The 57,671-nt window shown below is 51.5% G+C and carries 44 protein-coding genes, 3 tRNA genes and 1 pseudogene (2 of these 48 only partly in view); 28 read left to right on the top strand and 20 right to left on the bottom strand.

Annotation, left to right across the window (positions count from 1 at the left end; all coding sequences use genetic code 11):
- From G7064_RS20050 to accC, 4 genes are all read left to right on the top strand, one after another.
- Positions 1–645 carry the 3' portion of a beta-ketoacyl-ACP synthase III gene (locus G7064_RS20050; protein ID WP_166074989.1) on the top strand. 360 nt of this gene lie to the left of the window's left edge, so 645 of the gene's 1,005 nt are visible here — the last part of the coding sequence; the start codon falls outside the window, past its left edge; its stop codon occupies positions 643–645.
- Between the two features lie 163 nt (positions 646–808).
- The gene (gene efp / locus G7064_RS20045) at positions 809–1,372 is read left to right on the top strand and encodes an elongation factor P (RefSeq protein WP_133273208.1); all 564 of its coding nucleotides are present in this window, start codon (positions 809–811) and stop codon (positions 1,370–1,372) included.
- Positions 1,373–1,394: 22 nt separating this feature from the next.
- A complete protein-coding gene (gene accB, locus G7064_RS20040) occupies positions 1,395–1,892 on the top strand; it encodes an acetyl-CoA carboxylase biotin carboxyl carrier protein (protein WP_166075221.1) in 498 nt (165 codons plus the stop codon).
- Positions 1,893–2,022: 130 nt separating this feature from the next.
- A complete protein-coding gene (accC, locus tag G7064_RS20035) occupies positions 2,023–3,366 on the top strand; it encodes an acetyl-CoA carboxylase biotin carboxylase subunit (protein WP_133273209.1) in 1,344 nt (447 codons plus the stop codon).
- A gap of 62 nt (positions 3,367–3,428) precedes the next feature.
- Here accC and G7064_RS20030 read toward each other — a convergent pair whose 3' ends face one another.
- Positions 3,429–3,998: a DUF3109 family protein gene (locus tag G7064_RS20030; RefSeq protein ID WP_166074988.1), complete on the bottom strand. Its 570-nt coding sequence runs from the start codon at positions 3,996–3,998 to the stop codon at positions 3,429–3,431.
- A 190-nt stretch (positions 3,999–4,188) separates the two neighbouring features.
- Here G7064_RS20030 and G7064_RS20025 point away from each other — a divergent pair, with 190 nt between their 5' ends.
- The 3 genes from G7064_RS20025 to murA all read left to right on the top strand — a co-directional run bounded on the left by G7064_RS20025 (position 4,189) and on the right by murA (position 8,632).
- Positions 4,189–6,438, top strand: coding sequence for an ATP-dependent helicase (locus tag G7064_RS20025; RefSeq protein WP_166074987.1), 2,250 nt, complete (start codon positions 4,189–4,191; stop codon positions 6,436–6,438).
- Positions 6,439–6,506: 68 nt separating this feature from the next.
- Positions 6,507–7,214, top strand: a complete 708-nt coding sequence (locus G7064_RS20020) for a DUF4290 domain-containing protein (protein WP_133273212.1) — start codon at positions 6,507–6,509, stop codon at positions 7,212–7,214.
- 113 nt (positions 7,215–7,327) lie between these two features.
- Positions 7,328–8,632 carry a UDP-N-acetylglucosamine 1-carboxyvinyltransferase gene (gene murA, locus G7064_RS20015; RefSeq protein ID WP_166074986.1) on the top strand — a complete coding sequence of 435 codons (1,305 nt, stop codon included), beginning with the start codon at positions 7,328–7,330 and terminating at the stop codon, positions 8,630–8,632.
- 70 nt (positions 8,633–8,702) lie between these two features.
- On the opposite strand, the gene G7064_RS20010 is transcribed toward murA, so the two are convergent.
- The 8 genes from G7064_RS20010 to G7064_RS19975 all read right to left on the bottom strand — a co-directional run bounded on the left by G7064_RS20010 (position 8,703) and on the right by G7064_RS19975 (position 17,714).
- Complete coding sequence (locus tag G7064_RS20010) at positions 8,703–9,038, bottom strand: phage holin family protein (RefSeq protein ID WP_133273214.1); 336 nt, start codon at positions 9,036–9,038, stop codon at positions 8,703–8,705.
- A gap of 87 nt (positions 9,039–9,125) precedes the next feature.
- Entirely contained in the window at positions 9,126–10,235 is a 1,110-nt protein-coding gene (locus G7064_RS20005; RefSeq protein ID WP_166074985.1) for an agmatinase family protein, read from the bottom strand.
- Positions 10,236–10,421: 186 nt separating this feature from the next.
- Positions 10,422–11,060 carry a chemotaxis protein CheC gene (locus tag G7064_RS20000; protein WP_240731400.1) on the bottom strand — a complete coding sequence of 213 codons (639 nt, stop codon included), beginning with the start codon at positions 11,058–11,060 and terminating at the stop codon, positions 10,422–10,424.
- 63 nt (positions 11,061–11,123) lie between these two features.
- Positions 11,124–12,758 (bottom strand): chemotaxis protein CheA, encoded by a 1,635-nt coding sequence (locus G7064_RS19995; RefSeq protein ID WP_166074984.1) that lies wholly within the window; start codon positions 12,756–12,758, stop codon positions 11,124–11,126.
- Entirely contained in the window at positions 12,758–13,822 is a 1,065-nt protein-coding gene (locus G7064_RS19990; protein WP_166074982.1) for a chemotaxis protein CheB, read from the bottom strand. Before G7064_RS19990 ends, G7064_RS19995 begins: the two co-directional genes overlap by 1 nt.
- Before the next feature lie 72 nt (positions 13,823–13,894).
- Complete coding sequence (locus tag G7064_RS19985) at positions 13,895–14,278, bottom strand: response regulator (RefSeq protein ID WP_133273218.1); 384 nt, start codon at positions 14,276–14,278, stop codon at positions 13,895–13,897.
- Between the two features lie 83 nt (positions 14,279–14,361).
- Entirely contained in the window at positions 14,362–14,871 is a 510-nt protein-coding gene (locus tag G7064_RS19980; protein ID WP_133273219.1) for a chemotaxis protein CheW, read from the bottom strand.
- A 155-nt stretch (positions 14,872–15,026) separates the two neighbouring features.
- A complete protein-coding gene (locus G7064_RS19975; protein WP_240935616.1) occupies positions 15,027–17,714 on the bottom strand; it encodes a HAMP domain-containing protein in 2,688 nt (895 codons plus the stop codon).
- Between the two features lie 136 nt (positions 17,715–17,850).
- Between G7064_RS19975 and G7064_RS19970 the strand changes: the two genes are divergently transcribed.
- On the top strand, positions 17,851–18,438 hold the full coding sequence (locus G7064_RS19970; RefSeq protein ID WP_166074981.1) for an IS5 family transposase: 588 nt from the start codon (positions 17,851–17,853) through the stop codon (positions 18,436–18,438).
- Between the two features lie 42 nt (positions 18,439–18,480).
- Here the strand turns inward: G7064_RS19970 and G7064_RS19965 are convergent, their stop codons facing one another.
- Together G7064_RS19965 and G7064_RS22560 are read right to left on the bottom strand one after the other, a co-directional pair.
- On the bottom strand, positions 18,481–19,695 hold the full coding sequence (locus G7064_RS19965) for a HAMP domain-containing protein (RefSeq protein ID WP_240935615.1): 1,215 nt from the start codon (positions 19,693–19,695) through the stop codon (positions 18,481–18,483).
- The gene (locus G7064_RS22560) at positions 19,680–20,075 is read right to left on the bottom strand and encodes a hypothetical protein (RefSeq protein WP_240935614.1); all 396 of its coding nucleotides are present in this window, start codon (positions 20,073–20,075) and stop codon (positions 19,680–19,682) included. Before G7064_RS22560 ends, G7064_RS19965 begins: the two co-directional genes overlap by 16 nt.
- A 349-nt stretch (positions 20,076–20,424) precedes the next feature.
- On the opposite strand from G7064_RS22560, the gene topA reads away from it, so the two are divergent.
- Complete coding sequence (gene topA / locus G7064_RS19960; protein WP_166074980.1) at positions 20,425–22,887, top strand: type I DNA topoisomerase; 2,463 nt, start codon at positions 20,425–20,427, stop codon at positions 22,885–22,887.
- A gap of 75 nt (positions 22,888–22,962) precedes the next feature.
- On the opposite strand, the gene G7064_RS19955 is transcribed toward topA, so the two are convergent.
- Both G7064_RS19955 and G7064_RS19950 read right to left on the bottom strand, forming a co-directional pair.
- Positions 22,963–23,457, bottom strand: a complete 495-nt coding sequence (locus tag G7064_RS19955) for a PAS domain-containing protein (RefSeq protein WP_166074979.1) — start codon at positions 23,455–23,457, stop codon at positions 22,963–22,965.
- Between the two features lie 26 nt (positions 23,458–23,483).
- The gene (locus tag G7064_RS19950; RefSeq protein ID WP_166074978.1) at positions 23,484–23,843 is read right to left on the bottom strand and encodes a hypothetical protein; all 360 of its coding nucleotides are present in this window, start codon (positions 23,841–23,843) and stop codon (positions 23,484–23,486) included.
- Positions 23,844–24,273: 430 nt separating this feature from the next.
- Here G7064_RS19950 and G7064_RS19945 point away from each other — a divergent pair, with 430 nt between their 5' ends.
- Together G7064_RS19945 and G7064_RS19940 are read left to right on the top strand one after the other, a co-directional pair.
- Positions 24,274–24,966: an SIR2 family NAD-dependent protein deacylase gene (locus G7064_RS19945; RefSeq protein ID WP_166074977.1), complete on the top strand. Its 693-nt coding sequence runs from the start codon at positions 24,274–24,276 to the stop codon at positions 24,964–24,966.
- A gap of 142 nt (positions 24,967–25,108) precedes the next feature.
- The gene (locus G7064_RS19940; protein WP_240731401.1) at positions 25,109–26,140 is read left to right on the top strand and encodes a phosphatase; all 1,032 of its coding nucleotides are present in this window, start codon (positions 25,109–25,111) and stop codon (positions 26,138–26,140) included.
- Between the two features lie 61 nt (positions 26,141–26,201).
- Here G7064_RS19940 and ppk1 read toward each other — a convergent pair whose 3' ends face one another.
- Both ppk1 and gyrB read right to left on the bottom strand, forming a co-directional pair.
- On the bottom strand, positions 26,202–28,496 hold the full coding sequence (ppk1, locus tag G7064_RS19935) for a polyphosphate kinase 1 (RefSeq protein WP_166074976.1): 2,295 nt from the start codon (positions 28,494–28,496) through the stop codon (positions 26,202–26,204).
- A 187-nt stretch (positions 28,497–28,683) separates the two neighbouring features.
- Positions 28,684–30,666 carry a DNA topoisomerase (ATP-hydrolyzing) subunit B gene (gyrB, locus tag G7064_RS19930; protein WP_133273225.1) on the bottom strand — a complete coding sequence of 661 codons (1,983 nt, stop codon included), beginning with the start codon at positions 30,664–30,666 and terminating at the stop codon, positions 28,684–28,686.
- 381 nt (positions 30,667–31,047) lie between these two features.
- Between gyrB and G7064_RS19925 the strand changes: the two genes are divergently transcribed.
- The gene (locus G7064_RS19925) at positions 31,048–31,320 is read left to right on the top strand and encodes a hypothetical protein (protein WP_133273226.1); all 273 of its coding nucleotides are present in this window, start codon (positions 31,048–31,050) and stop codon (positions 31,318–31,320) included.
- A gap of 125 nt (positions 31,321–31,445) precedes the next feature.
- On the opposite strand, the gene G7064_RS19920 is transcribed toward G7064_RS19925, so the two are convergent.
- Positions 31,446–33,329, bottom strand: a complete 1,884-nt coding sequence (locus G7064_RS19920; protein ID WP_166074975.1) for a T9SS type A sorting domain-containing protein — start codon at positions 33,327–33,329, stop codon at positions 31,446–31,448.
- A 450-nt stretch (positions 33,330–33,779) separates the two neighbouring features.
- Between G7064_RS19920 and G7064_RS19915 the strand changes: the two genes are divergently transcribed.
- Entirely contained in the window at positions 33,780–34,985 is a 1,206-nt protein-coding gene (locus G7064_RS19915) for an acyltransferase family protein (RefSeq protein WP_166074974.1), read from the top strand.
- A gap of 119 nt (positions 34,986–35,104) precedes the next feature.
- Here the strand turns inward: G7064_RS19915 and G7064_RS19910 are convergent.
- The 3 genes from G7064_RS19910 to G7064_RS19900 form a co-directional block, all read right to left on the bottom strand.
- Positions 35,105–35,178 (bottom strand) — tRNA-Arg (locus G7064_RS19910).
- Between the two features lie 60 nt (positions 35,179–35,238).
- Positions 35,239–35,312 (bottom strand) — tRNA-Pro (locus tag G7064_RS19905).
- An 88-nt stretch (positions 35,313–35,400) separates the two neighbouring features.
- Positions 35,401–35,488, bottom strand: a tRNA-Ser gene (locus G7064_RS19900).
- Between the two features lie 389 nt (positions 35,489–35,877).
- Here G7064_RS19900 and G7064_RS19895 point away from each other — a divergent pair.
- The 14 genes and pseudogenes from G7064_RS19895 (at position 35,878) to G7064_RS19830 (ending at position 55,403) form a co-directional block, all read left to right on the top strand.
- Positions 35,878–36,681, top strand: coding sequence for a VWA domain-containing protein (locus G7064_RS19895; RefSeq protein ID WP_166074973.1), 804 nt, complete (start codon positions 35,878–35,880; stop codon positions 36,679–36,681).
- 5 nt (positions 36,682–36,686) lie between these two features.
- Positions 36,687–37,667: a hypothetical protein gene (locus G7064_RS19890; protein WP_166074972.1), complete on the top strand. Its 981-nt coding sequence runs from the start codon at positions 36,687–36,689 to the stop codon at positions 37,665–37,667.
- A gap of 121 nt (positions 37,668–37,788) precedes the next feature.
- Positions 37,789–38,970: an acetyl-CoA C-acyltransferase gene (locus tag G7064_RS19885; RefSeq protein WP_166074971.1), complete on the top strand. Its 1,182-nt coding sequence runs from the start codon at positions 37,789–37,791 to the stop codon at positions 38,968–38,970.
- 151 nt (positions 38,971–39,121) lie between these two features.
- Complete coding sequence (locus G7064_RS19880; protein WP_166074970.1) at positions 39,122–40,519, top strand: toxin-antitoxin system YwqK family antitoxin; 1,398 nt, start codon at positions 39,122–39,124, stop codon at positions 40,517–40,519.
- Positions 40,520–41,022: 503 nt separating this feature from the next.
- On the top strand, positions 41,023–43,440 hold the full coding sequence (locus G7064_RS19875; protein ID WP_166074969.1) for a TonB-dependent receptor domain-containing protein: 2,418 nt from the start codon (positions 41,023–41,025) through the stop codon (positions 43,438–43,440).
- A 635-nt stretch (positions 43,441–44,075) separates the two neighbouring features.
- On the top strand, positions 44,076–44,534 hold the full coding sequence (locus tag G7064_RS19870) for a carboxypeptidase regulatory-like domain-containing protein (RefSeq protein WP_133273235.1): 459 nt from the start codon (positions 44,076–44,078) through the stop codon (positions 44,532–44,534).
- A gap of 162 nt (positions 44,535–44,696) precedes the next feature.
- Entirely contained in the window at positions 44,697–45,389 is a 693-nt protein-coding gene (locus G7064_RS19865) for a DUF2459 domain-containing protein (protein WP_166074968.1), read from the top strand.
- 147 nt (positions 45,390–45,536) lie between these two features.
- Positions 45,537–48,029, top strand: a complete 2,493-nt coding sequence (locus tag G7064_RS19860) for a TonB-dependent receptor domain-containing protein (protein ID WP_166074967.1) — start codon at positions 45,537–45,539, stop codon at positions 48,027–48,029.
- A 307-nt stretch (positions 48,030–48,336) separates the two neighbouring features.
- The gene (locus G7064_RS19855; protein ID WP_133273238.1) at positions 48,337–48,678 is read left to right on the top strand and encodes a hypothetical protein; all 342 of its coding nucleotides are present in this window, start codon (positions 48,337–48,339) and stop codon (positions 48,676–48,678) included.
- 179 nt (positions 48,679–48,857) lie between these two features.
- Positions 48,858–50,261: a histidine--tRNA ligase gene (gene hisS / locus G7064_RS19850; protein ID WP_166074965.1), complete on the top strand. Its 1,404-nt coding sequence runs from the start codon at positions 48,858–48,860 to the stop codon at positions 50,259–50,261.
- Positions 50,262–50,341: 80 nt separating this feature from the next.
- Positions 50,342–51,828: pseudogene (gene hutH / locus G7064_RS23355) on the top strand (histidine ammonia-lyase).
- A gap of 205 nt (positions 51,829–52,033) precedes the next feature.
- Complete coding sequence (locus tag G7064_RS19840; protein ID WP_166074964.1) at positions 52,034–54,013, top strand: gliding motility-associated C-terminal domain-containing protein; 1,980 nt, start codon at positions 52,034–52,036, stop codon at positions 54,011–54,013.
- Positions 54,014–54,253: 240 nt separating this feature from the next.
- Positions 54,254–54,589: a YbaB/EbfC family nucleoid-associated protein gene (locus G7064_RS19835; protein ID WP_133273242.1), complete on the top strand. Its 336-nt coding sequence runs from the start codon at positions 54,254–54,256 to the stop codon at positions 54,587–54,589.
- Positions 54,579–55,403, top strand: a complete 825-nt coding sequence (locus G7064_RS19830) for a glycosyltransferase family 2 protein (RefSeq protein WP_317172790.1) — start codon at positions 54,579–54,581, stop codon at positions 55,401–55,403. The genes G7064_RS19835 and G7064_RS19830 overlap by 11 nt, the downstream gene beginning before the upstream one ends.
- 215 nt (positions 55,404–55,618) lie before the next feature.
- On the opposite strand, the gene G7064_RS19825 is transcribed toward G7064_RS19830, so the two are convergent.
- Positions 55,619–55,837: a PspC domain-containing protein gene (locus tag G7064_RS19825; RefSeq protein WP_133273243.1), complete on the bottom strand. Its 219-nt coding sequence runs from the start codon at positions 55,835–55,837 to the stop codon at positions 55,619–55,621.
- A gap of 250 nt (positions 55,838–56,087) precedes the next feature.
- Between G7064_RS19825 and G7064_RS19820 the strand changes: the two genes are divergently transcribed.
- Positions 56,088–57,671 carry the 5' portion of a tetratricopeptide repeat protein gene (locus tag G7064_RS19820; protein ID WP_166074963.1) on the top strand. Its footprint extends 144 nt past the window's final position, so 1,584 of the gene's 1,728 nt are visible here — the first part of the coding sequence; the start codon lies at positions 56,088–56,090; its stop codon lies beyond the right edge, outside the window.

Raw genomic sequence — 57,671 nt, 5'->3', positions numbered from 1 at the left:
GCTTTGGCTACTGGTGCGCAGTTTATTCAGACCGGCACTTATAAAAAAGTGGTAGTAGTGGGCGCTGACAAAATGTCGAGCATCATCGATTACACTGACCGCTCTACGTGCATCATTTTTGGCGATGGTGCTGGTGCCGTCCTTTTGGAGCCTAATAACGATGGCCTTGGGTTGCTCGATCAGCAGCTTTGCTCCGATGGAAATGGCGAGCCTTTCTTGCATCAAAAAGCTGGGGGCAGCCGCCGCCCTCCTTCAGCAGAAACCGTTGCGGGCCGGGAACATTTCGTGTACCAGGAAGGCGCGACGGTTTTCAAATTTGCGGTGAAGAATATGGCTGATGTAGCTGCTCAGGTTATGGAGCGAAATCAGCTTACGGCTACTGATGTAGCTTGGCTAGTACCGCACCAAGCCAATAAGCGTATAATTGACGCGACTGCCCATCGCATGGGTGTTGGCCCTGAAAAAGTAATGCTCAATATTCATCGCTACGGTAATACCACGAACGGTACCATTCCGCTTTGCCTAGCTGACTATGAAAGTCAGTTACATAAAGGGGATAACCTTATTATTGCCGCTTTTGGTGGAGGCTTCACTTGGGGATCATTATACCTCAAATGGGCATATGACGCTAAGCCTAACCAGTAAATAAGCTGATTAGCCAACTGCACGCAGAAAACCTCTATACTTGCACTTTCAGAAATGCTGAGCTTCGCACGATAACGATTGAGTAGATTCTGTCCACAGAATCATCTTTTCAATTGATTGACTCGCGTTCAGCTTTTAACATTCCATAACCAGTATTTAAACAATGGCCACCACCGCAGACTTCCGTAACGGCCTCGTCCTGAATTACAACAACGAGTTACACGTTATTACTGAGTTCCAACACGTGAAGCCTGGTAAAGGCCCAGCCTTTGTGCGCACCAAGTTGCGTAATATCAAAACCGGCCGTGTGATTGATAACACCTTTAACGCAGGCGTAAAGGTAGAAACAGCCCGGGTGGAGCAGCGGCCTCATCAGTTCCTCTACAAGGATGAATATGGCTTCAACTTCATGAACAAGGAGGATTTCGAGCAGGTAACGCTGCCTGAAGCAATGGTGCCTTTCGCCGATTTGCTCAAGGATGGACAGGAAGTAACGATTCTGTTTCACGCAGAAACAGAGCAGCCACTTACTGCTGAGTTGCCGACTACAGTTGAATTGGTAGTAACGTACACCGAGCCTGGTTTGCGTGGCGATACTGCAACCAACACACTTAAGCCCGCAACAGTGGAAACGGGTGCCCGTATCCAGGTACCGTTGTTTATCAACCAGGACGAAAAAATTCGCGTGGATACCCGCGACTACTCCTATGTCGAAAGAGTTAAATAAGTCGCCGCAGAAGCAGCCCGCTATGAAAGCCAAAGAACTACAGGAATTGCTCGATTTTATCGCCAAATCGGGTTTGAATAAAGTCAACATCGAGACTGAGGAATTTAAAATCTCAGTGCAGCGCGACCCCAGCTATAAGCCGGTCATTAGCTCCTCAATGTCTGCACCAGCCCCAGTTGCTGCCCCTCAGGCTCCGGCTCCAGTTGCTGCGCCTGTCTCCGCACCAGCTGCTGCAACTCCTACGCCTGCTGCTACTGCTAGCGAGTCCTCTGAAGCTAACTATCAAGCTCTGAAGGCGCCCATGATTGGCACTTTCTATCGTTCAAATAGCCCCGATTCCCCTGCTTTTGTGAACGTAGGTGATATGGTCGAAAAGGGACAGGTGATTTGTATCATTGAAGCTATGAAGCTGTTCAATGAGATCGAAGCCGAAGCTTCAGGCCGTATCGTAAAAGCGTTGGTAGAAAATTCTTCTCCGGTAGAGTACGATCAGCCCCTATTCCTGATTGAGCCAATGTAATTTTTGGGCCTCGAGGTCTTGGTAGCTTAGGTTATGGGCAAGTTGAAAGACCTGCACATGGATCTAAGTCACCAAGACCTTTCTATTTCGATCAGGTACTCCAATTATTTGCTTCCAGAGCTTATTCATCATGTTTAAAAAAATACTGATTGCTAACCGGGGTGAAATTGCATTGCGCATTATCCGCACATGCAAGGAAATGGGTATCAAGACGGTAGCCGTATACTCCACTGCCGATAAGGAAAGCCTCCACGTACGATTTGCCGATGAGGCTGTATGCATTGGCCCTCCTTCCAGCGCCCAGTCTTACCTGAACATTCCTACCCTAATCGCAGCGGCAGAAATCACCAATGCCGATGCCATTCACCCTGGCTATGGATTCCTGTCCGAAAACGCCGAGTTTTCGCGGATCTGCCAAGAAAACGGTATCAAATTCATTGGCGCTTCGCCTGAGATGATCAATAGCATGGGCGACAAAGCTTCGGCCAAAGCGACCATGAAAAAAGCCGGTGTACCCACTATCCCTGGCTCAGAAGGCTTACTGGATTCCTTACAAGATGCGCTGAAAATCGCCCACAAAATCAAGTATCCAGTTATTCTGAAAGCTACGGCCGGGGGCGGCGGACGTGGAATGCGTGTAGCTCGCACCGACGAAGAATTGGAGAAGGGCTGGCATGATGCCCGCACCGAAGCCAAGGCAGCCTTTGGTAATGATGGTATTTACCTTGAAAAGTTTGTAGAAGAGCCGCGACACATTGAGATCCAAATTGTTGGGGACCAATTTGGCCGCGCAGCCCACCTTTCTGAGCGCGATTGTAGCATTCAGCGCCGCCACCAGAAGCTCGTAGAAGAAGCGCCATCTCCTTTTATGACAAAGGATCTTCGGAAGAAAATGGGTAACGCTGCCGTAGCCGGAGCTAAGTCTATCCGCTACGAAGGAGTAGGCACGATTGAATTTTTAGTAGATAAAAACCGGGATTTCTACTTCATGGAGATGAACACTCGCATACAGGTAGAGCACCCTGTAACAGAAGAAATCATCAACTATGACCTAATCAAAGAGCAGATTAAGGTAGCAGCCGGCGTGCCTATTTCGGGCAATAACTACGAGCCCAAGATGCACGCGATGGAATGCCGTATTAATGCTGAAGACCCGCGTAATGGCTTCCGTCCTGCTCCTGGTAAGATTACGACGCTCCATATTCCGGGCGGCCACGGCGTTCGGGTGGACACACATGTGTATGCAGGCTATACAATTCCGCCGAATTACGACTCGATGATTGCTAAGCTGATCACGACTGCTCAGACTCGGGAAGAATGCATTGTAAAAATGAAGCGGGCGCTAAGTGAATTTGTGGTGGAAGGCGTAAAAACTACGATTCCATTTCACTTAGCTCTGATGGATAACCAGAGCTTTAAAGACGGAAATTTTACTACTGCCTTCCTCGATACGTTTGACTTTTCGACGATCTAGTCAGACTTCTTAATCCAGCGACTACTAAAAAGCCCCCAGAATATCCGGGGGCTTTTTAGTGATTATTCGCTTGGATGTTCTATCTCCTGCACCAGTTCATCGTACCATTCTTCGCCGTACTTGCGAATCAAAGGCTCTTTAAGAAACTGATATACGCGTACACCCAGATCGGCGCCGAACGCGCATGCAGGATTGCAAATGCCCCAACGATCGTAATTCAGGGCTTCAAAATCTTCGTATTTGCTGATACGAATGGGATACAAATGGCAGCTGATAGGCTTCTTGAAACTAGTAGCACCAGCCAAATAGGCCTGCTCGATACCACACTTTAGAATGCCGCGCTCATCATACAGAGCATATGCGCATTCTCGGTCGTTGATGGTAGTCGTGCTGAAATCACCTTCCCAATCCTTGATATAAAGACCTTGTTGCTCAATAGCCTGTTGCCCGGCTTCGGTAAGAAAAGGCTTTATATTGGCGTATTCAGCTTCAAGAATGGCTAATTCGGCTTCTTCTAAAGGAGCACCTAAGTCTCCCTCTACGCAGCATGCGCCTTTGCAAGCCTCGAGATTACAAACAAAGAAATTGTCGCGAACGTCATCGGAGATGACGGTGTTCTGGATAATAATCATGGGAATGAGGGGCAGAACCTTACGGGGGGCTTTTTAACTCCGTCTAATTGTCGCAAGCGTGAAGCCAGCGACGAGTAAAGTCCCGAGAGAAATGAATTGACAAAGATAACCCCGAACGGGTGCTTCCTGGTTTCCTGGGGGGCAAAACCTTACCTTTGTTCCTTCGCCAACGAGCCGGTTACTTGAAAGAATGGCATTAGATTATCATACCTTATTGAATCCCTCGCAGGCTGCTGCCGTGCTGCAAACGGAAGGCCCCTGCATGATTATAGCTGGCGCTGGTTCTGGCAAAACGCGCGTACTAACGTATCGTATCGCGCATTTGCTGGAGAAAGGCGTCGACCCGTTTAATATCCTGGCCCTAACATTTACGAACAAGGCAGCCAAGGAAATGCGCGCCCGCATTGAGAAAGTAGTGGGGCCTGAGGCGAAGAATGTCTGGATGGGCACCTTCCACAGCATTTTTGCCCGTATCCTGCGTTCAGAAGCGGAAAAGATTGGTTTCCCGCGTCACTTCACTATTTACGATACCCAGGATTCCAAAACGCTGGTATCGCAGATTGTGAAGGAACTGGACCTCGACGATAAGCTATACAAGCCTAGTATGGTACTGGGGCGTATTTCGTCAGCAAAGAACAAGCTGATTTCGGTGCAGCAATATCTGAGCGACCCGGTTATTAAACAGGACGATGAAGCGGCTCTACGACCCAAAATCGGCGTGATATATCAGCAGTATCAGTCTCGATGCTTCAAGGCTGGTGCCATGGACTTCGACGATCTGTTGTTTAACACTAATGTGCTGTTCAAGGACCATCCCGAAGCGCTGAACAAGTACCAGAATATTTTCCGGTATGTGATGGTGGACGAGTATCAGGACACCAACTATTCGCAGTACCTGATTACCCGCAAGCTGGCGGCCAAGGAGCGGAACATTTGCGTAGTTGGCGACGACGCGCAGAGTATTTATGCCTTCCGGGGAGCAGATATTACCAATATTCTCAATTTTGAGAAGGACTATCCGGAGCTGGAAGTATTCAAGCTGGAGCAGAATTATCGCTCTACCAAGAACATCGTAAAAGCGGCCAACTCGGTAATTAAGAATAACAAAGCACAGCTTCGCAAAGACGTTTTCTCGGAGAACGAAGAAGGGACACTCATCGAAGTGCTTAAGGCGGCCTCAGACAACGAGGAAGGCAAGCTGATTGCCAACTCCATCTTTGAGGACAAGATGAACCTGCACTTGTCTTATGACCACTTTGCAATTCTATACCGCACCAATGCCCAAAGCCGGGCAATGGAGGAGGCCTTACGCAAGCTTAATATCAAGTATAAGATTGTGGGGGGCCTTTCTTTCTACCAACGGAAAGAAATCAAGGATTTGGTGGCCTACCTGCGCCTAACGGTAAACCCAAATGATGAGCAGGCGCTACGTCGCGTCATCAACTATCCAAAGCGCGGCATCGGTGACACGACGGTAAGCAAGCTCATCAACACAGCGGAAGAAACCAACCATACGTTATGGGAGGTAGTCGCTAATGCTGCCTCATTCCTTGGCCCACGGCTTTCAGGCGCCATCACGCAGTTTGCGGAACAGATCAAAAGTTACGCGGTAATAGCGGGCAAAGAAGATGCGTTTGAGGCGGCAAAGTTTATCGCCAAAAACTCGGGTATGATTGAGGAGCTGTATGCTGACAAAAGCATAGAAGGCCTCTCTCGCTACGAGAACATACAGGAACTGCTGAACGGTATTAAGGCATATACCGAAGATCCTGAGCGGGATGATAAGTCGTTGGCATCTTTTCTACAGGATATTGCCCTCGTAACTGACGCTGATACAAAAGATGCGCAGCAGGATGGTGAAGCCGTAACGCTGATGACTATCCACTCAGCTAAAGGTTTAGAGTTCCGCAACGTATACATCGTGGGCTTGGAAGAAAACTTGTTCCCTTCCCAGATGATGATTACCTCGCGGGCCGATTTGGAGGAGGAACGGCGCCTATTCTACGTTGCTATTACGCGGGCGGAGAAGAAATTAACTCTTAGCTATGCCACGTCGCGCTACCAGTGGGGCAACCTGCGAAGCTGCGAGAAAAGCCGCTTCCTAGACGAAATCGATCCGCAATTCGTAGATTTCAAGTTCTCGGCTGGTCCGGGCAGTGGAGAGTCGCCGTTTGGGCACGTTTTGGAGCGGCGCAGTAACCTAATTCCGCCTGCTCCGCGTAAGACGGTAGCCTCCAGCTACAAGCCTTCGCCAGATTTTCAACCTTCCGACACGTCTAATCTTACTACCGGGCAGCGGGTAGAACACCCCAAATTTGGCTTCGGTACAGTGAGCAAGCTTGAAACGCAGGCTGGCTCAACTAAGGCAATTATTCAATTTGAAGAGGTCGGTGAGAAGACCTTATTGCTGAGTTTTGCCAAATTGCGAGTGCTGAGCTAATTGGCTGCATTAAGTGCCCATCCCAGAGTCTGTTAGGCCTCTGCATCTTCTTGATTTTATTTTTACCCATGTCTCTTCCCTCTCCTCATAAACACGAGTTGCTCCAGCGCGAATACGGCCAGAGCACCTTTCAACTCGTGCAGACCCTGCGTACTATCGAAGATAAAGCCGAACGTACGCGCCGGGCTCATCAGATAGTGCAGCTGATTTTTCGTCTGAATGCCGCGTTGCGCGACCAGCCCGACGCGCAGCAAAAAGTATGGAACCATCTTTACGAAATGGCCGATGAGGACCTAGACGTAGATAGCCCATTCCCGCTCACCAGTCTTGCCCAGCTGCATCAGCAGCCGAAGCGAGTGCCCTACCCCAGCAAGTCGCCCAAGCTGAAGCCGTATGGCCGCAGCGTGGAGGCGATGATTGAGAAAGCGCTGACGCTAGAGGACCCGGCGGAGCGTGAGCAGGCCACTATCGCCATCGGGCGGACAATGAAATTTCTGTACCGTTCCTACAGTAAAGAGAATGCGAAGGATATCACCATCCTTAAGCATTTAAAAGAGCTGTCGGGGGGCAAATTGGAACTTGACCCGGCTCAGGTTGACGCGCAGAACCTATTTGAGTTTGCTACCAATGGCCGTCCTGCGCCATTTATCGTACCTCAGCCCCGCAACGACCGCTCCGACCGTGACCCACGGCGCAGTGGCGGCGGTGGCAATCGGCGCGATAAGCAGCGCCGCGGTGGCAAAAAGCGTCAGGAACCCCAGCAACCTCCTCAGTAATTTTCGTGAGAGCAGAGCGTTCGGCGGCGCAGTTAAAACTCCCTAGACTCCCTAGTTGAGGGTTTTAATTCCGCTTCCAAACGCTTTGCTCCTCTATTTTAACTCCTTTTTTGATGGCCTCTTTTGAAGTAATTGGCGGACACCCGCTTAAAGGCGAGATTATACCCCAGGGGGCAAAAAATGAAGCGCTCCAGATTTTGTGCGCTGTATTGCTTACCAGTGAGCCAGTTACGATTAGTAACATTCCCGATATCCGCGATGTAAATAAGCTCATTGAGCTATTGCGTGATATGGGCGTAAAAGTGGGCAAGCTCTCCACGGACACGTACGTTTTTCAGGCCGACAGCGTAAATCTAGACTACCTCGACTCGGAGCAATTCGTGGCCCAAGGCCGCGCCCTACGCGGTTCCGTCATGATTCTGGGGCCCATGTTGGGCCGTTTTGGTCAATGTCAACTACCAAGACCAGGGGGCGACAAAATCGGGCGCCGTCCGCTGGACACGCACTTTTTAGGTTTGCAGAAGCTGGGGGGCAAATTGACCCTCGAAGGCAAGGATTTTTACCGTATCCATACGGAAGGCAAGTTGCAGGGCACCTATATGCTCCTCGACGAAGCTTCCGTGACGGGTACAGCCAATATTGTGATGGCAGCCGTGCTGGCTGATGGTATCACCACTATTTATAATGCCGCCTGCGAGCCTTACCTACAGCAGCTATGTAAAATGCTGGTGCGTATGGGGGCTAAAATAAACGGTATTGGCTCTAACCTGCTTACCATCGAAGGTGTGGAAAGCCTGGGCGGCACGGAGCACCGTATGCTACCCGATATGATTGAGATTGGCTCTTTCATTGGTCTGGCAGCCATGACGGGGTCCGAAATCACCATCAAAGATGCGCAGATTCGGGAGCTTGGCCTTATCCCGGACACCTTCCGTAAAATGGGTATCCAGCTGGAATTTCGGGGCGATGATATCTTTATTCCTGCCCAAGACCACTATCAAATTGCTACCTACCTAGATGGCAGCATCCTGACAGTTTCGGATCATACGTGGCCGGGCCTGACGCCTGATTTGCTCAGTATTATTCTGGTAGTGGCAACTCAGGCAAAAGGCACGGTTTTGATTCACCAGAAGATGTTTGAGTCGCGCTTATTCTTTGTCGATAAGCTTATTGACATGGGCGCGCAAATCATTCTCTGTGACCCACACCGCGCTACCGTTATTGGCCTTGATCAGCGCACACGCCTGCATGGCATCAGCATGACCTCACCCGATATCCGGGCCGGCGTGGCGCTGCTTATTGCGGCCCTCTCTGCGGACGGGCGCAGCGTGATTGACAACGTAGAGCAGATTGATCGTGGATACCAATTCATTGATAAACGCCTAAATGCGCTGGGTGCGCAGATCAAACGGCTGTAAAGAAGAAAACACTAAGTCATAAAAAAGCCCCCCAGACGATGTCTGGGGGGCTTTTTTATGACTTAGTGTTTTAGTCAATAACCATGTCGATAACGCTTGTTACCAATGACAAAACGATGCTGAATAGCAAGGCGGCCAAGAAGCCGTCGAGTTTGAAGCCGGGCAATACATAGTCGGCTAACAGGACAATTACCGCATTAATAACCAGCAGAAACAGGCCCAGCGTCAGAACTGTGATGGGGAAGCCCAGAATTTTAAGAATTGGCTTCAGTACAGCATTCAGCACCGCTAGCACCAACACCAGCAACAGCGCATCGCCAAAGCCATCGAGGTGAGCACCGGGCAGAAAGTAAGCCAGAGCATAGGTAACGATGGCCGTGAGAATAAATTTGAGTAAAAATCCCATAGAGTCAGAATGATGAATGAGCAAAAAATCCGACTCCCAACCGGAAGTCGGATTACGGTACGCAAAAAAGCAAATATCGTTGAGAACCTATTCTTCGTCTTCTACTTTCTTCATGTCGCGGGCCGCGATGCGCCCCTGCGATACGGCCATCCAGTTGCATAGTTGATACAACAGACGGGCACCTACGATACCATTCCAGTCGGTGTCGCCGGGAGCTACTTCATTCAAATCGCACCCTATGATTTCCCGACCTGAGCGCACCACCATGCGAATTAGATAAAGTGCTTCCTCAAATTCTAAACCACCGGGAACGGGTGTACCGGTGCCAGGGCAAAGCTTCGGATCGAGGCCATCGATGTCGAAGCTTATGTATACCTTCTGAGGAAGTTGAGCGATAATTTTCTTGCACTCTTTCCGCCACGATTTGCCCGCATACAGCTCTTCCCGCAGAAAACGCTCCGCAAACATGATGATACGACCATTGCTGCGTTCAGCCAGTTCCGCTTCTTGTTGGCAAAAGTCACGAATACCCACCTGCACCAGCTTTTTTACCTGCGGTAACTGCAATGCGTTGTACATAATAGACGCGTGCGAGTACTCGAAGCCCTCGTAAGCCGGGCGCAAGTCGCAATGCGCATCGATCTGCAGAATACCGAACTCTTCGTGACGTTCCGCCAACGCGTGGATGTAGCCTAAAGGCGTGCTGTGGTCACCGCCCAATACGACTACCGCCTTCCCAGCATCGAGGTGAGCGCCAGCTTTTCCCTTAAGCCAGGTCAACAGTGCTTTCCCCCGAGCTGTAGCCTGACTGGTAGCAGTAGCATGCTGGGGGGCTTTCTCGGCTGGCTGACCCTCCTCCAGCCAACTAATGTAACTAGAGGCCTGCTCGCGTAGCGCACGGCTCTCAGCAGCCCAGGTTTCGTCTTCCTCTTCCATAGCCAGACCTAAGCGCCACGCGTCCGCGATGTCCGGATCGTAGAGGTCAACTTGTAAGGAGGCTTCGCGGATGGCAGCAGGCCCCAGCGCAGTGCCCGCCCGATACGAAACGGTTACTTCCCACGGCACCGGCACGACAACTACCTGCGCCTCTTCAACGGTGAAAGGCAAACCAAAAATGCCCCCCGCAGTGTCACCCAATGCATTAGGATCGAAAGAGGCGAGCTTCTTTTCAAGATTTGATGAGCGTGAATTTGACATGACAAACGAATTAGAAAAGGAAATAAGCGCCAAGCTAGCGCTTTAAAAAAGCAGTGTTATATGATCAGACACGTGCTTGAACAATAAAAAAGCTGTCATTTCGGGTGTTTCAACGAGCCGCGATTCAAAAATTTGCGACAGTTGATATCTACCAAAAATGACAGCTTTTGTCCCTAAAAGGGAGGATTAACGTGCGGCTTGCTGGCCGTTCAGGAAGTCGTAGGTCCGAATGATATCCAAGATCTTGACGAAAGTCTCGCGGTCGAAGAACAGCATTAGGGGTAATTCAACTGAATTATTTTTGTCAGAGAACTGTGTGATGACGGAGAAAACCATAGGCTGAAATAGCGGATTCTGCGTTACCAACCGGGTTAGGGAAGAATCGAGGTGGCCTTTAGGAGCAATAGGTGGAGCTCCATAAATACTGGCTTTCAGAATGTTGGCTAACTGAGTCACCAGAGCGCCCGTGATGATATTGCTAATTTCCAGCAACAGCGACTCCTGCAACTCATCTATTTCAACGGATTCAGGTTTCGCCAGACGTAAGCACACCCGCGACAGGCGTTGTACATGTTGCCCTGAGAAGAACATCAGCGTCGAGCCATTGAATTCGCCCTTAATATCGGACTGAATAACAACGTGGTCTTTCTCGTACACTTTTACGCGCTCCAGAATGCTGGTTCCGGGTACCAAGTCAAGGCTAGGAACCTCCAATAACACGGTTTCCTGGGCAATAGAAGCAAAAGAATCGGCGGCGCGAGCCAAGCCAATATTCAGGATTTCCCGAATAATGTCTCGCTCCAATTCCGTCATGTGCAAATCCATACAATTCAGTCGGTTGGTACGAAAAAGCCACTATAGGCAGTTTCGAAATCTGCAATACGTGATTTAAGGTCGTTTGGCCAAGAATAGTCGAGTTAATGCTGGCACATCGAGCACAAGGCACACGTGCCCACTGCCCAGCAGCGTCACGCCCCCGAATAAGTCAATGGTATCCAACGGTTTACTCACAGGCTTGATAACAATGTCTTGCTGTCGCAAAAAACGATCGACAATCAAACCCAACTTACGATTATTGTAATCCACAATGATAATGCGCTGCCGTCCCGCCAGTTCCTCATGAGTAGCGGCCGGCAAAGGACCATCGCCGCTGTGGAGCAGGGTCTTCAGGTTCACTATTGGCACATTTTCCTCCTGAATACGCGCCATAAGCGTCCCTCCTACTACATGTAGCTCTTCAGGCTCCAAGGCCACTACCGAGTCGGTGTGCATAAGTGGGATGGCGTAGCTGCGCTCCTCCAACTCAAACAACAAGGCTCCTTTTACAGCGATAGAGGTAGGCAGCACTAAGGTAAAGGTAGTGCCCTGCCCTAGCTCCGAATCTACTCGTAATTGCCCCCCAAGCGAGTCGATAGCCAGCTTCACTACATCTAAGCCGACGCCCCGACCAGATATTTCCGTTACCTCCTTGGCCATCGAAAATCCTGGCTCAAATAAGAACGCCCGCACTGCATTCGCGTCGAGGCCAGCAGCTGCATCGGCTCTCACTAGGCCCCGCTCTACTGCCTTACGCCGCACACTTTCTATATCAATACCGCGGCCATCATCGGTTACCCGAATCAAGACATCATCGCGCTCCGTTTGGGCTGAGAGCGTCAGACGTCCGGCAGTGGGTTTGTTCGCCCGTTCGCGTTCCTGTGGCGTTTCAATGCCATGGGCAATGGCGTTGCGTACCAAATGGAGCAGGGCATCGGTGATAATTTGAAGGATATTTCGGTCAATTTGAATATCCTGCCCTTCCAGCCGCAGTGCCACTTCCTTTTGCTCCGAAGCGGCTACGTCGCGTACCACGCGGGGAAATTTATTGAAGAGCGAGCCTACATTTACCAGGCGCGCATCCATTACACTATACTGCAACTCGTCGGTAATGCGAAACAGATGTGAGGCGGCCGCTTGTAGAGCCGGATGTCCGATTTCCCGGCCCAAGGTCATGATCCGGTCGCGGTCAATTATTAACTCACCTACCAAGTTGAGCAGGTGGTCCAGCTTCTTGATCTGTATATAAACCAGGTCAGACAGCTCAAGCTTACGGCCCGCTTCCTCGTCAGTATCTGATTCGGTAGTAATAAGAATAGGTTCCTCTCCCTGCACTAAACGGTCGAGATTAGCCAGCAAATCCTCAGTGGGAGGCATTTCTGCCTCTTCCCCTACGGCCCGAATCATGGCGCCAAGCATATCGACGCCGGTAAACAAGACCGGAACGACTGTGCCAGCAAAGGCTTTCTCTTTATCTCTAATCAAACCAAATATGGTTTCCATCTCATGGGAGACTTCGCCAATTTGGTTATAGCCCATCGCGCGCGCGTTAGACTTAAGGTTGTGCATGAGCCGAAAAAGCTCATTCAGGGCGGCTGTGTCTTCCGGGTTCTTCTCTAGTTCGCTGATATGACGACTCATGGCGTCATAGTATTCCAGCGCCTCGGCCATAAAGATCTCGCGGTACTCCTGTTCCCGTGACTTCATTAGTTAACGGTCGCTAGAGGTGGAGAAAGACGAGTAGTAGAAGCGGGCAGCGAAGTACGCTGATTTATGATCTCCACAATCTGATCAAGCGGCAGTACGGCATTCGCGTGACCTGCCCGAATCACGGACCCGGGCATGCTAAACACTGCCGCAGACTCTTGGCTTTGTGCGATAATCCGGCCTCCGCGCGCCCGGATAGCCTGAGCACCCAAGGTTCCATCGCTCCCCAAGCCGGTCAAAACTATGCCCAGCACCCGCGAGCCAGCGGCCTTAGCAGCCGACCGCATCAGCATATCGATGGACGGAGCATCGGCAGATAGGTTTGGCTTCGAGCTGAATCCAATCTGCCATACTCGCCAAGGCCCACGCTGTACTGACTTTAACACCATATTTTGCCCCCCAGGAGCAATAATGATCTGCCCTGCTTCGAGAGGCATTCCTGCAACGCCAATTTTAACTGGCAATGGAGTCAAACGTTGTAAGCGTTTCGCGAATGAAGCAGTAAAATACGCGGGCAAATGCACTGCAATCAGTAAAGTGGTCGTCAGGCCTGGATCTAATGCCTGTACAAGTTTCTCTACAGCGGCAGTGCCGCCTGTGGAGGAACCTATCACCGTCAGGCTCTGAGGCTGAGCACTGACTACATGGCGCAACGGGCTAATAAACGTGGTTATTTGCGGCGCGACTGGTATAGCCCGCAATTGCTGAAGCACGGCCCGCCGAAATATTTGTTCAGCACCCAACTGTAAAGGCGCAATATGATCATATATTCCCCAGCGAGCGGTTTCACACATCACACCCGATGACGGGGTAGCAGTAGCATAAAGCAGCACTGCGCACGCGTGCTGTCGATGTAGCCGATCTAGATCCGGTAGGCTATGCTCATCCAGAATTACCAGCGAAGGCCGAAACCTTCGAGCCAGAATAACTAGCTCATCGGCACTGCTAGCCGAACCTACCACTTGGTAGCCTGGCTGGACTTGCAGCAAGCGAGTCAACTCCAACTGCACTAAAGCAGGGAGTTTATCAAGCAGGATAGTAAAAGGGACGGGTAAAAAGGACACGGAATAGGTGGAAGCGCAGAGTAAGAAAACAGAGCGAAACGTATGTGTGCACCCTGGGGGGCAAATCTGTACTTATGCGTCGGTTTCTTCCGAGTTTTGTAAAGCACTACCTACAATCTCGAGCACCTTCTCCTCTGAGAAGGGCTTTACTATGTAAGCTGATGCACCACTTTCAAGGGCCTCATTCACAATAATCTCCTGCCCTACTGCACTACACATTACCACTTTCACGGTAGGATTCACCTGCCGGATTCCCTTCAGCACATCTAAACCCGTATTATCAGGCAGGATAACGTCGAGCGTAATCAGATCAGGATTAGTAGCACTGGTCATTTCTAGAGCTTGCTGACCATTGGCGGCCTCTCCTACCACCTCGTAGCCAGCATCGGTAAGCATATTCTTTAGCATCGTGCGCATATAAAAGGAGTCGTCCACGATGAGAATGCGGTTTTTCATAAAAGTAGAATCAGTAGAAGAAAAAGACGGGGAATAAGCTGAACGGCATTGTAAGCCCTTGTACGGGTTGCCACCCACTAAGATTAGGCTTTGGGGTTAAGCTGCATTATTTCCGTCGGGGTTAGGAGCTTCAGCATATCGAGCACGATAATAATGCGACCGTCCAGCTTGGCAATTCCCTCAATGTATTTGTCTTGGATATTGGCGTCTTGAATAAATTCGGGCGCTTTTTCAATAATCGAGACCGGAATTGACAACGGCTGCGGCACCTCACGTACCACCAATCCAATTGTATAATCTTTGGCTTCAATCGCTAAAGTATACGTGGTGGCAGGCAGTGCTTCCGTGGTTGAGCGCAGCTGGAACCGTTCTTCCAAATCAATGATGGCAATAATATCACCACGTAGGTTGGCAATTCCCTTCACGAAGGGGGGCGTTTTGGGCATACGGGCAATTTCCGGGGTAATAGTTACCTCTTTTACTTGCTCGATGCGGATCCCATATTCTTCGCGCCCCAATCGGAACACAATCAATTGAATAAGCGCTTGCTGCTTAACAACTTTCTTTTCGCTATTCGACTCTGTTTCAGGCATGCACAAGGTTGATATAGGCTTGCTCCCACCTGTCAATGGTAGGAGCAAGCCTGAAAATAGACCTGAGAGGAATTATTTGGCTTTCGCTTTAGTCCGAGCTTTGGGAGCTTTTTTGTCGGCTCCATTTGAGGACTGCGTTTCTGCTGGCTTTCCATTTACCGGAGCCGGACGCCGCGCCACCGCTTTTTCAGTAGCAGGAGCTTCTGGTAATTTGCCCCCCGTGCGGGTCTAGCTGGCGGAGTAGTCGTTGTCGATGCTTGAGTAACATCATTACGCCGAACAGGCCGATCTCTTTGAGGGGTTGGCTTGGGCGCAACAGCGTGTCCATTGCGAGGCTGCGTCATCTGAGTTAAGCGCTGGCTCCTCCGACGTGGCTCTGGCTCTGGCTCCGGTTCCATATACTCCATCAACTGGAATGCTGACAGACCCACTTGTAGGTCGTCCGCAATATCAGTCAGCTTCTGGCTGGAGGCCGTCAATTCTTGCATAGAAGTAGACAGTTGCTTGGCAGTGCCTGCCACTTGCTGCGTACCCGATGCAGTCTGCTCAGCAATGGCTACAACTTCCTCTACATACTTTACCACGTCACCAATGCTGATTTTCTGCACTTCAGTAGCCGTGAGAATGTCGCGGGAAGTACGGAGCGTTTCGCCGCTGCTCGTTGCAATGTTTTTGAAGGCGGAGCTGGCTTCGAAGGTCGCGTTTTTACCCTTCAATACGCGTCCTTCCATGGTTGAGATAGCCGTTGCAGCTGAGCTTGTATCCTTGCGTACGTCGTCAACTAGTGTAGCAATCTCACTTGCTGATTTACGCGAGCCTTCCGCCAGCTTACGAATTTCTTCGGCTACCACCGCAAAGCCTCGACCAGCCTCACCAGCACGGGCTGCCTCAATAGCAGCATTCAAAGCCAGCAGGTTGGTTTGGGAGGCAATATCTGTAATTACACCCAGCGACTTACTGATTTCCTGGCTTCGCGTACTTAGTACTTCAATGGTTTTGGATGTCTGGGCTGCAGCGTTGGAAATCTCTTCCATGTTCTTTACCACCTCAGCTACCGTCTTCAGACCAAGCTGCGAGGTTTGCTCACCTAGAATAGCGGCTTTGTTCACTACATCAGCTTTACCAGCTGTTTCCTTCGTGGCCTGCATGATTTCCTCAATCAGCTTAAAGGCCTGATCGGTTTTCAAAGCTTGGTTCTGAGCGCCTTCAGCCATTTGCTGCATGGCCAGAGCCACATCAACCGTTACGCGGCTCATCTCCTGGCCCTTACCGGCCATCTCCTCCGATGAAGTTCCTACTACCTGCGACGAATCATTGATTTCGCCCAGCAACTCGTTAAGGTTTTCTACGGCAAGGTTCAACGCATTTGACATAGCCATGATGTCACCAGCCGTGGGTACTTCTACACGCTGGGTGAGGTCACCTTCCGAAATGGCTCGCACTACCCGGCTCACTTCCAGAACCGGCGAGGCAATTGACTCGAGCAGTTCGTTGAGTGTGTCAACCAATTCTTTCCAAGAGCCGCTTACACCGCCTACTGTAGCGCGCTCGGTTAGTTTACCTTCCACACCCGCCACCTTGGCCACACGGCTAACTTCCACCGCCAAGCGGTTCAAGTCGTCCACCATGCGGTTGATGGTATCAGCTAGTTCGGCAACTTCACCTTTCGCATCCAAGGTCAGCTTTTGGGTCAAGTCACCCTGCGAAACAGCTGTCACTACTTTTACCAGTCCTCGTACCTGTGTAGTCAGGTTTGAGGCCATGGTATTCACGTTGTCGGTCAAATCCTTCCATACTCCACTCACACTCGGCACGTTGGCTTGACCGCCGAGCTTGCCTTCGGTACCTACTTCCTGCGCCACACGAGTTACCTCGCCAGCGAAGATGTTCAGCGAGTCCACCATGCGGTTGATGTTGTCCTTCAAGTCCAACAGCTCGCCCTTAACGTCTACTGATACTTTCTGGCTCAAGTCACCTTTGGCCACCGCAATAGCTACGTTAGCAATGTCCCGCACCTGACTGGTCAAGTTCGAAGCCATGGTATTCACGTTGTCCGTCAACGCTTTCCAGGTTCCACTCACACTCGGCACATTAGCTTGGCCACCGAGCTTACCCTCTGTGCCTACGTCAAGAGCCACACGGGTTACTTCGCCGGCAAACAGGTTAAGCGAGTCCACCATCTGGTTGAGGTTCTGCTTGAGTTGCAGCAGCTCCCCCTTCACATCCACCGTGATTTTTTGGCTCAAGTCGCCGCGGGCTACCGCTGTGGCTACGTTAGCAATGTCGCGCACCTGACTGGTCAGGTTCGAGGCCATTGTATTTACATTGTCTGTCAGGTCCTTCCAAGTACCACTCACACTCGGGACGTTAGCTTGACCACCCAGAATACCTTCGGTGCCTACTTCACGAGCCACCCGAGTTACCTCACCAGCGAAAATGTTCAGCGAGTCCACCATGCGGTTGATGTTGTCCTTCAAATCCAACAGCTCGCCTTTTACATCAACTACGATTTTCTGAGTCAAGTCACCTTTCGCTACCGCGGTGGCGACGTTGGCAATATCACGCACCTGTAGGGTCAGGTTGGCAGCCATCGTATTCACGTTGTCCGTCAGTTCTTTCCAGGTACCGCCTACACGTGGCACATTGGCCTGACCACCAAGCTTACCCTCCGTACCTACTTCGCGAGCCACCCGGGTAACCTCATCACCGAAGATGTTTAGGGAGTCCACCATCTGGTTCAGAATATTCTTCAACTCCAGAATTTCGCCCTTCACATTTACCGTCATCTTCTGGCTCAAGTCGCCGCGGGCTACGGCCGTAGCGACGTTGGCAATATCTCGCACCTGACTAGGAGGTGTTAACAGTAGGTGTTAAGTTTAGGCATGGAGTATTTATTAACGGACGCGCAGTGGGCGCGGATTGCGCCTTGCTGCCAGGTCGGAAGGGACAAAGGCGGCCGGGCCAGGACAACCGCCGCTTGTGGAAGCGGTGCTCTGGCTGACGCGCAATGCTGCCGCTGGCGAGCCTTGCCCGCCACGTGGGCAACTGGCACACGACCTACACACGCTTCCAGCGCTGGACCGCCTCGGCGTATGGCCCGGTATGGCGCCGTGCACAGGACAATGCCCTGCACACGCTGCTGGTCGACTCACCACCGTGCGGGCGCACCAGCACGCTTCGGGGCGCGCAAAAAACGGGCCGCAAGCCTCGGGCGCAGCCGCGGCGGCTGACCAGCAGTTGCACGTGGTGGCCGACGCGCAGGGGCGCTTGGTGCGCGTCGGCCTGACGGCCGGCCAGCGCCACGATGCCCCGCAGGCGCTGCCGTTGCTCGAGGGCTTGCCCCAGCCTACCTCGTGCCGACCGGGCTACGATGCCGACCCACTCGTGGCCGCGCTGGCCGCCCGCGGCACCTGCGCCGTGATTCCGCCCCGGCGCAAGCGCCGGTACCCACGCGCCTATGATGCCGCGCGGTATGCCCAGCGCCACCCCATCGAGCGGCTTTTCAGCCGCCTCAAGCAGTTTCGCCGCGTAGCCACCCGCTATGACAAGCTCGATGCGCATTTTTAGCCTTTGTTCACGTAGCCGCCACCATCCTCTGGCTGCGGACTGTTAACACTTCCTAGTCAGGTTCGAAGCCATGTAGTTTACATTGTCCGTCAGCTCCTTCCATACTCCAGCTACGTTAGGCACTGAGGCCTGGCCGCCAAGTTTGCCTTCGGTGCCCACTTCCAATGCTACACGCGTCACCTCTCCAGCAAATAGGTTGAGCGAGTCCACCATCTGGTTGAGGTTCTGCTTGAGTTGCAGCAGCTCGCCCTTCACATCCACCGTGATCTTCTGGCTTAGGTCGCCGCGGGCTACGGCCGTAGCGACGTTGGCAATATCTCGCACCTGACTAGTCAGGTTCGAAGCCATGTAGTTTACGTTGTCCGTCAGCTCCTTCCACACTCCAGCTACGTTAGGCACTGAGGCTTGGCCGCCAAGTTTACCCTCCGTACCTACTTCTTGCGCCACGCGCGTTACTTCGCCCGCGAACAGATTAAGTGAGTCCACCATCTGGTTGAGGTTCTGCTTGAGTTGCAGCAGCTCGCCCTTCACATCCACCGTGATCTTCTGGCTCAGATCTCCTTTGGCTACGGCCGTGGCCACGTTAGCAATGTCACGCACTTGACTAGTCAGGTTCGAGGCCATATTGTTTACGTTGTCGGTGAGGTCTTTCCACACACCGCTAACATTAGGCACGGCTGCTTGGCCGCCGAGCTTACCCTCCGTACCTACATCAAGAGCCACGCGCGTTACTTCGCCCGCGAACAGATTAAGTGAGTCCACCATCTGGTTGAGGTTCTGCTTGAGTTGCAGCAGCTCGCCCTTCACATCCACCGTGATTTTTTGAGTTAGGTCACCTTTGGCTACGGCGGTAGCCACGTTGGCGATATCTCGAACCTGACTAGTCAGGTTCGAGGCCATGTAGTTCACGTTGTCCGTTAGCTCCTTCCAGATGCCCCCCACGTTGGGCACTGAGGCTTGGCCGCCGAGTTTACCCTCCGTACCTACTTCCTGCGCCACGCGCGTTACTTCGCCGGCGAACAGGTTCAGGTTGTCGATGGTCTTGTTAATAGTTTCGGCCATCACTTTGAAGTCGCCCGAAACAGGAATCTGGAAGGTCTCGTCCAGGTTGCCCTTGGAGATGTTCTTCAGTACTTTACCTACTTCCAATACCGGAACGGCGATGCTATCCATCAAGCCGTTGATATTATTAATCATGTCGCGCCAGAAACCGGAGGCATTCTCACCCGAGGCGCGGGCTTTCAGATTGCCTTCCACCCCAGCAACTTTCGAGATGCGCGATACTTCCCCCCCACACCCCCGATCATCTCTACCATCGAGTTGTAGGCTTCAGCGATGTCAGCAAAGATGTCGTCGTTCTGTTTGGTCAGCCGCACCGATACGTCACCTTTTTTAAAGGCATCAAGCGCATACAGCACACGCGTAAGCTGTTCGTTTACGTAGCCATCATCCTGCGTATTATCGATACTGCGAGTGCTAACCCGTCTGCGCGTCAGGGTGCCACCACTTGGTGCTTCTTTCCGCTGTGACTGGGTATTATCGGCTGCAACAACGGCAGCATTTGTGGATTCCGAAGCCAATGCCGATGAACTAGTAACCGGACGGGTGGTGGTTTTGGTAGTCTTACCTGAAGCCATACAAAATGTAGATTGCGAAGCGTGCTAAAAAGGCACTGCTGAAACAAACCGGGGGGTGAACCGGTAGCCAGACTTACAAAGGTAATAAACTACCGGCTTCCGCAGCAATGGAAATAAGCCATCATATAGGATTCGTTCAACCGGCGTCGGGTGAACTACTTACCTATATTATTTGCTCTTATACAGTTCAACTAGTCTAGATTTAGGCTGGAGGCTGCAAGGATAATTAAGATGGTATAGGTGAGTGGCCGGATTATTCCATCATCTTTGCGGCAAAATTCAACTTTTGCTCCCCTTAGGTCGTTTCTTAGTTGATACCCACCTGTATTTCGTTGCCAATCCCCTTTATATGATCAAAAATTTAGTCATAGTTGAGTCACCGGCCAAAGCCAAGACCATCGAAGGATATTTGGGCAAGGACTTTATTGTCAAGTCCAGCTTTGGTCATGTACGCGATTTACCAAAGGATAATAACGCTATAGATATTGCTAATGGCTTTAAGCCAACATATGTAGTTTCGGCCGATAAGCGCGAGATAATTGCTCAGTTGAAAAAGCTGGCGAAAGAGGCAGAAGTTGTTTGGTTAGCGAGTGACGATGACCGTGAGGGCGAAGCCATCAGCTGGCACCTTGCCGAAACACTGAATCTGAACGACGCCAAAACGCGTCGTATTGTATTCCGTGAAATTACAAAAAACGCTATTCTCAATGCTATTGCCTCGCCCCGGGAGATTGACCTGAATTTAGTAAATGCCCAGCAGGCCCGCCGTGTCCTCGACCGTTTGGTTGGTTTTGAGTTGTCGCCGGTGCTGTGGAAAAAAGTTAAAACGGGTCTGTCTGCCGGCCGCGTACAGTCTGTAGCTGTTCGCTTGGTTGTAGAGCGGGAGCGGGAAATCAATCAGTTTAAAACGTCTTCTGCTTACCGCGTTACGGCGCGCTTTGATGCGGGCCGGGGGGCAATTTTAGAGGCTGAATTACCAACGCGCTTTAAAACTGAAGCTGAAGCACAGGATTTCCTGGCTCGCTGTGTGGGGGCCATTTATCAGATTGAGAACTTAGAAAAGAAGCCGGGCAAACGCTCTCCAGCGCCGCCTTTTACCACTTCCACGCTTCAACAGGAAGCCTCGCGCAAGTTGGGCTTCTCTGTGGCTCAAACCATGAGTGTGGCCCAGAAGCTGTACGAGGCTGGTAAGATCAGCTACATGCGTACTGACTCGGTAAACCTGTCGCAGGATGCGCTGGCAGCCGCATACACAGAAATCAGCCGGGCTTATGGTGAGGAATATGCTCATAAGCGCCAGTTCAAGACGAAGTCTGCCTCGGCGCAGGAGGCTCACGAAGCTATCCGGCCTACTGATTTTGCCTTAGTAAAAACAGGTTCAGACTCTCAAGAGCAGCGTCTTTACGATCTGATTCGTAAGCGGGCGCTAGCTTCGCAGATGGCCGATGCAACAGTGGAGCGCACCGTAGCTACTATTGGCATCAGCACACAGCCAGGTACCACACTTACGGCTACGGGTGAAGTAATTACGTTCGAGGGCTTTCTGAAAGTATACAGCGAGTCGAAGGACGACGAGGAAGAAGATGGTGATTCTACCTTCTCTCGTGGTTTGCCGCCCCTGACGGTAGGACAGCAGTTACCCTTGCAATTATTGCGTGCCACGGAGCGCTATGCTCAACCGCCTGCTCGCTACACAGAAGCATCGCTGGTAAAGAAGTTGGAGGAAATGGGCATTGGTCGACCTTCTACTTATGCGCCTACTATCAGCACTATTCAGAAGCGGGGCTACGTTGAAAAAGATACCCGCGAAGGCAAAGAGCGCAAGTTTCGAGTGCTTACGCTGGAAGGCGAGCAGGTGAAGACGGAGGTTAAAACGGAAACGTACGGGGCTGAAAAAGCGAAGATGTTCCCGACTGACACCGCCATGGTGGTTAATGACTTCTTGGTCGAGCACTTCCCTATTATTATCGACTACCAGTTTACGGCGAAAGTGGAGGGCGAATTTGACCTTATCGCCAATGGGCAGGAGAAATGGGGCGACATGCTTTCCAACTTCTACGGAGCTTTCCATGAGACCATTGAGCGTGGTCAGGATATTGAGCGCAGTACGTTGGGCTCAAACCGCGAGATTGGCACTCACCCTGACACTGGCCAGAAGTTAACAGCCCGTTTGGGTCGTTATGGCCCCTATGTGCAGATTGAGCCAAAGGAGGGTTCCGAGGAAAAGGCAGTGTACGCAAGTCTTCGCAAAGGCCAGTTTATCGAGAATATTACGCTGGAAGAGGCGCTCGATCTGTTCAAGCTACCGCGCATCGTGGGGCAGTTTGAGGAGAAAGATATGACGGCTTCTCTTGGTCGTTTTGGTCCTTACATCCGTCACGACGGCAAGTTTTACTCGCTCACCAAGGAGCAGGACCCGCATACCATTACGGCTTCGGAAGCTATTGCGCTTATCGAGGCTAAGCGCAAATCAGACGCGGAGCGTTTGATTAAGGATTTCCCGGAGCGCGAGGATGTGCAGGTACTCAATGGCCGCTTCGGTCCGTACATCGTGGTAGGCAAGAAAAATGTGAAAATTCCCAAAGGTGAAGAGCCGCAGGACCTCACATTGGAGCGCTGCCTGGAATTGGCCGAGCTAACACTTGATAAGCCCGCCAAAGGCGGCCGTTTCGCCAAAAAGACGACTGAGAAAACCGTGGATGAGCCGGCTATTGCAAAGAAAAAGCCAGCTACGAAGAAGCCTGCAGCGAAAAAGGCGGCAACCACTAAGAAGGCTGCTCCCGCAAAGAAGGCAACAGCCAAAGCAAAATAGCAAATCATTTTAATGCATAAAAAAGCCCCCCAGGAAGAATCTGGGGGGCTTTTTTTGTATCAACTGTGCTGGCAGTTATTCGCCTAAACGCTGGCGTAGGCTCTGTACTTCACGCTCCAGTTCTAAGTTGCGAAAGGTGACCTTCATTTCTAGATCGGCATAAGAGCGCTCTAACTGTTGCTGAAGCTGCTTTTGCTCATGAATATCGGTGCAGGTACCAAACCATTGCTCAATCCTACCCTGCTCATCGAAGCGCGGCAAGGCCTGGCCCAAAAACCAGCGATATGAGCCATCCTTGGAGATAAAGCGGTACTCAATTTCGTAAAACTCGCCGCTTGCTAATGATTGGCTCCACCGGTCGCGCGCACGTTGGCGGTCATCGGGATGCAGCAGGTTGTTCCACATTTCGCTACCCTGGCTTTGCTCCACAGTATAGCCCGTGTAGTCGATCCAGCGCTGATTAAAATAGGTGTGGTAGCCGTCAGGGTCCGTAATCCAGACAAGCTGAGGAATTAGCTCGGCCAGAAAGCGGAATTGCTGCGCGTTAAATTCAGTATCAACAGATGACATAATGGAGGAAATAACGAAAAGCGAAATCAGGGCCGGGCAAGCTGCATTTCCATGCCTGACTGAAAATAAAGACTAAGCTGACTCTGGGCGCCATCGGTAGAGCGGCGCAGACGAGTAACTAACGCACGGGTTTCTTCCCGCGCCAACTGCAATTGCAAGTAAGGGCGACTTAGCAAACTATCACGCTCCACGGTCCACCGACCATTATCCTGCTGCGTCGGAGCTTCTACATGCAGCAAGCCAGGCTGCAGCTGTAGGTGCGTTGCCTGAGCCAAGGTAGAGCTAGGGTCATTTTGATTCAGCACCCGATCGGCTACCCGCCAGTTGCCGGTGAGGTAGTCGTCGGGCAACTGCTGGAGGTTAATATCAAACAAAAGGTCGATCATAAAGAGGCAATACAGATCGGAGGAGCAGCAAATTTACCTAATGCTGTTGTAACCCCAACAGAGATTGATTAGATATTGAGTGTCCTCTGAACAGCAAGATGGAATATACTGTAAAGTGCAAACTCACTACGGTCCAGTTTAATTTCAATTGTATGCTTATTTCTACTAATGGCATCAGCATGCTATAGCTTACAAAAACCTCTAGCCCATGTTTTGTACGAACTTTTGCTTCTGATACATAGCGACATACAGACTAGCAGGTGTTAAATAAGGCATAAAAATTATATAAATATTTATAAAAACACAGCTACATTCATTCTTTAAGGAGACAATTGCCAAAGCTTTCATACGTAGAGGCGGACAGCTGGCCGTTTTTAATGGTTATCCGTATGCAGGGATGCGTTTCTAACACGACAAACCGGCTTCAAACGTGTCGAAAAAAATAGTAGTATTAACTGGCGCTGGTATCAGTGCCGAGAGTGGCTTGGCTACCTTCCGCGGCGCTGATGGCCTTTGGGAAGGTCATCGAATTGAAGATGTTGCCTCCCCTGAAGGTTGGGCACGCAACCCCGAGCTGGTACTTGACTTCTATAATCAGCGGCGTAGCGCCGCCCGAAACGCCCAGCCTAATCCCGGCCATTTTGCCTTGGTAGCGCTGGAAAAAGTTTATGAAGTAGTCATCGTAACCCAAAATGTAGATGACTTGCACGAGCGCGCAGGCAGCAGCCGGGTTATTCACTTACACGGACAGCTGTTTGAGTCACGCAGCACGCGCCATGAACAGCTTGTGTACCCGATGACCAGTGACCGTATTGAGCTAGGTGAGTTGTGTGAAAAAGGCTACCAGCTACGGCCCAATATCGTGTGGTTTGGGGAAGCCGTGCCGTTGATGGAGCGTGCGATTGAGGAAGCTGCTACCGCCGATATATTTATGGTGGTCGGCACCTCGTTGCAGGTATATCCGGCGGCCGGGCTCCTGGAATTTGCCCCCCAGCATTGCCCCATCATCGTAATTGATCCACATCAGCCGCCATTGATGGGCCGACGCAACGTGCGCTTTGTTACGGAGCCCGCAAGCACAGGTGTTCCTCGAGTGGCCACAGAACTACTATCGGAATACTGAGTACTAACGTGGGTGATGCGTATACTAGCTTCACCTCAGGAAAGCTGCATCGGCTTGCTTCTAAGTAGGCTTTTAGACTGCTTCGCAAGGCTCAAAGGCAATTTTCCCTCCTTTTAAGCCTACTTTCGGCAAAGGTTTATCTTTGGATTCCATTTCCTCTTTCACCACACAGACTTTTCTGATGGAGTATCCCCTACTGAAGCTAGCTGCCATTGATATCGGATCGAATGCTGTACGGTGCCAAATTTCGGCTGTGCTGGTTTATGGGGGGCGTTTTCGGTTGAAGCGGGTGGAGTACGTTCGTTACCCTATGCGCTTGGGTGAAGATGTGTTTGCCACCGGCGACATTTCACCTGCCAAGGCCGATAAGTTCGTTAAGTTTCTGCACTCCCTGAAGCTGTTGATGGAAGTGCACGAAGTAGCACACCACTTAGTTTGCGCCACTTCCGCCATGCGCACCGCCAAAAATGCGCCGGCATTGGTTGAGCGGGTACGCAAAGAGCTAGGGTTGACCATCGAAGTAATTGATGGTCAGGACGAAGCCATGTACATCAATAGCGTGATTGAACATGTGCTGGAGGATAATAAGCACTATTTGCACATTGACGTAGGCGGAGGAAGTACGGAGTTCAACATCTATCATAACCGCCATAAAGTGGCTACGCAGTCGTTTGAAGTTGGCTCTATTCGGCGCATGCAACAGGAAGAATCGGGCCTCAACACGGATGCCCTCAACGGTACTTGGAAACGGATGGAGAAATGGGTGACAGAAAACGCCCGTCGTTATCATGTGACGCGAGCAATTGGTACCGGCGGCAACATCAATAAGCTGTATAGCTTAGCCAAAACCCAAACCACGCTCGATAAGCCGATAACCCGCAAGCGCATCGCTTCACTGCTGGATAACCTGACCAAGATGACGATGGATGAGCGGGTGAATGTGGCCATGCTCAACCCCGACCGCGCCGACGTTATTGTGCCAGCGGGTCAAATCTATCTTTCCGCCATGGAGTGGGCAAATATCAACAATATGCACGTGCCCGATATCGGCTTGAAGGACGGAATGCTGCAGACGCTATTTGAACGTCATTTTGAGGACTTCCGCCCTCCAAATGACCATTCCAGCATTCCACCTCATCCCGATGTTCAGAACTCACACAGCGGTGCTGAGTAGGTTGATAAAAAAAGCCCCCCAGATCCGATCTGGGGGGCTTTTTTTGGGCAAGCAGCGGTAGTTATACATCTTGAGGAGCTTCCCCGCTAGGTAATTCCTCATCAACCTCTGAGTTTAAAGTCGCCAATTCAGCTTCCATTTCGGCGTCCTCTATATCAGCATCTGATGGAAAATCAGGGGCAGTTAACGGTGGGCCTTCATTTGAAGCCGCATTATCTGTTTGCACATCCGCGCGCGTGAGCCATTCCTCATACAACGAGTTTTCGGACACAGCCGCGTAATGGCGGTGATAAAACTCCTTGTGCACGTTGAAAATAGGCTCCTCCGGGCTTGGGTTACGACGTACGTACGCCCCATCCTCGCGCATCAGGTACGTATTCTGATTGTCTTTAAGGTTGAAATACAGGATGTTGATGGCCTCGCGCTTCAGAGCTGGATTTACAATTAGGAATAAAGCTTCAATCCGACGATCAAAGGAGCGCACCATCAAATCTGCGGAGCCAGCATACACTTTTGGCTGGCCGCCGTGGTGAAAGTAAAACAAGCGCGAATGCTCGAGGTAGTCGCCTACGATGCTGCGCACCTCAATATTTTCGCTTAGGCCCGGCCGGCCCGGTCGCAGGCAGCAAATGCCCCGTACAATAAAGCGAATGGGTACACCCGCCTTGCTGGCCCGATAAAACTCATCAATCATTTCCTTGTCTTCCAAGGAGTTCATCTTCATCACAATGCCACTGGGCAGTCCTTTTTTCGCGTTTCGGACCTCCTCGCGAATTAGGTGTATAAGTTGCTGACGCATATCCTTCGGCGCCGTAATCAGGTACTCATAATCATCGGGCTGAGAATGGCCAGTGATTACGTTGAAGAATTCTGACACGTCGTGACCATATACATCGTTGGTCGTCAGCAAGCTAACGTCGGTGTAAATGCGTGAGGTCTGCTCGTTGTAATTGCCAGAGCCTAAGTGCACGTAGCGCGTCACCTTCTCCCCTTCTTTACGGATAATCATGAGCATCTTGGTGTGCGTCTTGTACTTGCTCACCCCATAGATGACAAAGCAGCCTGCTTTCTCCAGTTTGGCCCCCTCCCGAATATTACGCTCCTCATCAAAGCGCGCTTTCACTTCAAATAACACAGATACGTGCTTGCCGTTTTCGGCCGCTTTCAGCAGCGCCGCTGTCACCCTTGAGTCGTCGGCTAATCGGTAAATGGTTTGCTTGATGCCTAGCACATGCGGATCCTCGGCAGCCCGCTCCAAGAGACGCACAACCGGATCGATGCTGTTATAGGGGTGATGCAAAAGCACATCGTGGTGTTTGAGGTACTCAAACATGTTGTCCTCAGCACCTTCAGGCAAGCTAAGTGGCGGTACAGGGGATGGTTGACGGGCCGCTTTTCCCCGAAAGTTGGGGTGCTTAATAACTTGCAGAAGCCCTTTCATATCAATCATGGAGTTGATAACGAACACATTGCCATTATCAATTTTCCAGCGCTCCTTCAGGACAGTCATTAAGACAGGTGACGCATCCTTCTCCACCTCCAAACGCACCACGCGGCCTTTCTTCCGAGTTTTTAAACCAACCTGAATTTCTTTGATAAAATCTACGTCGATGTCGTCTGATTCTTCTAGCGTAAAATCGCCGTTACGAGTGATGCGGAACAGGTTGGCCGACTCTATCTCGACGTTGCGAAACAACTTAGGCAAGTTAGCCCGCACGATTTCCTCAATTGGGACAAAAATCACCTTGTCTTTGCGCGTCAGCTCAAAAAAGCGAGACAGATTCTGCGGAATCTGCACAAAGGTGAGGCGTTCCTGCCCCTTCTCCCCTTCTGCTTCCGTGCGTGTTACCACCCCCAGAATTAGCATCTGATTCATCATCAGGGGAAAGCCATGATAGGAATCATACACCATCGGCGTCAGCAGCGGAAACAGCGTGTTTTTGAAGTAGCCATCCGCCTTCTTCAACTCCAGTTCTGTCAGCTCATCCATCCGCAGAATGTTGAAGCCATTTTTCTCAAACTGGGGCTTCAACTCATTCAGATACGTGAGGGATTGGTCGTTTACAAAACGGTGCGCAAAATCCAATAGCTTGCGCCGAAACGGCATTTCCCGCAGCCCCGAATAGTCGATACGCTCCTTACCGTAGTCGATATAGTTATAGAGCGAACCCAGCCGAATCATGAAAAACTCGTCGAGGTTGGAGCAGGTAATACTCATGAATCGCAGCCGGTCAAACAAGGTGCGCGACGGATCTTTGGCTTGGTCGAGGACGCGATAATTAAAGCGCAGCCAGCTTAAGTCGCGGCTGATATACTTGCTTTTGCGGATAAGGTCAGCTGATTTGAAGAGTTTCATAGCGAAGAATAAGGCGCAAGTGGCAAGTTACAGCGCCACACTTGTCATTCCGAACAGAGGAAGGAATCTATCCTAGATGTTACTAAAAGATAACTCCAAAATCTGGATCATGGTATGCCTTGGTTGATGTAGTTATAAACAAAAAAAGCCCCCAGCACGCTGGGGGGCTTTTTTGCTACTATTGCCTCTATACGTCCAGCTTGGCGTACTTGGCGTTTTTCTCGATGAACTCACGGCGCGGCGCTACTTCGTCGCCCATGAGCATAGAGAACAAATGGTCAGCTTCAGCAGCCGATTCTACGTCTACGCGCTTCAACGAACGGGTATCGGGCTGCATGGTGGTGGTCCAGAGCTGCTCGGCGTTCATTTCTCCTAGACCTTTGTAGCGCTGCACGTTTACCGTTTCGGGCTTACCGCGGCCTAGCTCATCCTGAGCGGTTTGGCGCTCCTGTTCGGTCCAGCAATACCGCTCTTCCTTACCACGCTTCACCAGATACAGCGGTGGCAGCGCAATATAGATGTAGCCATTGTCAACCAGTGGCTTCATGTAGCGGAAGAAGAACGTCAGAATCAGGGTCCGAATGTGCGAACCGTCAATATCAGCATCAGTCATGATGATGATTTTGTGGTAGCGCAGCTTTGTGATGTTCAGACCTTTAGGATCCGCTTCAATGCCAGCCTCTACATCGGCAGGCGTACCAAACGACACACCCAACGCGGTAATCATGTTCTTGATTTCCTCGTTTTCGTAGATGCGGTGCTCCTGCGCCTTCTCCACGTTCAGGATCTTACCCCGCAGTGGCAGAATAGCTTGGAAAGCCCGGTTGCGCCCCTGCTTAGCGGTACCGCCAGCTGAGTCGCCTTCGACCAGGTATAACTCACAGATTTCAGGGTTCGACTCGGAACAGTCGGCCAGCTTACCCGGCAAAGAGTTGGAGCCTAGTACCGTCTTGCGTTGCACCATCTCACGGGCCTTACGGGCCGCAATACGGGCGCGAGCCGCCAGAATCACTTTCTCAACGATGATGCGAGCCTCTTTGGGATTCTCCTCCAAGTATTGGTTCAGGATTTCGCCTACGGCCTGGTTTACAGCGCCACTAACGTCTGAGTTGCCCAGCTTGGTCTTTGTCTGGCCTTCAAACTGGGGCTCCTGCACCTTCACCGAAATAACGGCAGTCAGGCCTTCGCGGAAGTCGTCGCCTTGAATCTCCACCTTCGCTTTTTCCAGCATACCCGACTTATCGGCGTAAGCTTTCAGTGTACGCGTCAGGGCTGAGCGGAAGCCAGCAACGTGCGTACCACCTTCGATGGTGTTAATGTTGTTGACGTAGCTAAAAATGTGCTCCTGATAGGAGTCATTGTATTGCAAAGCCACTTCTACCGGCGTGCCGCCTTTTTCACTGATCACGTGAATAGGCTTCGGCATCAGCACCGTACGACCCGCATCTAGGTAGCCAACAAACTCACTCAGACCACCCTCTGAGTAAAACTCCTCGTAAAGGAATTTGCCGTCTACGTCGTTGTCGCGGCGATCAGTGAGGGTGATACGAATACCTTTATTCAGGTAAGCCAGTTCGCGCAGACGAGTAGCAATGGTTTCGTACTTATATACCGACTCCGAGAAGATGGTATCATCAGGCAGAAATTCTACCTGCGTGCCGTGTTCTTCAGTATCACCAATTTGCTTTACCGGATACTGCGGAACCCCGATTTTATACTCCTGTTCGTATAGGTGACCGTTGCGACGCACGGTTACTTTCAGGTCTTTGCTTAGCGCATTTACGCAGCTCACGCCTACACCGTGCAAACCGCCAGAAACTTTATAGGAATCCTTGTCAAATTTGCCCCCCGCATGAAGCACGGTCATCACGACCTCCAAAGCCGAACGACCTTCTTTCTGGTGGAAGTCGACAGGGATGCCACGACCATTATCGCGGACGGTAACTGAGTTATTTTCGTTGATGGTAACTTCTATTCGGTCGCAGTGGCCGGCCAGGGCTTCATCGATAGAATTATCGACTACTTCCCACACCAAGTGGTGTAAGCCTTTAACCCCAGTATCACCAATGTACATCGATGGCCGCTTGCGTACGGCTTCCAGTCCTTCCAGTACTTGAATACTATCCGCAGAGTACTCAGCGGGGACTCTTTTCTCTTTCGTTTCGCTCATGGAATGCGGGTAAATTCAGCGTCAGTGTTAATAGGCAAAGATACCATTTTTAATCGGTTTTTGCCAGCCACGACCGGATTTTGCCCCCCATACTCATGCTACTAAAAGTCGCATTTTGCTACCGTCAGATTGTCCGCCGCACCTCCCTTTTTATGTGCACAAACTTACCAGCGCTATTTCGTCTGCCAAGCTGTTTGAGTTCATTTCAGTTAGCCCGATATACGCTAGTACGCACAGGCCAAAATGTCCCCATAGTTATTCATTACTACCGCAGTAGAAGCAACTCAATGGCATGCTGAAGGGACGATAATAAGGCAAAAACTCAGGGTGCGGAACTACTAGCTTCTCGGACTAGTTCTGAAACCTTCTACCTTTGCTTGTATGTCACACGAAGTCGCCAATATCACCTTAGCTGAAGCTACTCGTCACGCGCCCTACATTGAGTACGCTCGCTGTCTGAATGCCGAGGATCGTCCTTTTAATCATATTGGCGACTGGCCAGAGCAAGGACAATTCTATCCCGTGCGCGTCGTCGATTCTCATTTGGAAGGCATTCCATTAGTGCACGTGTTAGGCTTCCAAGCCGAAGCGCCATACTTCAACGCCTTTGCTCCACATCGCTTCGAGTTATTATATACTGTTTGGTTGAACTAGGCAATTCGTTTTCAACGCAAAATCATAGAAAAGCCCCCCAGTAATATACTGGGGGCTTTTCTATGATTAATGACACTCTAAGAATATATACTGCCCTCGGTTTTAGGATATTAGGGCTCTACTTATTAGTTAGCAACGATTATAGATTGAGACGAGCTAAGCGTTCCGCTTTCTACGCGTAGTAGATAGCGTCCGGCGGCCAAGCCAATCAATGAGAAGGTAGCATCTTTTGTATCCTGACGCCCGAAATTTTGAGTACGACACAGTCTTCCCTGCATATCGTACAGCTTTGCATCAACGGCCTTATTTTGAATAACGTCGGCAGCGAATGAGATATATACCTTCTCGGTTGCTTGTGTAGGATAAGCTGTGAACCATGATTTCAAAGCCTTCGTCGAGCCTGATTGAGAAGACAAAACCAGGTTTTTATTTTCAGATGCGCCAATGTTACCTGTAGTTCCTAATGGAGCAGTAGGGTTGCCGAAATAGTCGCGAGAGCCTGTAGCTAAGCCAAACTCGCTACGAAGGTTTAGCCCCGCGCCAAGCAGGCTCGACGAAGGAAGTAAGGTGTATTCAACCTCAGCATATTTAGCCGTAGTGAAAGTGCGTTGCGCGACCACTGGATTTACGCCTGACTGTATAAGCTCTGGGTTAGCGATAATGCCGCAGGCTTTTGCGCCTATTTGCTCCTGCCCTGCCGCGGCCCTCCAAGCAGCAAGTGTGGTAAAGCGCGTGCCACCCCACCACATAGTCACTTCTGCATTATCTGTCCAGTAGCAGTTCCCTTGAAATCTTACATCATTTGTTGCGGCTCCTTCAATACTCATAATAGATAAACCACCAGTAGTATGCAAAACGTTGTTTTGCAAGGTGATATCGCTAACGCCCCCACTCATTACATACACAGCTTTGGGCCTAGAGCCATTAGCAGGCGGCGATAGAAAAATGGTATTGTTGTATATCGAAGCGCGTTGGATACCTCCATTGTCTCCTGAAGACCACAGCTGAATAGAGCCCTGATTATTGTGCTGAGCATCATTAACACTGATGTTGTAGCGAACCGTTACATCCGTAAGAGGTGGAGCACCAGGAAATTGGGCAATAAGGTAACCCGGACCGTCATTATCGTGCGAATAATTGTATTGCAGCACTGAATTAGTGCAGCCTCCATCCAAATCAAACCCACCGCCATCGTATGCCATGCCAGTGCGATTATGGTGAGATTCGCATTCCTGAATTATCAAGTTGTTACAACTCCAACCCCAGATACCCACTGGCCCCCCATTCGCATACGAGTTGAGCCACCCATTATTGTAAGCTTCGCAGTGCTCAATTAAAGCGCCATCAATACCTGCCAGAACGATACCGTTGCCAGTGTGATGTGAGGTAATATCTTGCCGACCAGAGTTATCATATGCTTTACAGTTAGCTACATACCAATCTGCATGGGCAGCCAAATCTTCTGCATAGGAGGAAATGCCAGCTACCCCGTTAGCGTGAGCTTTAGAATTGGTTATTCTTACATTCTTATAACCGCTGCCTCCATTCCAACTACCAATTAAGATACCCGTTGACTGGTAACCGCTAACATCAAGACTATCAATCCTAATGTGGTTAAGCTTAGTGTTGGTCGAGTCGAGGTAAAATATGATTCCTGAATCCTTATTTATCAAACGCCCCGCACCCACAAAATTCAAACGGCGCAACTCAATTCCTGCCATATTATAGCCGTAAAAGCCGAATGAGTTTCCGCTTTCTACGGTGGCAGTACCACGGCCATAAGAACTGATAATTATTGGCTTGTGGTCTGTACCTTGACTATTTCCCCTTAACCAGATGCTTCCTTTAAATACCTCACCACCAGCGAACAAAATACGATCGCCAGGTTTGTACGTTTCTAAGTTTACTCTTTCGATAGATTTCCATGCATCTTTTATAGACAAACCGGAGTTATTATCACTTCCCGTTGCATTTACATAATAGGTGCTCGCTATTACAGGAGAGCACATCAAGAGAAGTATGAACTGGAGAAGGGTAGTGGTTAGTCTCATCTTGCTTTTTTTAAAGCTGATTAGCAAACCATATACCGATTACCCTATATTAATATGAATATTTGATAAGCTTTTTTGATATTTTGAAGCGTTTTCACCCGATTAAATGATATTTTATACATAAAAATGATAAAGTATAATAGCAGCATTAAGGCAGCTATAGTTCAAATAGTAGTGATACGCCTTAATATTGAATTTATGAGATATATTTTGCTATATATACCTTACTCACCTTGTTCAATTCTTACCAACTCAGTTAAAACTTAAGAATGTAATTTTATGATTTATCTAAGGTACATTCTAATCTTAAAGGTTTATTAAACTGTTTTGGTGAGTCTCTTTCAACGCTACCTATATTCAGTAATTTGGTAACAACACAACTATGAATAAGGCAGATAATATTTTAGCATGGCTGAGCAATCAGAAAAGCGAATAATTACAGCTAACTCCTATTTTCCTGCTCTAACAGGGGTTCGTGCTGTTGGCGCCTATATGGTATTCATTTATCATATCGTAATTAGCGATCAAGCGAGCTTCCTGTCTGGCAAATCGTCAGGAATAGAATGGCTAGCCCGGCTTGGTTTAGAGGGACATATAGGTGTTACTATTTTTTTTGTTCTCAGCGGTTTTCTGATTACAGCACGGTACATAAACGGACTTAGTTTTACCAAATCCTGGTTTAGACGCTACCTACAAAACCGCTTTGCTCGCATTTACCCTGTTTACCTTATATTAACAGTATTTGCTTTTACTATAATGACTTATAAGTATAGCAATAATTGGTACGAGTGGGGTGCTGCGTTTACACCTTTTGATAAAGTAGTAACCATTATCTTAAATCTTACCCTTACTCGTGCTTATTTCTATGATATTGCATTTATAGGCATACCAACCGCGTGGACTCTAACTGTAGAGGAAACCTTTTATTTGAGCGCGCCATTTTTACTCTTGGGTTTGCGATTCAATACCAGAGCGCTTTATTTATATCCATTAATCTTGCTAATCATTGGGTTGGCTCTAGCAGGTTTTTGTACTCGATATTTACCGTATTACGGTCTAATGAATAGCATAGGTCTTATGCTGGGAATGACCTTTTTTGGACGCTGTATTGAATTCTTAATGGGTATGCGACTGGCGTTGTGGATGAATAGACGAGCGGAGGATAAACACAAGAATCCCGTCACACACGCAACTGCGTTTGGTGTAGCCGGTATTATCATTGGAGCATTGCTGTTAGCAGTAATTCAGTACTTTATTGAAAAGGATACTCCAGCTAGTTTATACATGATATTTATTGTTAATAATATTTTGTTACCTATTCCGATCGTTTTATTATTCTGGGGACTTATCCGGGAGCGCACTTGGTTACAATCGATTTTACAATCACGGCTGTTTATCCTATTAGGGAAAAGCTCCTATATATTTTATTTAATTCATTTGGGAGCAGTAGACTTTTTATTCACTCATAATGTGAGCGATCATTGGTTGGTACGTTTGGTAGCGTATACTTTACTTTCAATTACCCTATACCACTTAGTCGAGAAGCCAATGCAAAAACTTTTGCGAGCCAAGCCTGTGGAAATTAAGAAGCAAACTTCCACTGCAGTAGTTTAAAGTGCATTCTTCAAAACAAAGTCGAGGTAGTGCTGACATCAGCTGAGCAATCGTATTTCAGCTTGGAATTTGAAACCAAAAGCCCCCTGGTATATATACCAGGGGGCTTTTGGTTAGTGTACCCCGTAAGAGATTCGAACTCCTGACCTACTGCTTAGAAGGCAGCCGCTCTATCCAACTGAGCTAACGAGGCAAAATGAACTCATAAAAAAGGCCTTTTGCGAACTGCAAAAGGCCTTTTTTGGGTAAATTGTCGGGGTGGCAGGATTCGAACCTGCGGCCTCCTGCTCCCAAAGCAGGCGCGATACCGGGCTACGCTACACCCCGAAAAGAGAATGAGGAATAAGAACTGAGAGTGAAGAATCTGTTTGCAATTCCTCATTGCTCATTCTGTATTCCTCATGGAAAAGGAATGCGGAGAGAGGGGGATTCGAACCCCCGGTAGCCTTTAGAGCTACGGCAGTTTAGCAAACTACTGGTTTCAGCCACTCACCCATCTCTCCAAAACAGGTCTCTTCCGGTCGAAGAGTGCGCAAATATACAACTAGAAGCGAAAAATCAGCCTTCTCCAAAAAAAATATCTTCCTTTACGCATCCTACTATATCAGTTTTTACCTGGCAATCGGCGGTTATATTTGTCGCAGTAGCCTGAGTCAGTGCATAGTTGGGCAGCCAGAACACTCCATTCCAATACCTGCTGCATTCCTCGAAGTTTTTTATGAATTGGGCATATCCCCTATCGTGGCTTGAGTTGATTTGCCTTGGTATCTTCTTGATCCTCTATCTAGGCTATGCGTTACGCACGAGGCGCTTGGCGGCCCCCTTGGGTCAGCGGGGCTGGCACTTGGGCTGGAAACTACTTTTGCGAACAGTTTACTTTGGGCTGTTTATAATGGCTTTGCTTGGCCCGGCTTACGGCGTTACACAGCAGCCCGTACGTACAGCAGGCAAAGATGTATGGCTGCTCGTGGATCTGTCGCGCTCCATGGATGCAACTGATGTGATCCCGTCTCGCCTGCAAAAAGCAAAATTGGAGCTTTCGCAACTGATTAACCGCTTTCAGGCTGATCGAATCGGGTTGCTGGTTTTTGCGGCTGATGCCTTTGTGCAATGTCCGCTGACCTATGACCAAAGTGCGCTCCGCTTATTTATTTCAACGCTGCAAACCAACTTAGTACCCGTGGGCAGTACTGACTTAGTGCCACCGCTAGAGTTAATTCTTGCCCGCATGGAAGCAACCAGCCGGCCGGCTGGTTCAGTGGCGCGTGCAACGGCGGTAGTTGTCATAAGTGATGGCGAAGACTTTGGGGAGAACATCGAGCCTACTCTCCGCCTGCTGGCTCGCTCGGGGGTACGCCTGTTTACGGTGGGCGTTGGCACCTTGGAAGGTGCCCGCATTCCACGTCTCAGTGGTGGTGGCTTCGTCCGCGATAACAAAGGCCGAGAGGCCGTTACGCGGCTAATGCCTACTACACTAAGGCGCCTCGCCCAGCAAACTGGGGGGCAATATTTTGAACTGACTGATCAGCGCAATGAATTTCCCCAGTTAGTTAATGCTCTGAATAGGCTTGAGGGTCAAGCTGAGCAGGTGCGTACCGTGGCCGTGGCCGACAACCGCTACCGGCTGCCGCTGCTGTTGGCATTAGCACTGCTGGCGCTGGATATCATCTTTACTGTTCGCGTAATACGGCCATGAAACATGTGCTGCTCCTTGTTTTACTGCTGATCGGAGGGTGGGGAGGATTCACCCGCATCCGTGACCGGAATGTAGCCGTGCAGGAAGGAGCTACCGCGTATGCACGCCAGAATTTTGCCGGTGCTGCGCGGGCTTACCAACGGGCCGTGGAAGAATTGGGAACCAAGGATGAAGCAGTAATCCTGAATCTGGCTCATGCTTCTACCCGAATTGGTCGCGAGGCCGCAGCCAGATCATACTACAGCCTTTTGGTTACCAGCAAAACACCTGCTTTACGCAGCGTGGCGCAACAACAGCTGGCTGTGCTGGCTGTGCAAAGAGGTGAATTTGCCCAAGCCGTAACATTATTGCGACAGTCGTTATTGGCTGATGCTACCAATGCCGAGGCACGCTATAACTACGAAGTGCTGCGCGATTATCTGGCGCGGCGGCCTGATACCCCGCGCATTCCCGAACCATCTCCCAACAACGCTTCCAACCCGAAACCCAAGGAAACAGCGCCAAAGCAGGCAGCCAATCAACCCCGTACGAAGGCCGGCAACGACCGCAAAGGACAGCTTGACGAGCCGAATTTGCCCCCCGATCCGCGAAACTCACCTCAGGACCAAATAAACAAGTCGGGTCAATCCAATAATAATCGGCCGGGAGCTAACCCTGGTAGCCCGGCCCGTGGCGGCTTTCAGCCTGGTGCTGGTGCTGAGCGAAACATAGCCAGCGGCTCAGAACCAGGCAGTGTGCGCGGCCTCAGTGACGAGCCCGGAGGTGCCGAAGCTGCCAGCGGCCGCAGCAAGCGAGCAGGGACCGAAGCAGCGAACCTCGACGAAACCCAACTCCAGACGCAACGGGCACGCTTGCAGCAGATGCAGCTTAGCACGGGCCGAGCCCGCCAAATACTAGAGTCGTTGGGTGCCGCAGAACAACAGTACCTACAACAGCTGCCACGACGGTCGATTCGTAAGCCATCCAGCGACAAACCAGCTTGGTAAGGGCAGCAAAAACGCTGGCAATACACCTCCAGAAAGCGGACGCTACTCGGGTTCTTCGTACTTTTGCGGACCGAAGTCTCGGCTTCGTTTTTCTGATCCACTCCCACTTCCACCCATTTTTATGCAAGTCAAAGAAGTAGTTATTGTTGCCGCCGTGCGTACGCCAATTGGCAGTTTTGGCGGTAGCCTCGCCTCGCTTTCAGCCACCGATTTGGGCGGTATTGCCCTGAAAGGTGCTTTAGAGAAAGCTGGTGTTGATCCCAAGGAAGTACAGCAAGTAATTATGGGCAACGTGATTTCGGCAAACCTAGGCCAAGCACCTGCTCGCCAGGCCGCCAAAAAAGCTGGCTTGCCTGATACCGTAGAATGCACCACCGTCAATAAAGTATGTGCTTCTGGCACCAAGGCCATCATGTTTGCGGCGCAGGCCATCATGCTGGGACAAGCCGACGTGATTTTGGCCGGCGGTATGGAAAGCATGTCTAATGTGCCGTATTATCTCGACAAAGCTCGTTTTGGCGCTAAGTACGGCCATTCGCAGATGATCGACGGCCTTATGAAGGACGGGCTATGGGATCCCTACAACGACTACGCCATGGGCAACGCGGCGGAGCATACAGCGAAAGAAATGGGCTTTACCCGCGAGCAGCAGGATGCGTTTGCCATTGAAAGCTACACCCGTAGCGCAAACGCAGCCAAAGCCGGTAAGAAGAAGGACGAAATCATTCCTATTACCATCGAGAATCGTGGCAAAACTACCGTTATCGAAGATGATGAGGAATATCTGAAGGTCGATTTCGCCAAAGTAGCTGGTTTGAAGCCTGCATTTACAAAAGACGGCACCGTAACGGCTGCCAACGCTTCTACCCTGAACGATGGCGCCGCTGCGGTGCTCCTTATGAGCCGCGAAAAGGCCGATGCATTGGGCATTAAGCCGTTGGCTCTCATTCGGGGCTTCGCTGATGCTGAGCAGGCACCAGAGTGGTTCACGACTTCTCCTTCCTTGGCTATTCCGAAGGCCTTGAAGCACGCGGGCGTAAATGCCAGCGAGGTGGATTTCTACGAAATTAACGAGGCATTCTCGGTCGTATCGTTGGCTAATAACAAGCTGCTCAACTTGGAAGGTACGAAGGTGAACGTGTACGGTGGTGCCGTATCGCTGGGCCACCCGCTGGGTGCTTCTGGTGCGCGCATTGTGACGACGCTGCTGAACGTGATGCAAAATGAAGGCGGAAAAATCGGCGTGACCGGCATCTGCAACGGCGGCGGTGGCGCTAGCAGCATTGTGTTGGAAAAACTGTAGAGCTAGCTTATTTCAAGCAAAAAAGCCCCCCAATGATTGTTGGGGGGCTTTTTTGCTTTATTGAGTCTTCTTGTATTGACGTAATTAGGTCAAAAAACCGGCTAATAAAGCGGCAATGCACTTTGACACATTTTCCTGCGTTCTTGCGTCTATGAAACGAGTTATTTTTCTATTACTGCTACTCTCCTCCACGGCTCAGGCCCAGAAACTGCGTCGTTTGGTGAGCTACCGCGACTCGACCAATAAGGTAGTACGCGAGGTGTATTCTGCCTTAGTGAGCCCAGCCGACACTATTATGGAAGGGCCCTACAAGCGGTTTTACCGCTCTGGCAAGGTGGAAGCGCAGACAAACTATGCTGGCGGCAAGCGCGATAGTGCCTACGTCGAGTTCTTTGAGAACGGACAGCGGCGGTTGGAGGTCACCTTCAAGCAGGGTTTGCGCCAAGGGCCTTTCAAAACCTACTACGCCTCTGGCAAACTAGCCCAGGAAGGCACATACGCCAACGACCAGCCCGATGGCACGCTCAAAACGTACCATCCCAGCGGCGCCATTAAGCTGGAAACCTCTTTGGTAAATGGCCAACCCGTGGGTGCCGTGCGAGAGCTATATCCATCGGGCAAGCCCAAGGTGGAAACCACGTATAAGAATGGCCAGGCCAATGGCCCGATGAAAACTTACCACCCAAATGGTCAGGTTCAAAGCGAGTCGACCTATAACAATGGCTTGCTGGCTGGCCCTTACAAAACCTACTACGATAATGGCCAGCTAGAGAGCGAAGTAGTGATTGATAAGGCTGGTAAAGGCACGCAGAAAAGCTACTACCGCTCGGGTAAACTACGCACCGAAGGCAATTATGTAGCGGCAACGCTGCAAACCCGCCGTGTGACCAACCCTCTCGGCGACGACCTGACCAAGGGAGCTGCTCCCGGGGCCGGCACCGCTAACCTTGATGGCCCGGCAAAAGCTTATTATGAAAGTGGTGCTGTAAAGAGCAAGCTGAACTACCGCACCGGTATCCTGACTGGTCAGAACCAGGACTTTTATGAGTCTGGGAAGCTGGAAAAGCAGACTGACTATAGCAACCAGGCCCGCGACCGTAAGGTGACTGCCTATTATGAGTCGGGCGGGGTGAAGCAGGAGCAGCAGTTTAGAAATAACGTACCTGCTGGCACGTGGCGCACTTTTTACCCCGACGGCAAGCAGGTGCAAACCCAGGAGACGTATGTGAATGGCAGGCTGGCCGGAGACAAGCTGACCTACTACCCCACCGGGGCGGTACAAACCAAGCTCGTGTATGAGAATGGCCGCCCTACCGGCTTGGGTCAGGAATTTTACGCCTCAGGCAAATTGAAATCCGAAACGACCTACGTAAAGGGGCTCAAATCCGGTGCTTACCGCCAATTACGCGAAGATGGTACCCCTGAGGTAGCAGGCGCCTTCCGCAACAACAAGGAAACCGGCGTCTGGACATACTTCGGGCCTGATGGCAAGGCTGTTAAGCAGAAAAAGACCTTCCGAAACGGCGAAGAGGTAACGACTGGCAAGTAACTTCAGTCTACATTTTACTCCTGCAAAAAGCCCCCCGGGATATACTCGGGGGCTTTTTTTGCTGATTACCAATACCTCCTATAGCGAACTAGTAAACTTAATCTTATCTACTATCAAAAATATTTATCAAGGTACCTTGCTTCACATAGTACCTTCTGATATATTTGTTCCATCAATTAGAGCTACTACCTGCCGCTCCAATAAGCTCAATCGGGGCTTCCTGAACGACAGAGCCAGGGACACATCAGCGGGAACTCCCCGTGTATGCGGTAACTGCTGAAGGGCACTTACTATTGCTAGCGACGTGAGGTAACTCCTCACCTCAGGGCACACTACCAGTACCTGCCCCTTTTTTTTGAGTGAATGCCTGCACTAGGGCAAACAGCGGAACCGCGGCCGTCTGGAACAGTCTCCTATTGCCCAAATTTTTCCACTCCTCTCCTTCTCTTATGAACTCCTCTTCTACTCTTCGCTGGGCGCTGCGGTGCCTGGGGCTCCTTCTTATGCTCTTCCCATTTGGCCTGCAGGCCCAGCAAAAAGCCCCCCAGGGAGCTGTGGCAGGCGTTTTACTCGACGCCAGTAACGGGCAAGCACTACCCTTTGCGAATGTCGTGCTGCTCCGTGCTCAGGATTCCAGCTTCGTAGCTGGAGCCCAAACGGGTGAGGATGGCGCATTCGTCGTTGCACCCGTAGCGCAGGGCAAATACATGCTCCGCGCTACTGTAATAGGTTATCAGGCGGGCCGACGGCTGGTTTCTATTACAGAGGCAGCGCCTGAAGTAAAGCTGGGCTCCCTCAAATTGCCCCCCACCGCCACCCAACTGGCCGGAGTGACGGTACAAGGTGAGCGAGCAGCCGTGGTTGACAATCTGGATAAGAAAGTAATCAACGTAGATAAAGACTTGAGCAGCGTAGGCGGTACGGCCGTTAATGTGCTGCAAAACGTGCCTTCCGTGTCTGTAGACCAGAATGGAACCGTGAGCATGCGCGGCACCAGCAATATTACGGTGCTCATTGATGGCAAAAATTCTGGCGCAGCCTCCGGGGGCACGGGCACTCGCTTGGAGCAAATTCCGGCCAGCAGCATCGATCGGGTGGAAGTAGTGACCAACCCTTCGGCCCGCTACGACGCGGCTGGTGCTGGTGGGGTCATCAACATCATTCTCAAAAAGCAGAAAAAAGACGGCTGGAACGGCTCGGCGGTGGCTAACGTGGGTACCCGCGATAAGTACAATACCTCCTTGAGCTTCAACCGCCGGACCGGCAAACTCAACGTATTTGGCTCCTACGATGGCCGCGACGACCACTACCGCAGCCGCACTACGATGAACCAGTTGGCTACTGTGGAGGGCGTACTGCGCACCACTGATCAGCAGGCGACGGGCTTGCGCCACAGCCGCAACCACGGTGGGCGCGTAGGTCTCGATTACACGATTTCGCCTGAGCAAAGCATCTCTCTGACGGTACAGCCCAACTTCAACCGGGCCGACCCGAATGTGATGAACCAAACAGCTTTGCTCAGGACGGGCGACCAAGATCCTATTCTTCAGCAAACGCGCTCAGTGGTGACGGAGGACGTAAAGACAGCCGATGTATCGGCGGACTACAAGCGCACCTGGGCCGAGCAGAAGGGCCGGGAGCTGACGGCTAGTATGGGCTACACCCGCCTGTGGGCCGATGTGGTAGTAGGCCAGCAGTTTACGAATGATGAAGTGGCCCAGCTAGGTTGGAAGCAGGATTTTCGGGTCCATATTCACGCACTCAATGGCCAGGTTGATTATACCCATCCATTGGGCGAGAAAAGCCGGCTGGATGCCGGTTTGAAAACGGAGTGGGAAACGAACGAAGGCACGGACGACTTTCTGTTGCAGACGGCCTCCGACCAGCCTACTTATTCCCGAGACGCCGACCGCTCTTTTGCCTACGACGTCAAGGATTATGTGCAGGCAGCCTACATCACCGGGCAGCACGCGGTCGGCAACTGGAGCTACCAGGGCGGTTTGCGGGCTGAATACACCAATACGCAAGGCCAAGTGCGCGGCGGACGGGGCAGCTTTGAGCTCGATTATTTGAATGTATTTCCCTCCGCTACCGTAGCTCGCACAATAAGTTCGCACGATCAGCGCCTGCAAGCCAGCTACTCCCGCCGCCTCAACCGTCCGGGCTTCATGCAGCAGCTGCCATTGCCGATCTATATGGACCAGCGCAACTACCGCATCGGCGACCCCAGCTTGCGCCCCGAATACATTAACTCCTTCGAATTGGGGCACCAGATAACGATGGGCGATGCTACCGTTACGTCCACCCTCTTCTACCGCCAAACCAATAATGCCATTCAGCGCTTCCGCCGCATAGATACCACAGCCACGCGCCTGCTCAACACACCGGGCGTTATCACGGCTGAGTACTTCCAGAACTTTGGGCAAAGCACCAGCCTAGGCGCTGAAATGTCAATTAATCAGCCCTTAGCTAAATGGTGGAAGCTGACTGCCAATGGGTCATTGTTTCGCAATAGCATCACGGCCGCTACGGGCACCGAGGCCAGCCGACGCAACGTTACGGGCACGCTACGTTTGCTCAACACCTTTATGCCCACGCCCAAGCTCGATGTACAGCTCACCGGCAACTATCGGGCGGCAGTGCTAACGCCTCAGGGCCGCCTTGCTCCGGTTGGCTCCGTGGATATTGCTTTGCGCCACCGCCTATTTCAAGATCGGGCCGCCCTCACGCTGCGCCTCAGCGATGTATTCAATACTCAGCGCCAGCGCATTACGGCCTACTCAGATAATTTCGAGGCCTCTTACAATAACAAGTGGGAAACGCAGGTTGGCTATGTAGGCTTCTCCTGGTACTTCGGCTCCAATAAGCCCCCCAAAAAAATTGAAGCCGCACCACAGAGTGGTGGTGGTTTCGGAGGCTAAGCTTCTGCATCTCTTTCGGATCATCGGGTGTCACTTGTATAAAGTCTTGTTACTTGAATTCATGAGCAAACTTTTGCGACGATTTAACAAGTGTACGCCCGATGATCTGGAATAGAAGATGTAGTTCGTCAAAAATTTCATCCCAAAAAACAGCGTTTCAACCAGTCAAACGCAGTATTCAACACATTTTAAAAAATATTTCAGGTGCCAGGCAGCCCTCCTAATAGCTTCTGCATCTATTCCCCTGAAAGCAATTCGAAGATGATCTCGAACTCCTACGCACCCTCCTTCAGCCTCCCTTTTTTCTCCCAGCCCGCTCTTTCTCAACCCTAAAAAAAATTTTAACAAGTACCTTGCTTTACATAGTACTGTTAATTACCTTTACAGTGTTCTCTTCCGGTTCGTGGTAGTGCTTCTTTCAACCAGCACCCCGAGTAAGCCACCCACCGGAGCTGCTTCCAGCCTGACGGGTTGGAGCCTCCCGCCCCACTAGGTTTCGCGCCCCCGCGTCCGACCATCTGGGCTCGCCAATCGTCTTTTTTCTAGTTACCTGCCTCACTCCCGAACAGAACCGCGGCTGTTCCCCTGTGCCCAGGTGGCTCCTTTTTCTCTCCTTTCTAAACTTTCAAATCGCCATGAAATCCTCTGTCATCAACCGCTTCCTTGCTGCACTTATCTTCGTTTTAGGTAGCCTTCAATTAGTCGCCTCTGGTCCAGAGAACGGCCGTCTTACCGGTCAGCTTCTCGATGGTGAAACCCAGGAGCCTATTCCTTTCGCCAACGTAGTGCTACTACGCGCCGATGATCACTCCTTCGTTCGCAGCGTTGCAACCGATGCTGAGGGTACTTTTAAGTTCAATAATGTACCGCTGGGTGACTACACGGTGCGCACTACAGTACTGGGTTACAAGTCGTTGAAGCCCGTGGTATCGCTCAGCATGTTGCAGGGCAGAGTTGCACTTGGCTCGGTGGAGATGCAGCCCCTGATGCGTGGGCTGGCTGTGCGGCCGGCTAAAAAAGACGCCATCATTCGTCAGGCTCGTGTAGCTTCGGTTAGCCGTACGCTGACTGCCAGCACCTTAACCGTGCGCTAGCCGACCACTGTCTTTCAGTGTTCTTCAATCCGCCCGACTTGTTGCTCTCCGGCCAGAGCAGTAAGCCGGGCGGCGGCATAAAAAGCCCCCCAGCAGCCATTTTCAGCAGAAGTTTCGATTGAAGAATTGGCGCTAGGCAAAAAAGCCGCTACTTGGGCCAATATGTTCCTACGCTGGCTCATGGCTGCTTTCGTCGCCTTTATGTTACTGCTCATGACGGGTACGCTGGTGCCAGTAAACAGCGACTTTCGGCAGACACCCGATGGCATCCAGATTTTTGTGGTCTCAAACGGCGTGCACTCCGACCTCGTGCTGCCCGTACGTGAGCCGCGCACGGCCACCAACTGGCTACATAAGCTGCACGATTCGGTGGTAGTCAGCAAGTTTGGCCTGTATGAGTACGTAGGCTTTGGCTGGGGCAATGAGGGTTTTTATCTGGGTTCGTATGGGGGGCAATTTCCGGGGCTCGGCACTACGCTACGCGCCGCATTCCCCTCCCCTACGCTCTTACACGTCGATTTTTACAAAAAAGCCCCCCAGGCCGGCGAGCGGGTGGTTAAGCTGCTTATTTCCGAAGCCCAGTACCGCCAGCTATCGGCCTTCGTGCAGCAGTCGTGGCAGCCCGATTCGGCGGGCCGGCCGATGCTACTGAATGCGGCTGGCTATACTCCCGACGATTTTTTTGTCAGAGCTAAAGGTAAGTATTACCTTCTTCGCACCTGCAATGACTGGACGAACCGAGGCCTACGTACCAGCGGCCTGCGTGCCGCTTTGAAGGCTCCTTTTGCAGCCTCCGTATTGTATCAGGCTCGGCGCGCTGCTAAAAAGCCCCCCAGACAACTCCCAGCAGATTAACTGTTGAGGCTGCAACCTATTAGACCTAAAGCGGTTCTTTGCTCGATTCCCGCTGCTCCGCTTCGGCCGGCGCAGCGGGTTTTACGTTAAGTAGCTTAGGGCTTCTGGCTGATTTATTTTGTTTGGTTGTTATTGATTCTCATGTATTTGAATTTTCCCAAAAGGAGCGCTCAAGCTCGATTACTCTTCTTTTTCGCACTATTTCTTGCTCTCACCACTGCTTGGCAAGCGCAGGCGCAGACGGGTACCGTAACCGGTTCCTTGGTGGAGCAAAGCAACGGGCAGCCGGTTCCCTTCGCTAACGTGGTGCTGCTACGCGCCCAGGATTCCACCTTTATTTCGGGTGCCCAAACCACTGAAACAGGCACTTTCGCCATCGAGAATGTGGCCTTCGGGGCCTATACCTTGCGGGCCACTATTCTCGGCTACCGCCCCGTGCGGCGCTCTGTTACGCTAAGCGCAGGCAGCCCAACAGTGGCGCTTGGACCAGTCCGGTTGGGTTCAACCACTACTCGCCTCAAAGAGGTAGTCGTGCAGGGAGAACGGGCTATTCTGACCGACAACCTCGACAAAAAGGTAATTGACGTATCGAAAGACCTCACAACCACTGGTGGTTCGGCGGTGGACGTGCTCCAAAATGTACCGTCGGTAACAGTTGACCAATCTGGCTCGGTAAGCTTACGCGGCTCGGGCAACGTCACCATTTTCGTGGATGGCAAACCCACTGGGGCCGCTGGCGGAGGCCGCTCGGCCGTACTCGACCAAATTCCGGCCAGCAGTATTCAGAGCATCGAAGTAGTCACCAATCCTTCCTCTCGCTACGACGCGGAGGGTACGGCCGGCGTCATTAACATCATCCTTAAAAAAGAGCGCAAAGACGGCGTGAATGGCCTCGCAACGGTGAATGCGGGCACCAAAGACAAGTATAATACGTCCTTGAGCCTCAATGCGCGCAAGGGAAAGTTTAACATGTTTGGCAGCTACGATTTCCGCCGCGACCGTCGCACGGGCTTCGGCTCCTCGTTCCAAACTTCCACTTTTCTGGATAACAACAATCAGCAGCGCACCCGCTTACTCGATCAAAATGAGATAAGCTTAGACTACCGCACCTCCCACGCGGGCCGTTTCGGCGTTGATTATGCTATTACCGACTATCAAACCCTGACGCTGAGTGTGCAGCCGCGTTTTAATAGAGGGCAAGAGGCTGAAAACCAAGCCACGCGCCAGTCGGCACCGGGCAATGAGCAATTGCCGGTCGGCAGCAGTTTCAATTTGAACGCGAACGAGAATGGCTCTAACCGTTCCACCGACTATGCTATCGATTACCGGCGCACCTGGGACAAACAAGCTCGCCGCGAACTGACTGCCAACGTTGTGTATACGCCGATTCGGAGCGAAAACGAGATTATTTCCAACCGGATTTCCTACGACGATGCACCGTTTGTGCAACAACGTCAGCGCTTCGATAACGCCATCGATCAGGCCTCGGCTCAAATCGACTACGTGCATCCGTTCGGGGAGAAAGGTCGGCTTGAAGGCGGCTTTAAAAGCGTGCTGCGTCAGTTCGATGCCGACTATCAGTTTTTTGACGCACTCGCGCTCAATGACCTGCTTTCCAACCGCTTCCGCTACGAGGAATACATTCAGGCGGGCTATGCGACTTATGCCAACGCAACGGGCAAGTGGAGCTACCAAGCCGGCCTGCGCTTAGAGCAGACAAATACCGAAGGGCGACAGTTTGCTACCACCCAAGACACGACCTTCACCCGCAATTACCTGAACCTGTTTCCGAGCGCCGTGCTGGCCTACGATCTGACCAAGGATCAGCGCGTGCAGGTGAGCTACTCGCGCCGTTTGAACCGGCCGGGAGTCAACCAGCTCAATCCATTCATCGACCGTTCCGAGCCGTTGGATACCCGCAGTGGCAATCCGGGTTTGCGGCCGGAGTACATCAATTCTCTTGAGCTTGGTTTCCAGAAGTTTTTTGGGCAGTCCAGTTCCTTCACCACCACCGCTTTCTATCGCCAGACCAACAACTCGGTGCAGCGCTTTCGTCAGCTAGGTTTTAACGAGCAGTTGCAGGCTCCTAGCACCAACACAACGCTGCTCAACCTGGCGCGAGGCACGGCTTATGGTCTGGAACTGGTGGGCTCAGGTAGCATCACATCTTTCTGGAAAGTCAACGCCAACCTCTCCGGCTTTCGAAACATCATCGAAGGTTCAGCTCCCGGTACTGACATTGACAACCGCAACTTCACGTACACCGGCCGGCTGAACAACAATTTTACGGTTACCAAGAAGCTGGATATTCAATTCTCGGCTAACTATCGTTCAGCGGCCGTTACGGCTCAAGGCCGGCGCGGTGAGTTCTTCTTCACCGAATTTGCCGCTAAGCAAAACGTGTTGAAGGACAAAGGCAGCATTACGCTCCGCGTGTCCGATGTGTTTAATACGCTTCGCTTCAACTTCGACTCATTTGGGCCTGGCTTTGAATCGGTGAGCCGCAATAAGCGGGAAACGCGCGTGGCATTTCTAGGATTCACCTACCGCTTCGGTGGTGCTCAACAGCCAGAGCGCCGTCGTCGCGGTGACCAACCCCAGCAGGGCCCCGAAGACCCTACGGAAGGTGGTATAGACTAGAGCTGTAGCAGATAGAAAGCCGTGCCGGATGATCCGGCACGGCTTTTTTGTTGAAATTAAAATCCTGTTTATCAATTCATTCAATAACCGATTTCACAGTATACAGCTAGCAAGCACAAGGATTTGAATTTATTTCAATTAAAAAAGTGCAAAACGACAGCTTTTGTACAACTAATACGTATTAGCCGCAGACTACTCTATTATCTACTGCAACTGAACCTACGCTGGCCTAACCCGCAAGCACCCGCATCCATCTTACTTTCTACTGGCTAGGCTTTCGCTGACAGCTGCCCTGTCTGCCATTCATATGCTTGATGTACATCGCGAAATATTACCGGAAAGCTACCTGCTGATCTTAGCTCCTGATTCGCACACTCCTGATGAGGAGAAGCTGAGTCGGGCGCTATTTCGGGCCAGCCGAAGCAGCAAACGGGCTGTATGGGTAGATTGTAGCTTGCTGCAACACATGCCAGCCGAGGCTATAGAGTTGCTATTAGCTTACGCTTACCACTTGCGCTGCCAGGAGCGACGACTCGTGCTTTGCCATGTCCCGGAAGAGGTGCAGCATCACTTTCTGCACTTAGATGCGGCTTCTCAGCCACTGATGGTATCCTCCTTGCTCGATGCTGATCTTGGCGCAAACGAATAGATTTCTACACTACAAAAAAGCCCCCCATAGATGTATGGGGGCTTTTTTTATGAATAATTAGTCGCGTTTCATCTACTATCCAGTTTCCGGCCTTAGCTGTATTTGCAGTTCAGGCTACGTCGTTGATGAGGCGTGCGGCCAATCGTTGTTACCTTCGCGGCCCTATTGATCTGCATTCGATGAGTATCCAAAAACCCAGCATTCCGAAAGGCACCCGCGACTTTGGTCCCGCCGTAGTGGCGCGCCGCAACTACATTTTTGGCGTCATCCGCCGCACGTTTGAGCTGTTTGGGTATGCCCCGCTCGAAACGCCCACGCTCGAAAATCTCTCCGTGCTCACCGGCAAATACGGCGACGAAGGCGACCAACTGCTGTTTAAAGTCCTGAACTCCGGCGACTTCCTCAAAGATGTCGCGCCGGATGATATTGCCGAAGGCACGCGCAAAGTACTGCCTAAAATTGCCGAAAAAGGGTTGCGCTACGACCTTACGGTGCCATTTGCCCGCTACGTAGTAATGAACCGCGGCACACTCACTTTTCCCTTCAAACGCTACCAGATTCAGCCTGTATGGCGCGCCGACCGCCCCCAGCGTGGCCGCTACCGCGAGTTCTACCAATGCGATGCCGACGTAGTGGGCACTGATTCGCTGCTCTGTGAGGCGGAGATTGTGCTCATGATGTGTGAGGTACTGAACGGTATTGGCCTCACCGACTTCACGATCAAAATCAACCACCGGGGCGTGCTGCGCAATATTTATCAGGCACTGGGCAGCGAAGGCAAGGAGTCGGATCTATTTGTAGCTATCGATAAACTGGACAAAATAGGCCGCGACGGCGTGGAAAAAGAACTGGCAGAGCGCGGCTTTTCGGCCCAGGCCTCGGAACAGCTATTTGAGCTTTTGGCTACCTCTGGTAAGTATGGAGAGAAGCTGGAGAAGTTGAATAGTGCTTTTCAAAAAGCGGGCTTACCGTCGGAAAGTGAAGGCTTACACAGCCCTACATACAAAGGCCTAAAGGACTTGCGCGAGGTACAGGAGTATCTCACCAGCTTCGGCTTCACGCAATTCGACAAAGTAGAGTTTGACCCCACGCTAGCTCGTGGCCTCTCCTACTACACGGGCTGCATCTTTGAAATCAAGATCAACAACGTCAAAATTGGTAGCGTTTCCGGTGGTGGGCGCTACGATAACCTCACGGGCGCGTTCGGGCTGCCGGGCGTGTCGGGCGTTGGCTTCAGCTTCGGGGTAGATCGGCTTTATGACTGCCTGGAAGAGTTGAACCTGTTTCCGCCGAATGCGGCCACGACTACGCGTTGCCTAGTCGTGAATTTTGACGAAGAAGCTGGTCGTGCAGCTCTGCCCGTGCTTCGGCAGTTGCGGGAGGCTGGCATTCCCAGTGAGCTATATCACACCCCAGATAAACTGGTAAAGCAGTTCAAGTACGCCGACCAAAAGGGCATTCCTTACGTGCTGCTGCAAGGCTCTGAGGAGCGCGCGAAAAGCCTTTTCAAGCTCAAAAACATGAGTACCGGTCAGGAGCAGCTCCTTGCTTTGCATGACGTATTGAGCACTCTGGCTCAATAAATAAAGGATAATTACCAGCTTTCAGCAGCGGCCTGAATTACTGCAGACGCTCACTTCACAATCGGCATTCTCCCACCCCGATGTACTCCCTCGACCCGACCACCCACCTTACGCTTTCTACTTTAAGCCATCTGCTTCGCGAACGACCCACGGTCGTGTTGAGCGACGAAGCCCGGCAGCGCGTTGCCACTTGCTATACGTATCTGCGCAACCGGCTGGAGCAGTCAGATGCGCCCATATATGGCATCAACACCGGCTTCGGGGCGCTCTGCAACACTGGAATTGCCCCCCAGCAACGCCGCCAGCTGCAACTAAATCTGCTGATGTCGCACGCCTGCGGTACCGGCGAGGAAGTGCCCGAAGAGGTAGTTCGGCTTATGCTTCTACTTAAAGCGCAGAGCCTGAGCTACGGCCACAGTGGCGTGCAAGTAGCGACTGTGCAGCGCCTGCTCGACTTTTATAATCGAGAGATGTATCCGGTGGTGTACCAACAGGGCTCACTAGGTGCCAGCGGCGATTTGGCACCCCTGGCGCACTTGTGTTTGCCATTGCTGGGCCTAGGAGAAGTAAATTATCAGGGCTACCGCCTCGCCTCCACCGACGCCCTAAGCTTATTTAGTTGGCCTGCCATTGAGCTGGAAGCCAAAGAAGGACTGGCGCTTCTCAATGGCACCCAGTTTATGCTGGCATACGGCGTGCATTGTACGTTACGCGCCCAGCGCTTAGCCAACGCCGCCGATGCGATTGGAGCACTGTCGCTGGAAGCTTTTGGGGGCAAATTCAGCCGTTTGACGCCCGCTTGCACCAGATCCGACCCCATGCCGGGCAAGTAGCCGCTGCCGCACGCATACGCAATTTTCTGTCTGACAGCGAACTACAAGACCAACCCAAAGCCGCCGTTCAGGATCCGTATTCCTTCCGCTGTCAGCCGCAGGTACACGGTGCCTCCCGCGACGCCTTTGCTTATGTAGCGCAGGTGATGGAAACAGAATGCAATGCAGTAACGGACAACCCGAACGTATTTGCTGATGACGACACAATCCTTTCGGGGGGCAATTTTCATGGTCAGCCGTTGGCCTTGGCTCTGGATTTCCTGGCAATTGCTGTAGCAGAACTGGGGGGCATTTCGGAGCGCCGTACGTACCAGTTGCTCAGTGGGCAGCGCAGCTTACCGCCTTTTCTGGTTGCTGAACCCGGCCTGAACTCGGGGCTGATGATTCCGCAATACACCGCTGCCGGCATCGTGAGCCAGAACAAACAGCTTTGTACGCCCGCCTCCGTCGATAGCATTGTAAGCAGCAATGGCCAGGAAGACCACGTCAGCATGGGTGCCAACGCCGCTACCAAAGCCCGCCGGGTGGTCGAAAATGTAGAGCAGCTATTGGGTATCGAACTTCTTACTGCGGCTCAGGCACTCGCCTTTCGACGCCCGGCCCGAACTTCGGCCGCGCTGGAACAGATAGTTGAAGATTTTAGGCAAAAAGTAGCTTTTGTGAGTCGCGACCGTGTGTTGTACCCCGATTTGCAGGCCGCCGCTGCCTTCGTTCGCACTTACGAGTGGCCATAAGTAAGGAACTCTTATTTTTCTACACTGATCTTATAGAACCTGGATTGGAAAAATATTCTTTACTTAAGGGGAGTCTATCCAATCCTCAACAATACAGCAACTTGACTTACTAGTGCAGGATTGTGCAAGGGCTTTAATCCAGGCAAATCTCCCTACTTTCAGTCATCCGAAAACGCAAACACCCCCTGGCTACGTTATAAGCTTCGTGAAAAACTTCTATCGTCTTTTTGTTCTACTTCCAGCGCTGTTGTTGGCTACGCTGGCTCCGGCCCAAACCTGTGAGAACACGCCCAATTCAGGGGCCGATTTTAAAGTTGTGGATGCATCCACGGGCACAGAAATATCAACTTTATGCGCAGGCCGTGAAATAAGACTCGTGGATAACAGCGGTCGGCAACTCGACCCAAGTGTGGTGCGCTACGCCACCGGGGCTGCTATCACCTGCACCGGCTCCGACTTCTCCACCAATGCCTCATACACTCCTAATGCCGCCGACGCAACGCGCGGCTTTGTAGTTATCACCCAAAATACCCCCCAGATAGTTGGAGCGTCGGGTATCATTTTCTCTAAACGCCTTGAGGTAAAGGCTTCACCAGCACCCACCTTCACGCTTACCTCGTGCTCCCCCGACGTGGTTCAGATTACAATTACGGACCAGGTATACGCTGCTAATCTTTACACGGTAAAGATTGGGAATAACGTTTTCAGTAACGTGGATAGAAGCCAGCCACGCACGTTTTCCGTTCCTGCTGGTGTCACGGCCGTAACTGTGACAGGCAATTATGCCGGCAACAGCCTGTGCAACAACAGTAGCACCCAAAATTTTACGCCGGCTACTGCGCCACGCCGCCCTGTTCTTCAACAACTTGAGGTTCGCGACAAAGACATCGTATTTAAATTCAGTGATATTCAGGCAGGCTTTCAATATGAGATTCAGATAGCTGAGATGGGCGCCCCTGGTGGCTACCGTACCATTGCCCGCCTAATTACCGGCAACGGGGACCTGGAGTATACGCTGCTAAATGCCCCCCTGCCCGCCTGCTACCGTATTCGTCCTTCTTCCGCTTGCGACGCTACTTCAAGTGCAGGCTTGCCTGCTTCCAATCAAGTCTGCACTGTTGATTTGGGAACAATCAGCTTGGTTTCTACATCTGCTAACGGTATAAACAAACTTACCTGGACAACTTTTGATCCGGTTATTAGCACTTTCCAGATACGTCGAGATCAGCAGATTATAGCTACTATACCCGGTAATCGCCCCTTTGAATACTTCGATAATACGGCGAGCTGCGGCACTACCTATTCGTATCAGGTGACGGCTTTGGTCGACCGCGCTGCCTCGGCGTCTAACAAGTCGTCAGTAACAACGGCGGCCGGAACCGCTCCGGAACCACCGCGTCTGGTAGCAGGCTTTACGCTCAGTAACAAGGTAGAATTGTATGCTACGAACGCAGTTGGTCAACCCTTGCCTAATGAGCTTACATTTCTGCGCACCTCTCCCAACCCCGTTGAATTGGGCGTGGTAAATGCTCCCACCATTAGCGATACGCCCGAAAATCTAAGCATCACAAGTCCACCAACTTATGTAGCGCGCCGCCGCGATGCCTGCGGCAGTATATCGGGCGACAGCAACCCTGCCTCTCCGGTGGTACTTTCTGTTGATCCTCAGCCTGAAGGAGCGCGCTTCACTTGGTCGCCACTGGGAGCCCCCGATGCTACTATCCCTGTACAGTATCAGCTGGTACGCCTTGCCCTTAATGGCTCTACCATTGACATTATTCCAGTAAGCGGCCTGAGCTACGTAGACACTCAACCTCCTACAAATCAAAGCACTGTGCGCTACCGTATTGAAGCTACAGGTGGCGGTCTGGCCACGGCTAGCTATTCGAATCTGGTAAATGTTACGCGTCAGCCCCGCTTGGCAATGCCAACAGCTTTCTCACCAAACGGCGACGGCTTGAATGATGTATTAGAAGTGAAAGGGCGCTTTTTGAGCACGTTTGTTTTCACCGTCATCGACCGCAACGGCCAGGAGGTGTTTCGCGGCACTAACCGCACCCAAACCTGGGATGGGCGCATTAATGGGCGCGCACCAGTGCCAGGGGCTTACGCATGGCGTTTTGAGGCTCTCACCGATGAAGGCAAGCCTTTTATACAGCACGGCGCCATTACCATTGTACGCTAACCCGCGCGTCTGACTCACAGTACCGTAGCTAAGGCCTGACTCTACTAATTACTCAGGCAGGCGTTGAAGTGGACAAACGAAGTACCTTTGTATTTCAGTTGTCGTACGCACACAGCCACGGTTGCTGCTTCTATCCTGGCAGCATCTCAACTATGTGCGGCATCTGCTGTATTACATAAGCAGATACTATTAAGTATTCCGAAACCTCATTTAAACGCCCACAGGGCACTATTTTGGCTTATGTTTGATATGATGGGCATGATGGGTAAAGTGAAGGAGCTTCAGGATAAGATGAAGCAGGCCCAAGACGAAGTACAGTTCCTGACAGCCACCGCCGAGTCGGGCGGGGGTCTGGTAAAGGCCACGGCCAACGGGAAGCGCAATGTGGTGAAGCTGGAAATAGATGAGTCGCTGCTCACTCCCCAAGACCGAGAGATGCTTGCTGACCTAGTAGTGGCAGCAGTTAATAAGGCCCTTGATGAAGTAAGTGAGAAAGCCAAAGAAGAACTTAAGAACAAAACGGCCGGTTTGATGCCCAATCTTCCGGGCCTCGACCTTGGCAATTTTGGCCTCTGATCCTTACTCGTCACCTACTTCCTTGCTCCCGCACGTAGCCGTCGTTATTCTTAACTGGAACGGCTGCGAGTTGCTGCGAACGTTTCTGCCCTCCGTGTTGGCCCACTCCGATGGCGCCCGCGTGGTGGTAGTCGATAATGCCTCCACCGATGGCTCGGTGAAGCTACTGGGTGGCTTTTTTCCGGAAGTTGAGGTTATTCAGCACTCCGAAAATCTGGGATTCTGCGCGGGTTATAATCAGGCATTAGCTCAGGTAGATGCGACTTACTATGTTTTGCTCAACTCTGATGTAGCCGTAACTCCGGGCTGGCTACAACCCTTAGTGGCGCTGCTGGATCGGAAGCCAATGGTGGCCGCCTGTCAGCCTAAGCTGCTGGCCTACGCCGAGCCCACCCAGTTTGAATACGCAGGGGCCGGCGGGGGTTATCTTGACCGTTTAGGCTACCCTTTCTGCCGGGGTCGTTTGTTCGAAACCCTCGAAACCGACCATGGCCAATACAACGACTCGCGCCCAGTAGCTTGGGCTAGCGGCGCTTGTATGGCAGTGCGGGCCAGCGCTTGGCATGAGCTGGGAGGACTGGAAACGGCATTCTTTGCTCACATGGAGGAAATCGACCTATGCTGGCGTTTCTGGAATGCGGGCTACGAAGTGTGGTATGAGGGCAGCAGCACGGTGTACCATGTGGGCGGTGGCACGCTGCACAAATCCAATCCCCGCAAAACCTACCTCAACTTCCGCAATGGATTGGCTTTACTATACAAGAATGCCCCCAGAACGAGTTGGGGGGCATTTTTATCCAACGCATTGCATTAGATTGGATTGCGGCCTTGCGTATGCTAGTCCAAGGTGCATTTGCTGATGCTCACGCCGTACTGCGGGCGCATCGTGATTTTTTCAGCAACCGTACTTATTGGCGGCGGCAACGAATGGCAGCTCGGCCTCACTTACAGGTGTCGGAGCGTCCGGGCGTATATGCCCGAAGCTTGGTGTGGGCTTATTTTGGGCTGGGAAAAAGGCTATTCGCCGATCTACAAATCCCAGACGGTACTCCGCTGCCGCCGAAGCGCACGACGCACATTCATCCAGAAAGCCAGCGCAAAGTATAATACTACCGGCGATCCGAAAGTAAAAAACGAAGCATAGATAAATGATAGCCGCACGCTGCTGGTAGAGAAGCCCAGCCGGTTCCCCAAGGCATTGCAGACCCCGAAGCTCTGCTTTTCGATGAAGTCGGTTAATTTTCTCATTACACCTCAGTATGAAGCCCTTACACAGGCTATGATTGGTCAAAATAACGATAAAAGCACCGAATATCAAGATCAGTGCTGTAACTAGAAGCAATTTTAGCCGGCAAAACCGAGTTTTGCCTTAGTTGCTTCGATTCGATAACCCGGCTTTTCGCCCTTAAATAGCTCTATGAAAGATGCTTTGCGCTCACTTCTACCAGTTCTGGTCTGCCTGACGACCGTAGCACTACCGGCTTGTACGCTACCGCGGATGTTAAAGGTTGCGCAGGAAGGTCAGGAAGTGCGAGTGCAGCCGGCAGTGCTGGAAAGCAATGGTGAAAATGTGCTGTTTGAAGTAACCGCCCGCGTACCCGCCAAGCACTTACGCAAAGGCAAAGCTTATAATCTAGACCTCAGCTACAGCTACGATAATGGGTTGCAACAGGACACGCTGGGTCGTATCACCTTTATATCGGGGGAGTATGTGTATGATGAGCAGGATAAAAATAAGCTGGTCATCACGAAGCAGTTTGCGTTTCCCTACACACCGCGCAAGAACCCTGGCACGCTGATCGCCCGGCCCGATGCCCGTCGCCTCAAGCCGGGGGGCAAAATGGTGAAAGGCAATGAGCTTCCGCTAGCTCGGGGCATCGTGACTACTGCCCGCCTCGTCGTACGTCAGGATTCAACCCTGCATGTGCTACCCGAAACGGCCAGCAACGACCGTAGCGGCACGCGCGTGCTACCTTTTTTCTTTGATGCCGGTAAGTCGGCGATCCGCAATTATCTGGGCACCAACGTGGTCGCGCTGGAAGACTTTATCGACTCCAACCAGCGCACCGAGCGGGTCATGATTGTGGCCGGCCACTCGCCCGACTCCCTCGATGCTCACGATCCGCGCCTAGCGGATAAGCGGGTGCAGGCGCTGGCAAAGTATTACAAGCAGCGCGTCGATGGCTTTTCGTATCTGAACTCGGTGCGCAGCATCGTATTTGAAACGCAGGCGTATCGCCAACGCTGGGATTTATTTCTGAGTAAAGTGCAGGAGTCAGCACTCAAGCCCGAGCAGATAGATTCCGTTGTACAGATTGTGAATGATACGCGGGGCTCATTTGCACAGAAAGAGAAGCGGCTGCACACCTTATCCTTCTATGATTACCTCGAAGATTACGTTTACCCGGTTCTGCGCTTTGGCACAGTAGCCGTGCAGTACACCGCCCCGCCCCGCTACGACTCCGAGGTTTATCTGCTTTCTAAGAAGATCGTCGAAAAGGCAGCCGAGGCTGACGCGCTCACCCCAGAAGAACTGCGTTACTCTGCTACGCTCACGCCCCTGCTGGCTGAGAAACAGCGTATTTATGAAACAGCGGTAGCCACCACAGGACGTTGGGAGGCTTATTACAACTTAGCTGCGGTGCTTTTACAGCGCTCCGAAAAAGAAATAACCGACAAATCGCGTCGCGCCTACCAGCGCCGCGCCGCTACCTATTTTACGTTGGCTGCTCATCGCAACCCCACGGCTGAGCTGTTCTTTCGGGTGGCCACGGCTTATCACCGCGCCGGAGATAAATTGGAGGCGCTCCAGAGCTACGATTACGCCATAAAGCTTGGAGGGCCGCGCCCCATATTGGAGAAGGTTTTTGCAGATAAAGCGGCGCTGGAAATTGAGATTGGTCAGCTCGATGACGCCTTGCGCAGCCTCAGCTTCAGCGGCAAATCCTACCAAAACACCATGAATCTGGCGCTGATCTATCTGATCAAGCAGAACTACGACGGAGCTACAACCTTATACCAGGAAGCTTTATCGATCAAACCTGATGATGCGATGGCGTATTACTGCCTAGCCGTAGTGGCG

Source organism: Hymenobacter sp. HDW8 (assembly GCF_011305775.1).
Taxonomy (GTDB): domain Bacteria; phylum Bacteroidota; class Bacteroidia; order Cytophagales; family Hymenobacteraceae; genus Hymenobacter; species Hymenobacter radiodurans.
Note: the sequence above shows the minus strand (reverse complement) of the source record. Positions and strands in the feature narration are given on the sequence as shown.

Bases quoted from the DNA above. Each gene is read 5' to 3' on its own strand.
- G7064_RS19825 (WP_133273243.1), bottom strand. From the start codon at position 55,837: ATGAGAAAATTAACCGACTTCATCGAAAAGCAGAGCTTCGGGGTCTGC.
- G7064_RS22560 (WP_240935614.1), bottom strand. From the start codon at position 20,075: ATGGCTTCAGGTAAGACTACCAAAACCACCACCCGTCCGGTTACTAGT.
- ppk1 (WP_166074976.1), bottom strand. From the start codon at position 28,496: ATGAAACTCTTCAAATCAGCTGACCTTATCCGCAAAAGCAAGTATATC.
- murA (WP_166074986.1), top strand. From the start codon at position 7,328: ATGGCCTCTTTTGAAGTAATTGGCGGACACCCGCTTAAAGGCGAGATT.
- G7064_RS19885 (WP_166074971.1), top strand. From the start codon at position 37,789: ATGCAAGTCAAAGAAGTAGTTATTGTTGCCGCCGTGCGTACGCCAATT.
- hisS (WP_166074965.1), top strand. From the start codon at position 48,858: ATGAGTATCCAAAAACCCAGCATTCCGAAAGGCACCCGCGACTTTGGT.
- G7064_RS20025 (WP_166074987.1), top strand. From the start codon at position 4,189: ATGGCATTAGATTATCATACCTTATTGAATCCCTCGCAGGCTGCTGCC.
- G7064_RS19915 (WP_166074974.1), top strand. From the start codon at position 33,780: ATGGCTGAGCAATCAGAAAAGCGAATAATTACAGCTAACTCCTATTTT.
- G7064_RS19920 (WP_166074975.1), bottom strand. From the start codon at position 33,329: ATGTGCTCTCCTGTAATAGCGAGCACCTATTATGTAAATGCAACGGGA.
- G7064_RS19985 (WP_133273218.1), bottom strand. From the start codon at position 14,278: ATGAAAAACCGCATTCTCATCGTGGACGACTCCTTTTATATGCGCACG.
- gyrB (WP_133273225.1), bottom strand. From the start codon at position 30,666: ATGAGCGAAACGAAAGAGAAAAGAGTCCCCGCTGAGTACTCTGCGGAT.
- G7064_RS20020 (WP_133273212.1), top strand. From the start codon at position 6,507: ATGTCTCTTCCCTCTCCTCATAAACACGAGTTGCTCCAGCGCGAATAC.
- G7064_RS19855 (WP_133273238.1), top strand. From the start codon at position 48,337: ATGCTTGATGTACATCGCGAAATATTACCGGAAAGCTACCTGCTGATC.
- G7064_RS20030 (WP_166074988.1), bottom strand. From the start codon at position 3,998: ATGATTATTATCCAGAACACCGTCATCTCCGATGACGTTCGCGACAAT.
- G7064_RS19870 (WP_133273235.1), top strand. From the start codon at position 44,076: ATGAAATCCTCTGTCATCAACCGCTTCCTTGCTGCACTTATCTTCGTT.
- G7064_RS19865 (WP_166074968.1), top strand. From the start codon at position 44,697: ATGTTCCTACGCTGGCTCATGGCTGCTTTCGTCGCCTTTATGTTACTG.
- G7064_RS20010 (WP_133273214.1), bottom strand. From the start codon at position 9,038: ATGGGATTTTTACTCAAATTTATTCTCACGGCCATCGTTACCTATGCT.
- accC (WP_133273209.1), top strand. From the start codon at position 2,023: ATGTTTAAAAAAATACTGATTGCTAACCGGGGTGAAATTGCATTGCGC.
- efp (WP_133273208.1), top strand. From the start codon at position 809: ATGGCCACCACCGCAGACTTCCGTAACGGCCTCGTCCTGAATTACAAC.
- G7064_RS19955 (WP_166074979.1), bottom strand. From the start codon at position 23,457: ATGTCATCTGTTGATACTGAATTTAACGCGCAGCAATTCCGCTTTCTG.
- G7064_RS19880 (WP_166074970.1), top strand. From the start codon at position 39,122: ATGAAACGAGTTATTTTTCTATTACTGCTACTCTCCTCCACGGCTCAG.
- G7064_RS19895 (WP_166074973.1), top strand. From the start codon at position 35,878: ATGGCTTTGCTTGGCCCGGCTTACGGCGTTACACAGCAGCCCGTACGT.
- topA (WP_166074980.1), top strand. From the start codon at position 20,425: ATGATCAAAAATTTAGTCATAGTTGAGTCACCGGCCAAAGCCAAGACC.
- G7064_RS19995 (WP_166074984.1), bottom strand. From the start codon at position 12,758: ATGAAGTCACGGGAACAGGAGTACCGCGAGATCTTTATGGCCGAGGCG.
- G7064_RS19925 (WP_133273226.1), top strand. From the start codon at position 31,048: ATGTCACACGAAGTCGCCAATATCACCTTAGCTGAAGCTACTCGTCAC.
- G7064_RS19875 (WP_166074969.1), top strand. From the start codon at position 41,023: ATGCTCTTCCCATTTGGCCTGCAGGCCCAGCAAAAAGCCCCCCAGGGA.
- G7064_RS20000 (WP_240731400.1), bottom strand. From the start codon at position 11,060: ATGGATTTGCACATGACGGAATTGGAGCGAGACATTATTCGGGAAATC.
- G7064_RS19980 (WP_133273219.1), bottom strand. From the start codon at position 14,871: ATGCCTGAAACAGAGTCGAATAGCGAAAAGAAAGTTGTTAAGCAGCAA.
- accB (WP_166075221.1), top strand. From the start codon at position 1,395: ATGAAAGCCAAAGAACTACAGGAATTGCTCGATTTTATCGCCAAATCG.
- G7064_RS20005 (WP_166074985.1), bottom strand. From the start codon at position 10,235: ATGTCAAATTCACGCTCATCAAATCTTGAAAAGAAGCTCGCCTCTTTC.
- G7064_RS19950 (WP_166074978.1), bottom strand. From the start codon at position 23,843: ATGATCGACCTTTTGTTTGATATTAACCTCCAGCAGTTGCCCGACGAC.
- G7064_RS19835 (WP_133273242.1), top strand. From the start codon at position 54,254: ATGTTTGATATGATGGGCATGATGGGTAAAGTGAAGGAGCTTCAGGAT.